Source organism: Microcystis sp. M44BS1, from assembly GCF_020244875.1.
Classification (GTDB): domain Bacteria; phylum Cyanobacteriota; class Cyanobacteriia; order Cyanobacteriales; family Microcystaceae; genus Microcystis; species Microcystis panniformis.
This window is the reverse complement of record NZ_JADBVM010000079.1, coordinates 1-57,671: the sequence shown is the minus strand read 5'-3', so window position 1 is coordinate 57,671 and position 57,671 is coordinate 1. Positions and strand designations below refer to the sequence as shown.

Below are 57,671 nucleotides of genomic sequence, written 5' to 3'. Positions count from 1 at the left end.
CAGCTACCGCAGGAACGATACTGACTTCATCGCCATCTTTTAAGGGGGTTTTTGTCCCATCGAGGAAGCGAATATCTTCACTGTTGACGTAGAAATTTAAAAAGCGCCGGGGTGCGCCCTCTTCATCGCATAAGCGGGCCTTAATACCGGGGAAACTTGCTTCTAAGGATTCGATTAAACCACCGACACTACTAGCACTACACTCGATGGTAGCCTTATTTTTTGTAAATTTTTGCAGGGGAGTGGGAATGAGAACTTTTACAGCCATAGATATCAAGGAAAAAGTGGAAAGGACAGTAAGCTGTCCGCGAATTTAAATTGCTTGTGGAGATGAGGCAAGAGGATAATCACCCCATCATCCCTTAGTATCAATTCTAGACGAGAACCTGTTGCCATTCGAGGCGTTCGAGGGTGCGGGAACGTTCCAGGGCCCGTTCAAAGCTTTCTAATTTCGGTTCGATTAACAGGGGTTCACCGATATAACCCTGTACCGCTTCTTGGGTTTTTAGACCATTACCAGTGATATAAACGACTGTGGTTTCTTCGGGGTCGATTTTACCCGCTTCTACTAATTTTTTCAAGACAGCGATAGTCGTACCGCCCGCAGTTTCCGTGAAAATGCCTTCCGTTTCTGCCAAAAGTTTAATACCTTCGATAATTTCGGCATCGGTAACGGATTCAATATTACCGCCAGTTTTACGGGCAATATCAAGGGCATAAACACCATCGGCGGGATTACCAATAGCGATCGATTTGGCGATAGTATTGGGTTTAACTGGGGCGACAAAATCTCGTCCTTCCTTGAAAGCTTGGGCAATGGGGGAACAACCTTCCGCTTGAGCGCCACTAAAACGCACTGCTTTATCTGCCACCAAACCGACTTTAACGAATTCTTGGAAGCCTTTATAAATCTTGGTAAACAGGGAACCACTGGCTAAAGGTGCGACAATATGGTCGGGGAGTTTCCAGCCTAATTGTTCAGCCACTTCAAAGCCTAAAGTTTTGGAACCTTCGGAATAGTAGGGACGCAGATTGATGTTGACAAAACCCCAACCGTAGGTATTGCCCACTTCGGAACAGAGACGGTTAACCTGATCGTAATTGCCTTTAACCGCCATTACCGTGGGATTATAGATTAGGGTTCCGAGAATTTTACCCGCTTCTAAATCGGAGGGAATGAAAACACAACAGTCTAAACCAGCGTGAGCGGCAATAGCGGCGGTGGAATTGGCCAGATTTCCCGTACTAGCACAGGAAACGGTAGTAAAACCTAATTCTTTGGCCCGGGTAAGGGCGACGGATACCACTCTATCTTTGAAGCTGAGAGTGGGCATATTGACGGCATCATTTTTAATGTAGAGATTTTTTAGACCCAAGCGCCGGGCTAAACGGTGGGATTTCACTAGGGGAGTCATACCCGTACCCACATCGATAGGATTTTCACTTTCCACTGGCAAAAAGGAACGATAGCGCCAGATGGAATTGGGACCTGCTTGAATGCTTTCTCTGGTAACGGTGCGACGGATGAGGTCGTAATCGTAGTCCACTTCTAGGGGGGCAAAGGTTTCTTCGCAGATATTCAGCGCTTTCAGGGGGTAAGAAGTCCCTCCTTCCTTAGAAACCAAGCGGGTAAAGGTGGGGATGAATTTTGAGGTTTTGATGTTTGTCGCTAGGGTCATGATTTTCCTGTCTTGCCGTCAACTGAATCTACAAGCATCCTATCACCCGCAAAATCTTGGTGTCAAATATACCCGACTATTTTTGTCGGGTATAAATTTATACAAAAAATAGGTGATAATCTGGGGAGCAGCAAGGGTTAAGGGGAGATGGTTAAGCTGCCGTGTCAGAAAACTTCGGGGTAGTTTTAGGTCAAAAAAAGGACGAGGAGAAGGGATTTAAGTGTTTTAGGAGGCTATAGCCTATTTACTGCGAATTTTATCGAAATAAGCTCTGATTTTTGTTTAAATAGCTTAAACAGGGGGCGATTAACTGCGGTTGCCAGAAAGTTTCTCGCTTTACTCAGGATGATTGTCAAGAAAAATGACAAATTATGTGATTTTGTTGAGAAATAATAATTTTTTCTGGACTGCCCAATAAAATTGACCATTTTCGGCAGTCGTCAGGAGATTATTTTTATTTATTCTCCCTTCTCCCTAGGAAGGTAGGGTTGATTCATGAATCAACCCTACGGGGACAGGGGGGATCAAACCTTAAGAGTCAGTGGTCAGGAGATAACTGCTTTTTGATAAAAAGTTAAGGTAGTATTACCGTAGCGTTTTTGACGACAAATGGTTAAACCTTCTAGATTAATTGCTTGCCAAGATTTGGGATTATGTTCCACGGCAATTTCCCCCAGAGAATCTAATAAATTAGATTGAGAGATGGCAGTTAATACCGTTAAATATAAACCGCTTTCGTAGGGAGGATCAAAATAAATTAAATCAAAACTTTTCCCCGCTAAAGTGGCTAACTTTGTCAGTACATCTCCCCGAATTACTTGGAATTGCTGGTGAGAAGTGGCTAAATTGCGCCAATTTTCCTTGATAATTTCGCCAGCGCGTCCTGATTGTTCAATTCCGATTACTAGACTCGCACCTCGACATAAAGCTTCCGCACCCATGGAACCATTACCCGCACAAAGATCCAACCAACGACAGCCAGATAATTTCTGTTGCCAGATATTAAATAAAGCTTCTCGCACCCTTGCTGTAGTCGGACGGGTTAATTGTCCTGCTAGGGTTTTTATGGGACGATTGCCGTAAATTCTCATCGGTTAAAAGGCAAATTCAGTTAATCTTTTTTGTAATAAATCAGGAAAAAGGGCATAGTATCTTTGATTAAGAGGAGAGGGATGGGGGAGAGGCAATAAAGTCACTTTCTTTTGCTGTTTTAATCCCTGTTCATCGGTAGCGGTAAGGGTAACTAGGAGTTTTTTGGTAAAGCGTTCTTTATCAAGATAGAATTTATCCACTTCTTTGGGTTTACCGTAGGGTTCAAACCATTTAAAAGCTTCCGTGCCAAGGGGAATGATATGATCACCTTGCCAATAAAAAACGAGCAGTTTTTCTATAAATGGACGAAAACGATCTTTCACTTCCCCAGAATAAGCTTTATTACCCGGGGGTTTGTAGGGAACTGTATTAGTTAGGAAAATTCGATCGCATACCGATAATAGCTCTTGACGATCATGGGATTTTCTCCCCTGCCAAGCTTGAAAAAATCCCTCTCTTACCATTCTACCGGCAGCCCCGATCAAAGGTTGTCCTGCATACACTTCATCTCGTCCTAAATCCCGGCCAAAAAAGCATAACTGACTAGCAAGATTACCAGCATACAAAACTGGTTCAAAGGGGTCTTTTTTTGCCTCTTGGTAAATCAGGGTATCGATGGGAAAATCCTCTTTTTTTGCCTCTTGGTGTACCTGTTTAATTAGGGTTTTAATATCGGTCATTTCAGTTATCAGTTATCAGTTATCAGTTATCAGTTATCAGTTATCAGTTATCAGATGTGAGTTTTCAGATGTAAGTTTTCAGTCATCAGTTATCAGATGTGAGTTTTCAGTTCACTGAAAAAAGCTTCTCCCCACACCCTACACCCCACACCCCCCTGCCCCCCCGATGTCGGGGGGGTTGGGGGGGTCACACCCCACACCCCAATTCACTCCTCGGTGCGATAGCCAAATTCTGCTAAAAGTGAGCGAGATTGTCGCCATTTCGGTTCTACCTTCACAAATAATTTTAAATATACCTCCCCGGCGATTAACTTTTGAATAGCCGATCGAGCGGAAGAGCCGATCGCTTTTAACATACTGCCATTTTGACCGATGACGATCCCTTTTTGGGAAGCTCGTTCCACGTTAATGGCGGCAAAAACCTTGGTTAAAGCGGGAGTTTCCTCGACGCGTTCAATCACCACCGCCACAGAATGGGGAATTTCCTGACGGGTTTGCAGTAAAATCTGTTCGCGGATTAATTCGCCCATAATAAACCTTTCCGGCTGATCGGTGACTAAATCGGGGGGATAGTAATAGGGACCGACTTCGAGGGAATCAGTTAACAGATTTTGCAGTTCTGGGATTCCCGTCCCCTCCAGTGCCGAAAACTTGAGCAGAGGCCAGTTATTTTCCGTCGCTAAGGTGCGATAACTATCGTCGATAGGCTCCGGGTCTTCCGGTTGCTGATCGGCTTTATTTAGCCCTAAAATCGTGGGAGTTTGGTTTTTAGTCAGTAAATCGGCAATATAGCGATCGCCACCGCCCAAAAAATTACTACTATCGACAACAAATAAAACTAAATCTACAGAATTTATGGCGTTTTCGGCATTTTTAACTAAAACTTTGCCTAATTCGTGATGGGGTTTGTGAATGCCGGGGGTATCGACAAAAATCATCTGGGAGCGCTCGCTGGTGACAATGCCGCGTAAACGGTTGCGGGTAGTTTGAGCGATGGGGGAAGTAATGGCGATTTTTTGTCCCACTAATTGATTCATCAGGGTAGATTTACCCACATTGGGACGACCAATAATACCAATAAAACCCGATTTAAAACCAGTGGGTGCGATGGGAATTACTGCCGAATCGAGATTAAAGGCTTGGGAGTTGATCAAATCGTTCATAATTAAAGAATATTACTTAAAAAATATTTTTACCCATGCAAAGGATAATTTTGTTCTTGTTAGTATTGATTTTAGGCTGTAGTAACCATTTAGAATTGTCTATAGCGGGAAATTTAAGCGATCGCTTAACTAATTATCCTCGCTGGATGACTAAACCAGTGGTTAGTTTTGCCAGTGGAGATTTAGTTTATCCCGATTGGATGGTAGGCAGTTGGACTGTCACCAGTACCCTAATCGATTTAACCGCTCCTCTTGCTCCCCAGATTATCACACCTGGTTTTGAAAGTAATCGTCGTTACCTAGAAAAATCGATCGAGTTTCCGGTAAGATTCATCGAGAAAGCTATTTCCAGACCGATAAATGCTGCCTTTTTATCCACCCTTATCAGTAAACCATCAATTGTGGCCGATCGATCCTTTAATGGTTTAGCAATTAGTCGCGCCTATTTGGGTAGTCAATCGGTATTATCGGTAAAAACTGACCCTAATAATCCCAATCGTCAGATTACCTTTTTACGGGGCGCTCATCAACTAATTTCCACAGTAATTGCCAGAAATAGCGAAACTCCTAGCGGCAATCAATTTATTGCCACAGAAATCAGTCAACAAATTTTCCGGGGAGAAACCAATACTTATCTTAATGAGGTGGAAACCACCACCGCCTATCAGTTATTATCTCCTAATAAAATTCTAGGCGATCAGGTGACAGCCATTTATCTTTCCCCCCAATCCCCTGATTATTTCCAAGCGCCGAATCGTCCTGTAGCTTTGTATCGTTATCGCCTAGAATTGCTGAAAGATTAATAGAACTCCTGTAAAAATCAACAATCTTCCCTTAGATGAGGAGACAGGAGGAGAAAAAAGACAAGAGACAATCCTAGCCATAAAACCTAAGATTAGGTATAAAAGGAATTAAGAGAACTTTCCCGGACCTAGTTTTCGGACTTTATTGAAGGACTTGGGGACGATTTGCTTGAATACTCTTAATCCCTCCTACAGCAGATGTTATGGCCTTTTGTCAACGGGGAAGTTCATTTATACTGCCTTTTACTCAGCCAAGAAAGCGAGGCTCCCACCGCCATTAACTGCTCAATGTCAGCTAAGTTTCTTTTTCTTGAATTGGTCTTTGATGGGTTTGTAGGTGGGGTTAATCGTCTAGTTGTTCAACCTTTTTTAACGCATTATTTCTGTGAGGTAAATGTTATGACTAATATCATCGGTATAGGTTCTCGTGCAGCAGGATTAAGTGCTTATCTTGCGTCTTTAGCTTATCATCAAAAACATCAGGTAAAATCTAAAAAGGTCTTATCTTGTGAAGTAACACCGATTGGAAATGATGCTAATAATGTATTGATAAGAATGGGACGAGATGTACTTAGTCAAGGATTAGAACTTTCCGCAGAACCAATACCGTCAGAACCAGATGAATTCATCTTTTACAATTTTATCATTAACATTGAAAGAAGGGGATTATTTTGGCAAAAATTTCATGCACAAATAAACTTTTATATTCAAAACACACCAGATGATGTTTTTAGAAGTATTAAAAACTTTTTACCAGATAAAATTTATAATCATTTATTAACAGATTGTCAAGGTTACTTATTGGTCATAGATGGAACATCTCATCGAGAAGATGAAAAATATGCTGACCTTTTAGAAAAATTTACTACAGATTTAACACAGCGTAACCCGCAAGGTTGTCCTATCGCTTTTACTGTCACGAAATGTGATTTATCAGAACTTTGGGTTAATCGAGATGATCCTCGTGGTCTGGTACAAAGACGCTTTCCTAAAATGTATGAAATTCTAGAAAATTGGACTCAAGAAAACAAGGAAAAAGTTGAATATTTTACCACTTCATCCTTCGGAGTATTTGGTAAATATTGTGAACCAAATTCAATTATTATATCAAAAAGTAAAGGGGGAACAAGGTCCGTGATTAGAAATCCTAAAGAATGGCAACCTTTTGGACTGATTGAACCCTTATATTGGTTATGTACGGGCAAAATGCTATAATTATTGTAGGAAAAACTCATCTTGCTTAAAAAAATCGCCAATTCAAAAATGAAACGCTATCAACTTCTTCAAGAAAAACGAGATAATATTATAAAAATTGCTCGAAAGCATGGAGCATTTAATATTCTAATATTTGGATCAGTTGCTAGAGGAGAAGACGGTAATGACAGTGATATTGACTTTTTAGTAGAAATGGAACAAGGACGCAATTTATTAGATAGAATTGGTTTAATTCAAGACTTAGAAGATTATTTAGGCTGTAAGGTTGATGTGGCTACTATTAACAGTTTACGAGATTGTTTTCGGGAAAGAATCATGAAAGAGGTGATTCCTTTATGAATGATGACTTAATTTATTTAGGTGATATTTTAGATAGAATTGAACGAATCGAATCTTATACACAGGAGGGAAAAGACAGATTCTATCAATCTTTATTAATTCAAGATGCTGTGATTCGCTGTTTTGAAGTCATTGGAGAAGCTGTTAAACAACTCTCTCCTGAGATTAGAAAAAAATATCCTGAAATTACTTGGCGTAAAATTGCAGGGTTTCGAGAAAAATAGCAGCGGTTGCCCCCTAGTTCTATAATCAGATCACGGCTAATTTGATTGGCTATCGACCCTATTTATGTCTATCTCCCCACCCCGTTCGGGTTACACTTTGCCGGTTTTTGCCTGTGCCAGTGCGATCGCATCTCTCCAGCATCTCCACGGCGAAAATGAGCTAAATTCCGTTACTTTTAATCTTTTAGAACCGCCAGAAACCGTTACAATTGCCATCGAACAAGTTGCCCGACTGAACCCCGATGCTGCCCTAGCTATCACCCGCAGCGATCCGGGGGACAATTTAGATTTAACTAGAAATACCCCTATATGGGCGTTAGTAGAAAGAAAAACGGGTAATCAAGAGATAGAGATTCAAGGTGGCGAAGGAATCGGCCTACAGGTTGATAATGGCGGAAAATCAGCTATTTATAGTTATGCCCAGCGTCTGCTGCAAGAAAACCTCAGACCCCTGTTACTGCCCCAAGAAAGCATCAAAGTAACGATTATCCTTCCAGAAGGCAAAAAATTGGCCACAAGGACTTCTAACGCCGCTTTTGGGGTGGTAGAGGGATTATCTTTGTTAGGTACTACTGGCATTTCCCAACCCCTGAGCGCTCCCGGACAGTTGGAAATCTTTCGCGAGCAATTAAAAAATTTATCCCGTCGTTTCGATCGCTTGGTGTTTTGTATCGGGGAAAATGGCTTAGATTTAGCCCCTCAAATGGGTATTAATCCTGATATTTTGGTAAAAACAGCCAATTGGATCGGGCCGATGTTATTAGAGGCACAATTACAGGGAATCTCTGAAATTCTTTTGTTTGGTTATCACGGTAAATTAATTAAACTTGCCGGGGGAATCTTTCAGACTCACCATCATCTCGCCGATGGTCGTCGGGAAATTCTCACCGCCTACGCCGCTAAAATGGGTTTAGCTACCCCCCATCTCCAGCAAATTTTTGACAGTAGCACCAGTGAAAACGGTCTGGAATATCTGCGTCAATTAGACCGGCAAACGGGAGATAATTGGGTGGAACGCATCTATGGAGAAATGGCTAATACGATTGATCGCCGTTGCCAAGAATACGTTTATAACCACAGTAACGGTCATCTTGGGGTCGGTTGTATTTTATTCGATCGCTCTCGTTCTTTGATCAGCAAAAGCGAAAATGGCCTTAAATTTTTGCAAAATCTACCAGTCACTCCCCAGTGACCGTGCTATGATCGTGGGAATATTTAGTCTTAAAAAATGAAACTAATAAGGCGATACTATTGTAGCTTATTTTCAGAACAATAGCCGATTTAGTTTACAAATCTTTAACCTTTTCCTGCCAGTTTCTTTTCTTGATCGTAGTGACAACTCAAACCCCCCTTCCCACCCCCCAAGAGACTTTGCCCTCAGAGTCCTTCACTAATAGCCTTAATCGTCAAATAATCATCATTCTTGACTTTGGCTCCCAGTATTCTGAATTAATCGCCCGCAGAATCCGGGAAACGAACGTTTACTCCGAAGTTCTCTCCTATCGTACCAGCGCCGAACAATTAGCCCAAATCAACCCGAAAGGAATAATTCTTTCGGGCGGTCCCAATTCCGTCTATGATCCTGGAGCGCCTCACTGTGATCCCGAAATTTGGAATTTAGGTGTACCCATCCTCGGAGTTTGCTACGGGATGCAATTGATGGTACAGCAGTTAGGAGGTAGGGTAGAACGGGCAAAACGGGCCGAATACGGCAAAGCATCCCTATTTATCAACGATCCTACCGATTTATTAACCAATGTCGAGGACGGTTCCACCGCTTGGATGAGTCACGGGGATTCCTGCGTGGAATTGCCTGCGGGTTTTGAAATTCTCGCTCATACCGATAATACCGATTGTGCGGCCATTGCCGATCACCAGAAAAAACTCTTTGGAGTGCAGTTTCACCCGGAAGTTGTCCATTCTGTGGGAGGAATCGCCTTAATTCGCAATTTCGTCTATCATATCTGCAAATGCGAACCCACTTGGACTACGGAAGCTTTTGTCGAGGAATCGATCCGAGAAATTAGGGCAAAAGTGGGCGATAAGCGAGTTTTATTGGCTTTATCCGGCGGTGTGGACTCCTCTACCTTAGCATTCCTGTTACATCGAGCGATCGGTGATCAACTAACCTGTATGTTTATCGATCAGGGATTCATGCGTAAGGGTGAACCAGAACGATTAATGCAGATATTTAACGAGCAATTCCATATCGGAGTCCAGTATGTCAACGCTAGAAAGCGATTTTTAGCGCAAGTGGCCGGTGTCACCGATCCCGAAGAAAAGCGCCGTCGTATCGGCCATGAATTTATTCAGGTGTTTGAAGAAGAATCGAATCGTTTGGGACCCTTTGATTATCTGGCCCAAGGAACTTTATATCCCGATGTGATTGAATCGGCCGATAGTAATGTGGATCCCAAAACTGGGGAAAGAGTCGCGGTTAAAATTAAAAGTCATCATAACGTTGGTGGACTGCCGAAAAATCTCCGGTTTAAATTAGTCGAACCCCTGCGAAAATTATTTAAGGATGAGGTGAGAAAATTAGGTCGATCGATCGGTCTTCCGGAAGAAATTGTTCGTCGTCAACCTTTCCCCGGCCCTGGTTTAGCGATTCGCATTTTAGGGGAAGTCACCGCAGATAAATTAAATATTTTGCGCGATGCAGATTGGGTAGTGCGCGACGAGATTAATAAGCAGGGAATGTATCACGATTTCTGGCAAGCTTTCGCGGTTTTATTACCTGTCCGCAGTGTGGGAGTGATGGGAGATCAACGCACCTACGCTTATCCCATTGTCCTACGTTTAGTCGGCAGTGAAGACGGAATGACTGCCGATTGGTCCCGGGTTCCCTATGATTTATTGGAGACAATTTCTAATCGCATTGTCAATGAAGTTAAGGGAGTTAACCGCGTGGTTTATGATATTACTTCTAAGCCCCCCGGAACTATAGAATGGGAGTAGTATTGAATTATTGATTGATCGTTATTCCCGTCCAAATATTGGGGCGGGATTTTTGCAGAATAGACAATTGAGGAGATTAATTACTACCATGGCACAGTTAGAGATGTTGGAAGAAATAGAAGAAGTGGATTTTGCGGAAGAAGAAGATGATGTTGAAGGAGAATCAGCAAACCAAAAAAAGCTACAACTCAAAGAAATCTCCGAGACTGTTGTTGCTGGAAGTGATTGGACTACCGCAACGATCCGCGATCAATTAATTCGAGAAAATATTCAACTCAATCCGCGCTTTCAAAGACGAGATGCTTGGAATATTACTCGTAAAAGTCGATTTATTGAATCCCTAATTCTAGGGTTTCCAGTCCCACTGATTGTCTTAGCTACTAATAATAAGGAAAAAGGGAAATTTATCGTTCTTGATGGCAAACAACGCCTACTAACAATTTTACAGTTTTATGGTGACAGTGCCACACCTAATAATAGTTTTACTTTAAAAGATTTAGAATTTCTAGATAATCTCAATGGCTGCCAATATCAGGATCTAAAAAATGACTTCAATTTAAATGATATCTCAGACCAACTGGATAATCAAACTATCCGCACGATTGTTATCCGTAATTGGAAAACGGAGAATTTCCTCCATAAAATTTTTCTGCGTCTCAATGTGGAAAATACCCCTTTGTCTTCTCAAGAATTAAGACAAGCATTACACCCAGGGGGTTTTATTAATTTTTTAGATGATCGAGCGATCGAAAGTCAAGCATTAAAGAAAATATTTAAATCTTCCTATCCCGATTTCCGGATGCGCGACACTGATATATTATTGCGTTATGTAGCTTTTCATTATTATTTATCTGATTATCGCGGTGATCTTAAAGGATTTCTTGATAATGCTTGTGTCTCGCTTAATGCTCGATGGGATCAAAACTCAGAAGAAATCAAAAATATTATTGATCAATTTGAAAAAGCTGTTCAGACAACGATTAATATTTTTGGAGAGAAAAACTTTTCCCGTCTCTGGCTGCCTGAATCGGCAACTTATCGAAGTCAGTTCAATCGAGCAATTTTAGATGTGATGGTTTTTTACTTTTGCGATGATCTAATTAGAGCAGCTGCCGAGAAAAACAAAGAACAGGTAGAAGAAGCATTTAAAAGTTTATTTCGTACTGCCATTGATCGATTTAAAAATGCTGTATTAATTAGTACAAATACTAAACAATCAACCTATGATCGTTTTCATTTATGGGGTCAAGCTTTATCAAAAGTATTAGATATTAACTTCAATATTCCTCAGATGGAAGACAATCGTATTATTTTTAAGGGGGTAAGATAGTTGTTTTTTTACTATGCCGAAATCTCCAATAACGTAGGTTGGGTTGAAGCATGAAACCCAACACCCGCATAGTTTACGCTACCGCTAACCCATCCTACCAATAATTGTGCCTCCCTACTTACAGTATAATAAAAGGCAGACAATAGAGAGCTAATCATCAAAGTGAAACATAGACCAATTGCGATCGATTTATTTGCTGGCTGCGGTGGGATGTCCCTTGGTCTAGAAGCGGCGGGATTTGATATTGCTGTAGCGGTGGAGTTTGATGCAGTCCATTCCTTGGTTCATCATTTTAACTTTCCCTATTGTCAAACTATTTGCCGGGATATAGCCAAAGTAACAAGTAGAGAAATATGGGAATTATTAAAACTAAAAGGCTATGCCACCGATGTTAGTTTAATTGCTGGTGGTCCCCCCTGCCAAGGTTTTTCATTAATTGGTAAACGACAAATAGATGATCCTAGAAATTCTCTTGTATTTGAATATCTGCGGATTGTAGGGGAAATTAAACCCAAGTATTTTATCTTTGAAAATGTTCCCGGCATGGCTACCGGTAAACATAAACAATTTTTAGAGGAGTTAATCTCTGAATTTGAAGCTATTGGCTATACAATTAATCAGCCAATTAAAATCCTCGATGCCAGTGAATACGGCGCACCACAAAAGCGCAGAAGATTAATCTTAATTGGTAGTCGAAAAGACGTGACGATGGCTAAATATCCCTTAGCCAAGACCGTCGATTTGAACTCAGCCAAAAAATCAGCTTTTACCAGCGTCTATGATGCGATTTCAGATTTAGAATTAATACCGGCCTTTATCGATACTGATTTAGGCATACCCGCATCAAAACTAGATTATAGTGGCAAGAGGAAAAAATATTCAGTGCAGCCAAGGGATATTTTTAAACTTTGCCATCAAAGAACAGTAGATACAAAAATCTATGGACATATAGGCTCAGTTCATACTCAAAGATCAATTGATAGATTTATCTTAACCGAACCGGGTACAGTGGAACCAAAAAGTCGCTTTTTCAAGCTTTCTCACACTGGTTTATGTAACACTCTCCGGGCCGGAACTAATAGCGACAAAGGGGCCTATACTGCTCCTAGACCCATTCACTATTCTATTCCTCGTTGTATTACTGTACGAGAAGCCGCCAGATTACATACATTCCCCGATTGGTTTCAGTTTCACCGCACAATATGGCATGGTTTTCGTGAGATTGGTAATGCAGTTATTCCGCTATTATCGAAAGAACTTGGCTCTTCTGTGATGGGAGCAATGAATATTAATACCGCTAATCTCAACCGAGTTATTTTAGAAAAAATGCCCGAAGACTTATTGCTATATAATATGTCTCAGGCATCAAACTATTGGGGAATCCCTGACGATGTTATCCCGAAAAGAAAACGAGGTGTCTCTCAGAGACTGGTCAGTATTTAAATTATACCAAATCCGTTTTTGATAGTAGGATTAACTGCCTATCGAACTTTAAAAACCTGCTCCCATCTTCCCACTCCCCCTAGACTTTTTGAACAGAATTTACTATCATTTTTATTATTCGGGAACCGTCCACCAAGCGAGAGCAAAAGCTTGTTCTTTCTCATTAACTTGTTGACGATATTGAACCCGAATTTTATAGTTTCCAGAGATAGGTACAGGACAAAAAATATGCTCTAAACTATCACTATCACTTAGGGAAGAACAAGTGTATTTATCATTATTATCCTCTTGGACAGGTAAAAGATAAACATCTAAATTATTCAGGCCGCGATCCCGGAAACTTTCATCGATATCATAGAGATTATTGCGATTAGTATCGATTAGTTCTACCAAACGATCCCAAGCCAAAGTTATCGAAACAAAACTATTAGCTTTTAAGGGCTTCTCCAGGGCATAATCTTGATAACTATTAGCGGTAACTGTACCGTAATCCCAGCCAATAGAAGGAATAGATTCTGCGGCAGACCATTGACCATTACTAAACTGTTGGTAGGCGCGAAAAGTGTTAAGATGTCCCGTCCCCATCTGCATATCTAAAGGAATTTTTGGGTCTTTATAAGCATCGGAGTCTAACCAAGTTTTTTGGTCTTTAGTTAAGACTGTCCGTCTCATACCTAAACGTAACCCGTCGCCCGTATCTTTAATTTTATCGGCAGAATTAAGCATTACTGCCTTCATCACTTGATGATGACGAGAATCGACACTCCAATGGGGATTTTTTTGATTAATTTGTTGATCGCCGTATTCTTGTAAAAGTGCCACCGATGCCGTAATATGAGGGGCGGCGAAACTGGTGCCACTAACAGTATTTAATTTACCTTTGAGGTCATAAAGCTCTATTTTATTGCCGGGGGCAACTAAATTAATTGAGCGCCGGGAACCATCATTAATTTCCCGTTTAATTAAACTGCGACCAATACCCACCGGCAAAGCACTAATATTAGCAAAATCAACTTTAGTAAATTTTCCTTCTCTTTTGGCTGTATAAGCGGTAGTAATGCCGTTAAAATGATCGGTGGGAATGGGAATTCCTCCCTTACCTTGATTACCAGCAATTACATAAAGAACATCATCAACTCGCGATGACCAATCAACACATTGAGTTAATAAAGCTTGACCATCTAATTTTGGTTCCTGTCGCTGATCTCTTTGCAAAGATTCCCCAAAACTAAAGTTAATCGCGCGGACATCACCGCTATTTTGTCGGGCAATATTTTGACTAGCAAGACATTCTTCCGGTTGTCCGCCCCGTCGCAAAGAACCCACCGCCCCCGAATATAATCTCGCTTTTGGGGCAACTCCGGGGATTTTTTTATCATCACTTACCATCATCGTTGCCACCATAGCGGCGTGATTATCTAGATAGGTGTTGGGTTTAGCAATTTGATCGCGAAAAAAAACACCGGCTAATTTATAGGGAGGCTGCCAAGCTGCCACTTTATCATAACCGAACTGCGCTGGTCGTCCGATTTCCACTTGACCGATGGCAATTTTTCGCCCTAATAAATTATAGGGTTCCGCCCGCAAGCGCTCGGCATAAATTCCCTGTTCACCGATGGAATTAGAAAGAACTAGGGAAGGAAGCAGAATTATCGTTACTACTAACCCGACGACAAACCAAAACCCTCTTTTCATCATCAGCAATCCTGCGGCGGTAAGGTGACACCAATCCATTCTAAGACAGAAATCTCAGAAAATACCGGAATCTCTTTTTTTGCTAGGCGGGATGGTAATAAAAAGCCACTGCCAAGATTAAATAGGTGGCTAGTAATAGGGTTCCATCTAACCAATTGGAACGACCGGTAAAGCTGATTAAATTAGTGACAACCACCGCTACAATTAAAGCCACCACGTTAAAAGGATTAAAATTTAAATCCATCGGTTGCTGCCAAAATTGACCGATAAAAACTAATAAAGGTGCTACGAATAAAGCCACCAATAAACTATCACCCATCGCCACGGAAACCGTTAAATCCATCTGATTTTTTAGGGCTAATTGAGTGACGGTAACTATTCCAGAAACATCGCTAATTAAAGGAATAAAAATTACCCCGATAAAGAGAGGAGTAAGATTAAATCCTTCCATCACCGATTCCACTACATTAACAAATAAATCTGACTCATAGGCTACAGCTACGGTGGAAGTAAGCAGCACAAGTAACCAAATCCAGACTTGAGCTTTTTCTTCCTCACTAACCTGATTGTCGGGGGTATTTTCGTTACTTAATCCCACTTCGTAGAGATAGCTATGGGTTTTCAGGGAAAATAATAAAGTTAACCCGTAAACTATTAATAAAACCGTGGCGGTGACTAGGGAAAGACTGAGAATATCGGCAACTTCCACCACGTTAGAAGTATATATTACCAAAGTTGGTAAAGCGATCGCTATTACTGCTAAAGTCATAGAAGAACCATTTACCCGGGCTAAAATCGGTTTAAATTCTTGCTCTTTGTAGCGAATTCCTCCCGTGAGCATTCCCATGCCCATAAATAATAATAAATCACTGAGAATACTACCGGTAATACTGGCTTGTACGATGTCCACCAAGCCTTTTTTTAGGGCAATTAAGGCAATAACTAAAGTGGTAGTATTGCCAAAGATAGCATTAACTAATCCTCCCAAAGTTGGCCCAGTGACTACGGCAACTCTTTCCACAGACGTACTTAACCAAATTGACAGGGGAATAATCGATAAAGCGGCAGTGATAAAAATAGCTTGATCTCCCCAATTAAGACGACTAGCGACCACCGATAGGGGAATAAATAATAGGAAAGCAAAGGAGACAATTTTTCTTAAATTCATGGGTTATTAATGGTGATTTCTCCCACCATTCCCGCTTCAGCATGACCTGGAATAGTACAGATTAATTTATACTTACCAGTTTTGAGAGGAACTATTACCCATTCTGCCTGTGCATTAGGTTTTAATTCTAGTTCGTGAATTGCCCCTTTAATCTCCACTTTTCCCGCTTCAACTTTCTGCGTCCAACTAGCATCGGCGAAGTCTTTAGCGGTAAAATAATGTTTAGTGGGACTGGGATTATCGAGGATTAATTTGTATTTTTGTCCGGCAATAAAGTTTAATTGACTAGGAAAGAATTTTAATTCTCCTTGCCCAGAGCCTAGACTAATTTTAACTTCTAGAGGGGCAGACCCGGCGAAGGCGGGAAAAGTCACTAACCAACAACTAATTAAAACTATTACTAATGCCACAAATTTTTGATAGATATCCTGGCCAGCGAAGTAGGGATTAGAATTCATTTTGCTCCTGCAGCTAATAATAGAGAAAATCTGGCGGCTTTGACGATAATTTTACAACAAGTGGTGATTCCTAAGTGAGTGGGTGGAATTAAATATAAAATGAACGTAGGTTGGGTTGAAGCATGAAACCCAACGCCCGCTCATGTTACGCTACTGCTAACCCATCCTACAAATAATTGTGCCTCTCTACTTACCGACTCTTTTCCCTTCCATCCCTTAAAAGTCCCTTGGTCATGGTTAAAACCGCGGGACTTCTAGCCACTGTAATTTAAATCGACAAAATTAATCTAAGCTATCGGGAGAATGGGGATAAAGTTGTTCTGCTTCCGGACAATCTTCCGAGACATTAATATCAGGATTCGTCCGCGACACCGATGCCAGTTTTCTGCTCACCGCACCGATACTTTCTAAACGCACCATTTCTTCCCAAGAACTAATTTCGTCTTCTTCTTCTGTTTCGTAGCGAATGGTGACGAGATCGCTTTCTAGATCGACAATACGAGCATTATCGATCCATCTTTGCTGATCGCGCAAGAAAATGCAGACTTCCTGACCATCCATACAGAATTGATAAATCTTGCGGTGTAACATAAATTGCTCCTAAACAGCTTCTTTTGTTGGATTCAACTAACGGGAAGTGACAAAATGCCAATCTCAGCAATAGCTCAAGAATTCCCGTGGGTAACACAAAAGGGAGAAAAATTCCGCTAGTAGTGGCAAGAATGGGTAAGAAAAGTCAGGTTTCCAGTTTGGGGCTACGTTCTTCAAAGACATCGATTCGATTAATAGACGGCTTCGGCGATTCAGTAAAAAATCGCCCTTATAGAGTCATTGTCACATAAATTTTCACTTCCTAACAGTATTCCTGGATGGAATCGGGAATGAGGTTTAGGGATGAGGTTATGCCATTTTTCTTTATTCATGGCAGGTATCCTACTCCCCTCTTGCGCCCCTCCACCCCCCACATCGGTAGGGCAGGGGGAGTTTGGGGGTGAGGGCAATTAACCATATCTGCCATTACTTTTGAAAAATGCTATCAGTACCGTCCCCTTTCCAACCCCGAAAAATAGCTATAGACGCTCTGCCATCTTGGCAAGTCATGGGGCATCGCTCGCCACTTGATTCCGTTGGCCGATAAATAAAAAATGGCTGTGAGCTTATAGCTACTTCAGGGTAAGCGCATCTTAAGGATCCTTGACAAAATGAACTTTATGTGAGTTGCTTACCCACGATTCAGGCATATTTGAGGAGAATTTGCCATCTCAATTGTTAATAGCGTTTGAGATGCGCTCACCCTGTACATCGAAGGAGCTATTTATTATTTACTCAGACTGAGACTCAGGGAGTAACTTAGGTTGAAATAATTGGGAAGGAACAAAACGAAAACCGCTTTGATCTTCTTGACGAATTAATAATCCTTGTTCTTCCATCGATTTAAGTTGGGGCAAGAGAGCAACAAAGGTTATAGCATCAAGTTTAGCCAAAGTTTGATCAGAAATATTCTCACTAATGCCACCGGCTTGATGAGCAACGTATAATAAATGACGAAACTGAGGACTTAAATAATCAGTAAAGTCTTTTTGAAGGATTTGCCAAATTGAATAAAAAGCAGTTTCATCAATAATTTCATATCCTTCTGAAGCAGCTTGCCTTAATACTTTTTCACAGATAGTATTCAGTTGTCGAGGAATTCCTTGAGCGTAACCCGTAATTAAATTGATGACTTCCTCTGTGAAAGGATAGGGATCATTTCGCTGTTCGTTTCTGGCACTATTAAGATAATTAATAGCAATGTGACGTAAATCATCTTGACTCATGGGTTCAAGGGGAATATCTTCAGAAAAGATACCAAGGGCTTTTAAGGTTGCTTCTTGAAACTCGGTAAAGCCTCTTCCTGTCATGATAAATCCTCGATGTTTTCCCATCCGAAATAAATCTAAACTACTTTCTAAAATTGTCTGGACAACAATGGGATCTTTTTTGTCAAAATCATCAATAGCAATAACAATACGAGAATAAATTTCTTCGGCTCTATTTAATAACCGAATGAGTAGAGGATACGGGTCAGCATTGGCGGTGGGAGTCAGTTGATTAGCAGGGGATTCTTCCTTTTTGCCAAAGGATAAAAAGCCTAATTTAACTTGTCCTTCAGTAGTGGTTTTATTGCGTTGGATAGAATACCCTAAAAGCGTATTAGCAATGTCTCTTGATTCTTGATCACTATCCGCTAAACTATCGGCTACAGCTAATAATAAAGCACGATAAAATTCCGTGGAACTTTCCCCAGGAATACTGCTAATATAAAGCAATAACATTTTTTCATTTAATTGGTTAACTTCCTGTTGTAACTGGTTAATTAAATTAAAAATCAAAGCAGTTTTACCAATACCCCAAGCTCCCCTAACTAGGATATTACGTCCTTCATAGAGGGTCGGAATAACGACATCTAAAACTTGATCTCGTCCATAAAAAATCTTTGCTAATTTTTTGCGATCATCGGGGGGAGTTGCTCGAAAAGGATTTTCTATAAGTCCCCATCTTTTGAGAGTTGATTGATAACGGCTGAGTCTTGACATTTTTTACGCAGATTGTAGAATTTTTAGTAGATAATTAATTTCCTCTAGTCGTTCTGAATTATTTTTTTCTTGATAATATGTTTGTGCCTCTTTTAAATGACTACAAGCTTGGGAAATCTTGCCAATTTGTATTTCTAGATTGCCCAGTGCAGTTGTCACAGAAGCCACATTATCTTGATCACCTAAACGACGGAATAGACGTAAAGAATCTTTAAAATAAAGTCTTGCCTGTTCGAGCCTACCAGTGCGATGATAGAGACGGGCAAGTTCCAATAAAATTGGAGCCAAACTACTAATATCCTTTTGTTTTTGATAAAGTTGCTGACAATTTTCTAAGTGTTCAATAGCTTCTGTATAATATCCGCCCTCAAATAAAGCTTTTCCTAATTGATAGGAATAGTTAAAATATAAGGTTTTGTCTTCGGTTTTTTCAATAATTTCTCCAGCTTGTTTATAAGAGTTAATTGCTTGTTGAATGTCTGTCACTTTACCAAGAAGTTTAAATCGTTCTCTGAGAGTATTGGCTAAATTATATTGTGTCTCTGCCCAATCTCCTGGAAAGGCTTGACGGGTATAAATTTGTAAGGCTTCTTGATAACAGACAATTGCATTTTCGATATTCTCGGCTTTATTGCCTCTAATTCGTTCACTGTAAGCATTGCCTAAATTATTTTTAGTAGTTGCCCAGTCAAGAGGAAAGGCATCAAAAGTACGAATTTTTAACGCTTCTTGATAACAGAAAATTGCAGTTTCTATATTCTCTACTATGTCTCCTTGGATTCTGTTTTTGTAAGCACCACCCAGATTATTTTGTGTTACTGCCCAATCTTGAGGAAAAGCATCACGGGTACAGACTTCTAAAGACTGGTTTAATGCTGCTATAGCTAACTCTAAATTTTCTGCCCTTTCCTCTCTGATGCGTTGACTATAAGCAGCACCCAGATTATTTTGTGTCCTTGCCCATTCATAAGGAAAAGCATCACGGGTATAGACTTCTAAAGACAGGTTATAAGCAACAATAGCTAACTCTAAATTTTCTGCCCTTTCCCCTCTGATGCGCTTACTATAAGCAGTACCCAGATTATTTTGTGTGTTTGCCCATTCATAAGGAAAAGCATCACGGGTATAGACTTCTAAAGACAGGTTATAAGCAACAATAGCTAACTCTAGATTATCTGCCCTTTCCCCTCTGATGCGATTACTATAAGCAGTACCCAGATTATTTTGTACGCTTGCCCATTCATAAGGAAAAGCATCAGCATCACGGGTATAGACTTCTAAAGACAGGTTATAAGCAACAATAGCTAACTCTAGATTATCTGCCCTTTCCCCTCTGATACGATCACTATAAGCATTACCCAGATTATTTTGTACGCTTGCCCATTCATAAGGAAAAGCATCACGGGTTCTTACTTCTAAAGACTGGTTATAAGCAACAATAGCTAACTCTAAATTTTCTGCCCTTTCCCCTCTGATGCGCTTACTATAAGCATTCCCCAGATTATTTTGTATCCTTGCCCATTTTTCAGGAAAAGCTTGACGGGTATATACTTCTAAGAGGGTCTGATAGCCTGTAATAGCGATTTCTAGATTATTAGCCCGACTTCCCAAAGGAAAATCTGCAATCTTAATACATAAATTCTGAATCACCCCGACAATAGCCGCCACTTCTTCTGGTTTCCTTTGAGAAAACACATTTCTAGCCCATTGTTGCAACAGTTGGGCAAAGGTATCATCTAACAGATGTTGACGGCGTTGTAGGATAGGATAAACCACCGTAGGATCGCCATTACTCTCCCATTCTGCTTGTAAGACTTCTGATAAAAACTCCTGATATTCCTCTATACTTCCCGCTTGAAGGTTGAGAAACTGCCCCAATTGTTGCACCATATCGCGTAACCAAGATGATGTGATGGACTATGATTTTTTCGACAGACCGACCCTATGAATATACTAATTAAAAAAAGGTGGGTTAAGTCCCACCTTGATAACTGATTAGGATTTTTGGCTGAAATAGGCCTCTAGTGCCTCATTGATGATTTGATTCATCGGCCGTTTTTCCGTTTCCGAAGCTTCCTTGAGACGGACAAACATATCATCGGGGACGCTGACACGGTTTTGATTTTTACGCACGCGTTTGGGTTTTGATTCAGTGGTAGTAGTTTCGGTCATTTTAGGTGTGTAGGTGGCTGAAAATGCTTGTAAAGCAGGGAAATTGACTCGGTGACAGAATTCTCCGAAGGTCTCGTTATTTTGTTGATTCTGTTGGAAGTAAACGAAAATCGGTTCTAAGACCTTTTCTAGATCATCGATCGCCATTTTATCCAAATAGGGGCGCGCTAGTCGAGTTTGATCGGCTGTTCCCCCCAACCAGAGTTGGTAGGAATTGGGAGCGCTACCCACAAATCCTAATTCTGCCATATAGGGACGCGCGCAGCCATTGGGACATCCTGTCATGCGGATGACAAATTGCTCTTTGGATAATCCTAAGCGATTAAGCAGGGTGCGAATGCGTTCAATCACGCTGGGTAAGATTCTTTCCGACTCAGTAATCGCTAATCCACAGGTAGGCCAAGCAGGACAGGCCATGGAATAACGGGTTAAAGGGTCAATTTCGGCGGGATTGGTGATAATTCCGTGTTCTTTCAGGATCGCCTCGATCGCTTGCTGATCTTTGGGTTCAATTTCGTAGAGAATGATATTATGGTTAGCCGTCAAGCGCATGGGTAGCTCAAAACGCTCGATAATCACTTTTAAGGCGGTTTTTAGCTGAAAACTGCCTTCATTTTTGACCCTGCCATTTTCTACATGAAGACCAAAAAATAATTTTCCGTCTCCCTGTTCATTCCATCCCAAAAAGTCTTGATATTCCCAATCGGGGAGGGGTTGGTAGGGGGCAATTTTTTGGCCGAAATAACCCTCAACAGTGCTGCGGAATTTTTCTACTCCCCATTCTTCGAGGATATATTTCATTCTCGCATGACGACGATCGCCGCGATCACCGTAATCTCTTTGGGTTGCCACGATCGCTTTTACTAGATCATATACCTCCTCTTTACTCACATAACCGATCGCATCGGCCATTCTGGGGAAAGTTTCTTCCTTATTGTGGGTTCTTCCCAGTCCACCCCCCGCAAGGACGTTAAAACCCTGTAATTGACCATTCGCGTCGGTAATCACCACTAAACCGATGTCATTGGTGTAGATATCGATGGAGTTGTCCCCCGGCACGGTGACACCCATCTTGAACTTACGGGGCATATAATGTTGACCGTAGATCGGTTCGATCGGATCGTTTTTGTTGATGCCATTTGTATCTTTTTGTCTCGATGCCTTGACGGACGGCGCTTCTTCTGCACTGATCACTTTTTCGCCATCGAGCCAAATTTCGTAGTAAGCTCCAGTTTGGGGAGTGAGCAAATCGGCGATATTATTGGCATATTCCCAAGCATAGCCGTATTCGGGGCGATTTTTGTAGGGGGCTGGCGGTGCAGTGACATTGCGGTTAACATCACCACAGGCCGCTAAAGTGGATCCCATACTGCGGATAATTTCCCCGAGGGTTGCTTTGAGATTTTTCTTTAAAATGCCGTGTAATTGGAAGCCTTGGCGGGTTGTCACCCGTAAAGTGCCGTTACCGTAGCGATCGGACAAACTATCGAGGGTAAGATATAGTTGCGCGGGAATAAAACCCCCCGGACTGCGGGTACGCAACATCATTTGATAGTCTTTTTCTTGACCTTTGGCTCTATTGTCGCGATTATCCTGTTGATAGGAACCGTGAAACTTGAGAATCTGAACCGCCGCATCGGTAAAATGGGTTGTATCTTCGAGGAGTTCACTGGCCAAAGGTTCTCGTAGATAATTACTGCGTTCTTTGATACCTTCGACTTTAGAAACCTTGGCGGTAGGAGAAATAGGAGTTGTAACCATCGTCTAACAGCACGATAACCTGTGGATAGGTCTTAGGAATTTAGACAAGCTCGATCGATCCTAAGAAGTTTTACTAATATGATCTCTAGAGTTCGTTCCAGACTCTGAGGTTTACAGTAGCGATCGAGACATTAATTCTATCTTAACTTCTTACCGTCCCCCGCGAACGCCATCTACCGATCGACTTTTTATGACCAATTCTCCTAACATTAAAACGGTTATTAGTCAAGAACCCTACATTATTCTTAACAATCAGGGAGAAATTCTCCCTTCTATTAATCTGAGTCGTCCTAATTATAAATTGGGGCGGGATGGTCAACAGGTGGATTTAGTTGTTCCCCAACACTGGACGGTGGTGAGTCGAGTCCAAGCTTGTTTTCGTCGTCAGGGAGATGATTACTATATCTACGATGGAGACGGGACTAATCCTAGTTCCAATCAACTTTTTATCAATAATCGCGTGATTACTCCCAAAGATGGCTATCTTTTACAAAATGGGGATGAGATTAATATCGGTCAAGATGTCAAAAATTCGGTCAAGATTACCTATTATCATCCTAACCAACAGGTAAAAAGCCCACCTTTAGCTTTTAAATCGGTTTCCCTAAGCAATCGCAGTGTAGTTTTAGGACGAGATAAGGCTGCCACTGTGGTTTTAGACGCTCCGACAATTTCCCGACAACACGCGATTATCGACAGCGATAACCAAAATCGTTATATTCTCCACGACAAAAGCACCAATGGAGTCTTTATCGACGGACAAAAAGTATCGGGTAGTGCCATTTTAACTAATGGTTGTACAGTGAGAATCGGCCCCTATAGTTTTCGGTTGCAGGGAGATGACTTAGTTTTATTAGATACAGGGGATAATATCCGTCTGGATGCCGAAAATATCGTCAGGATGGTGCGGGATAAAAAGAAACGACCTTTAATAATTCTCAATCATATCTCCCTACCGATCGAACCGAGTCAATTAGTGGCAATTGTCGGGGGAAGTGGTGCGGGAAAATCGACTTTCTTAAAGACTTTATTAGGAATTGAACCCACCACCTCGGGAACTGTTTATCTGAATGGGGAAGAGCTGCGCCAGAATTTTAATATCTATCGCACCCACATCGGTTATGTTCCCCAATACGATATCGTTCACAGGGATTTAACCGTGGGAGAAGTGTTATATTATGCTTCTAAATTAAGGCTACCTCCCGATCTTAATTGCCAAGAAGTGATCGAGAAAACCCTGCAGCAGGTGGAATTGTTAGAAAGAAGAAATACTTTAGTCAGAGACTTAAGCGGTGGTCAATTAAAAAGGGTGAGTATTGCGGTAGAATTATTAGCTAATCCCAAATTATTCTTTTTAGATGAACCCACCTCGGGATTAGACCCCGGTTTAGATAAAAAGATGATGGAATTGCTGGCAAAATTGGCCAAAGAAGGCAGAACAATTCTCCTAGTCACCCATGCTACTAATAATATCAATCTCTGCGATCGATTAGTTTTTCTCGGTCAAGGGGGCAATTTATGTTATTTTGGTTCTCCGGGGGAGGCCTTAAATTTTTTCTCTTTACCTCAGGGGGATTTTGCCGATATTTATATTCATCTGGAAACTAGCGAAAAAGTTGAGCAAGAATGCCAACGTTTCCAACAATCCGACTACTACAAAAATAATATTGAAGCAAGAATCGGTAAAATATTTCAGCAAAATCATAGTAAACCGCAACAGGTTCAACAATCTTTTTGGCCACAACTACAGGTTTTATGTCAACGCTATAGCCAGTTAATTATCCGTGATCAATTTAGTTTAATTTTATACCTATTAACCGCCCCGATTGGAATTTTCTTAATGGCCATGGTTTTAGGGGACAAAAATCCTTTATTTTTGGGAGATAATCCCAGGTTTGAAGATGCTATCCAATCGGCACCTTTAGCCTTAAAAACTCTCTTTGTTTTTACCTGCGCGGAATTGTGGGTAGGTTTTGCCTGTTCCCTACAGGAAATTGTCAAAGAATCAGCAATTTATCAGCGAGAAAGATTAGTTAATCTGGGATTATTACCCTATTTATTCTCAAAAATTCTGGTTTTAGCAGCCTTAGCTTTTCTGCAAACAATTGTAATTACCTGCGTGATATTTTGGCGATTTACTGACCAACAACCGGAATTAATGACTTGGTTAATTGGCTTTTTTATTACCACATTTTTAACTATATTTGCGGCAATTAATCTCGGTTTATTAATTTCTGCTGGCGTTAGTAATATCACTCAAGCAAATAGCGCATTACCTTTAATTTTAATTCCTCAGATTATCTTTGCTGGGGTATTATTTAACTTAGAAGGTCTGGGAAAATATCTATCATGGTTGATGATTAGTCGCTGGTCGATTGGTGCCTACGGGGTATTAGTAGAGGTGGAAGCTATGATTGCAGAAGCGAAAGAACAAAATGACTTTAATATCCCTTTACCCTTTGAGGATACCAATCAAGTTTATCAATTATCTATCAATAATTTGTTATTGAATTGGGGAGTATTAATTCTTCATTCTCTTATTTATTTTCTCCTTACCTCTTGGTTGCAAAAAAGAAAAGATATTTTGTGATCTGAATGATAACTGATAACTGATAAGTAGGGTTTGCGGCAAAAAGCTTTTCGGTGGTGGCAGGGTGTGGGGTGTGGGGTGTGGGGTGTGGGGTTTTACCAGTTTTGAGGTGGTCAACTACCTAATTTTCAGGGAAAAAGTACCTGAATTTTCCCCCGATCCCCGCAATGGCCGGCACTTTTTGAGGGGAAAAAAGTCCAAAAGTCTTATCCAACAAGGTTTTTAGATTTATTCAGCAGACCCTAAGTAGGGAGGCACAATTATTTGTAGGATGGGTTAGCGGTAGCGTAAACTATACGGGCGTTGGGTTTCATGCTTCAACCGTTCGGCAAAAGCTCACGGCCGAAGCCCAACCTACGTTCATCTTATATTTAATTCCACCCACCTACTTAACTGATAACTGATAACTGATAACTGAAGGCTAACCCTACTTAATTTAACTTCAGAGCAAGAGCGATCGGACATTCCACTTTCGTTCCCCCTAAACCACAGTAACCGCCGGGATTTTTCGCTAAATATTGCTGATGATAACCTTCAGCATAATAAAATTCAGGTGCGTCGATAATTTCCGTGGTAATTTGACCATGGCCCGCTTTATTGAGAGCTTCTTGATAGATCGATCGGGATTTTTCCGCTAATTGCTTTTGCTGGGGACTATAGGTATAGATACCCGATCGATACTGAGTTCCCGTATCATTACCCTGACGCATTCCTTGGGTGGGATTATGACTTTCCCAGAAAACCTTTAACAGTTGTTCGTAGGAAATCACACTGGGATCATAAACCACTAAGACCACTTCATTATGCCCAGTCATGCCGGTACACACTTCCTGATAGGTGGGATTAGGGGTGATACCAGCCGCATAACCTACGGCCGTGGTGTAAACTCCTTCTAATTGCCAAAATTTCCGCTCTGCTCCCCAAAAACAGCCTAAACCAAATATTGCGGTTTCCATACCGGTGGGAAAGGGGGGCTGCAAAGGATGACCGTTAACGTAGTGGCCGCTAGGTACGGGCATTTTTTCCGATCGCCCGGGTAGTGCTTCCCTTGCTGTGGGCAAAGTTAATTTTTTTCCGAATCCGAATAGCACCATAATAAGAATTTGTCCAGAAAGTTTTACCTTACTTTACATTGTCGCTTAATTTTGGCGATTTCAGTGATCGGTGATCAGAACTGAGGCTGCAGCTCAATTTTTGTCAATCTACTGAGTTGGGATTTTGAAAGGGAAACTCTCGGCTAAAACTGGGCGTTATTTCCGATTTTATCACTCAATCCCAACCCCGGAGCGCATTAGTTTTTCGGTGGGATGCTTACAGGCAGTTGTTCATACACTTGTACCAGTTGAGGCGTTGCTGAATCAAGGTATGAATGCAAACTTTGCATCAGATGCAAAAGTTAGTTTGGCTCTAGGTTTTAAAAATACCAGAAAAGAAGATTCATATCTCAAATCAGCAACGCCCAAATTGTTTTGGATGTCAGGCTATCATCAGATGAAATTAGTGATGGGTGTAGATGCTAAAACTGGTTCTAAGTAGGGAGGCACAATTATTTGTAGGATGGGTTAGCGGTAGCGTAACATGAGCGGGCGTTGGGTTTCATGCTTCAACCCAACCTACGTTCATTTTATATTTAATTCCACCCACTCACTTATATTAATTGTATATTTGATTTTACAGCTTAGGCAAATTCCTCAAATATATGGGGATACTTTACTTAATAAACTGCGCTATGTTAACTTAATTTGATCCCAAGAGGGAAATTTAATCTCTCTAAGCGAACGCCTGTTATCGTTGGCTTGTATGTAAAGTTTTATGTACAAATTCAACATTTCTGCTACAGCTAATTCAGTATTTTTGCTTATTGATTTGGCGCAAGCGAATGATTAAGATATGGTGTATGAAGCGTTCAAGACTTTTACCACTATGCCTCTTACACCATCCGATTTACTATGGTCTCAAAACCTTTTCATCTCTGAAGACCTGAAAGATAACTTCCTATATGAAAATGTAAAAACTGCATTTTCATCAGTGTCAACGCCTAGCTTCAGAGCTCGCTTTAAAAATATAATCTTGCCAAGTGGTCCAAATACACCTTACACACCAATAGCGGGTAATACATCTGGCGGAATTAACAGCGTAGCCCCATATAATTTAGTAAACAACGATACAGTCATTAAAACTCTTGATTCTACAGAAAAAGGCTTACTTATCCACACAGCTTTGGATGTAGGAGGAACTCCAAATCTATGGGATAGTACAGATGTTGCTAATTATACTGCTGCAACGGTTTTTGCGGATGCGCTAGGAAATGCTAGTAGTGGCAACCTATCCCTAAGTCAATTCCTGGTAGAGGATACCTTTAAAGGTATACAGGCAAACATGGGCAGGTTCTCTCGTACCCCAAGTAATGGTGTCAATGGCAATGTTAAAATTACCTTGGTTTGGACAGGAACTCCTAGCATCACCGATACAGATGCTGACTTGGATCTGATTTTAAAAGTTGGTAGTACTTTTTACAATTTAACTGCAATATCAGCTGCTAATAAGCGTCAAATAAGTACCCCGGACCCCCTTGCTGTCCTTGCTGGTCCTCCGGGTGTGGATTTGATTACTGGTGCTGTTGAGTACATAGAACAAATTTTTCTTCCGGGTAATCATCCAATTTTGAAACCGGGGGGTATTCATGCTAATAGTTTTGAGGTTTATGTTAATGGTACAATGGGTTCAGTACCATTTGCTACAGGTCAAGATTTCTCGGTGTTTGTCACTTCTAAACCTGTAGTTGGTCAAGGTCACGGTTGGGGAGATGTGCATCTGTCAACTTTTGATGGCAAGCCCTATGATTTGCAAGCAGTTGGAACGTTCATTTATGTCGAGTCTCTGGTTGATGATTTTCAAGTGCAAACCGTTCAAAAACCTTGGTATACAGGTGCTCAAGTTTCTGTCAATACAGCGTTTGCGATCGGAATAGACGGACAAACTTTTGTTTATGATTCAGAGCTTGCCATTGGTCAAGAATTAAAAGTTAATGGAGTAACATATAATCTAAACAGTGGCGGCAGTGCATTGTTTGGTAACACGAGAATCCAGCGTTCAGGTAATCAGTACACCTTCACCTATGCTGGACTAGACGGGAATTTCTCCACAGCCGATGATAACGATGTCGTCATCGCCTCGGACTATGGAAGCTACATTAATGTTTTTGTCAATCCATCTGATGATCGCGCTGGCTCGCTACAAGGGCTTTTAGGTAATGGCGATGGTGATAGCAGTAATGATTTCGCTCTGCGTGATGGCACGAACTTAGGTCCTAATCCCTCTGTCGCAACGATACATACAACGTTTGCCGACAGTTGGCGAGTTGGCAAGGGCGAATCCCTGTTTGGTGATTACACAATATTGGCTCAATCTAAATCATTATCTACCAGCATCGTTCCTGTTCCCGATCCCGAGCCTATCCCTTTTCCCAAGGAGTTTATTTCCTTAGAAACTCTAGCGAAACAAAATGCCAACGCAGTCGCAGACGCTTTCAAAACAGCACGAGAATTTGGTATTGCGGAAGGTGCGTTTTTAAATGGTGCGGTTTTCGATTTTCTGGTAACGAAGGATAAAACCTTCTTGTTAGGAGCAAAGGACACAGCGGACTTAGCACTTAAAAATGGAGAAATTCAAATTCCACTTGGAAGCATCGAAGGCAGTAAATGGAACGATGTTAATGCTAATGGTATCTGGGAGGCAGATGAAAAAGCCCTAGCCGGTTGGACAATTTACATTGATAGTGTTGCCAATGGAACACTAGATCCTTGGGAACTTTCCACAGTTACTGATGCTAACGGCAAATACAGCTTTACTAACTTAGGACCGGGAGAATATGCCATCCGAGAAGTGAATCAAACAGGCTGGCTCCAAACCTCCCCTAGCACTCCCTACGCTTTGATCTTGAAAGTAGGCGAAAAATTGACTGATGTTAATTTTGGCAACTACTTTCAGTTACCCAAGATTAATCTTAGTCCCAGCAATCAGACTGTTGTTGAAGGTTTGACCACTCCTCAAAACGCCTCCTACACCGCCACTCTTTCCCAAGCAAGCAGCCAAACCATCAGCGTTAACTATGCTACTGCTAACGGTACAGCAACCGCGGGAGCGGATTACACCGCCACCACTGGAACTCTAACCTTTGCCCCTGGTGTTACTACTCAAGTCATCAACATTCCCATTCTCAATGATTCCCTTAATGAGGCAGATGAGACCTTTACTTTAGCTTTGTCTTCTCCTACTAATGCTGTTCTTGGTGCGGTGACGATAGCTACCACGACTATAACCGATACTATCACGGCCGCTGTCACCACGACTTTAGCGGCAAACGTGGAAAATTTGACACTGACGGGAGCAGCCGCCATTAACGGTACTGGTAACGCAGGTAATAACGTGATCACGGGCAACACGGCCAATAACCTTCTCAACGGTGGTGGGGGCAATGATACCCTTAATGGTGGTGCCGGACTCGATACCTTGACGGGGGGAGCAGGAAACGATGTCTTCCTCTTCCAATTTTCCCAATCTACTGTCGCTAACCCTGACCGGATCACTGATTTTGCGATCAACTCCGACAAAATTGATTTGCTCAGTGCCGCGGGAGGTGTGCTGCCTGCCCCCGCTGCCTTTAGTCGTGCTGCCAATTCTGCGGCTACCACTTTAACCAATGTCGTGAATGCTGTTTTTACCGATGCCAATGGTGCCTTAGCCGGAAACCAAGCACTTGGTATTAATGGCGCGGCCCTGGTCCAAGTAACCACTGCTGGGATAGCCGGAAACTATATTATTGTCAATGATAATGTTGCTGGTTTCCAAAGTGCCAATGACTTACTGGTTAACGTTACAGGCATTACCGGCACATTACCCACTGGCAATATCCCTGTTTCCAACTTCTTTGTTTAGTGGATTCCTGATCGGGTGACAAGAATATTCTCAAGCCGGCGTGTTAGGGGTCGGGAATGGAGTCGCCTCCATCCCCCCCCTTCAGAATCGTGCATGAGACTTTCACCTCACACGGCTCCTAGTTTGATTGTTAGGGATACAGCTTGTCTTAGGCACTTGGTTGACATACTCCCACCGTCAAGCTACGCTGTGACGGGGAATTCTTGACCTATCACTATCGGAAATTCCTTGTTCAACGAGACAGCTTAGATTCTCAATGTCTCCACTGAAAACCCAGAGGCCGGACTCTCCCCCCCCCTTGCCCCCCCGACCCCCCCGATGTCGGGGGGGGCAGGGGGGGTGGGAGATGCGAGTAGGATGCCTGCCACGAATAAAGAAAAATGCTATCAGCCAATTACTTTGAGAGTTAAGCAGTAAGCGTTGGGGTTGTTGGGTTTCGCTTTTTCAATCGAATTATAGCACTTTTCACGTTAGTGAGGTGTCGACAAGTTTTGCAAACAAAGGGTTTAAGCTCCTTGCCCATACCTCATTCTGATGAAAACTGCTATAGATGTAATTGGGCTAACCTACTTCCCAATTGTGTTAGCATCAGAGATAAGTATAAAACAGCCGAACGATTAAAGCGGGACTATTGGCTCTATATGGTGTTTAACTGTGGGACAATGTCGGAAGTTTATGTCATTCGAGATGCGGTTACGCTAGGACGGCAACCTGTTACAAGCATTGAACATTATCAGCTTGGACTAGAGGCAATTCTCCAGCAGGATGAACGGGAATGAAGATCAGCAAAATTCAGATTAAAAATTTTAAGTCTTTTCAAGATGTTACCGTAGATTTAGAGCCTGATTTTAATGTCTTTACTGGGGTTAATAATTCAGGAAAAACCAATTTGCTAGAGGCGATCGCCCTTTGGCATGAGTGTTTTAACTTCTTGTTATACCAAGCAATTCGTGCTAAACCTGAACGTTATCGAGCGGGGCATTATGTTTTTAAAGATACTCAGTATTTACTTTACACAGATATAAAAACGGTTCGTAGTTCTAATATTGATGACTTATTTTATCAGTGCGATAAAAGTCAAAAAATTGAATTAATTTTTATCTTTCAAGATATATCTTCTGAGCAAAGAGCAAACCCATTATTAAAGATTGGTTTTTCAATTACAAATTCCCATGGCAACAGCTACAAGCTAGAATTTTTAAATCGTCAAGATTTTGATTTTTTTCAGTTTAACCAACTATTTCATAATTTTCCTAAAGTAATTGGCTGTTCTTTTGCTTCTCCTGTTGCTACGATTAGAGCGGATGAGAGGTTTTTAACTACTCCGCAGGTACTAGAAGCAATTCAAAAGCGAGAATCGGTTGAAGTCATTCGTAATCGTCTATACACTCTTCATAGTGATCAAGCAGCTCCTCAATTGTATGAGAGATTTAAGCGCGATTTGTCGTATATTCTCTTTGATAGCCCTAGTGCAGAGGTTAGCTTTTTTACTTCTAGTGATTTTCGGGATGATGTCAAAGTTATTATTAATTACAAAATTGATAATCGTGATATAGAAAAAGATATTTCTTTACTGGGAAGTGGGACAATACAGATTATTGTAATTTTATTAAATTTATATTCTTTTGGGCAAAGAAATGATCTCAATTTAATTCTTTTTGATGAGCCTGATAGTCATATTCATCGTGACATACAGAGTCGGCTAATCAATACACTGCTTAGATTCTCTGAGACAACACAAATTTTTTTAACAACTCATAATGAAAGTTTAATTCGACAGGTTTCTTTACATCAATTATTTCATCTGGAAAATAGACCTCAATATAATTATAATGCTTTATCTCGACAAGAACTTTTCGTAGAGCCACGCTTTAAAGGAATTTATCCCTCTGCGCTAAATCCTATTATTAGTTCTTTAGGGAATAGCAATGGTTTAGATTTTATTAATGCCGTTGAAGCGGATAAAATCATTTTTGTCGAAGGTCAGGATGATGCAAAAGCAATTTATACGTTATTACAAAAGAATACTATTGGTATAAATACAAAAAAATATTCTTTCTGGGTGATGGGTGGAGTCTCTCAAATTTTTAAGGATTTACCTAGTTACAAAAAGATATTTCAGTTAATTAGAAATCAGCAAAATTTATGGCAAAAATCCGTGTTAATTTTTGATAGAGATTTCTTAAATGACGAACATAAAAATCTAATTATAAATAATTTAAATAATCGGTTTGATTTGCCAACTTATATCCCAAGTTCATATACGTTTGAATCTATTTTATTTACAGATTTTTATAAATTGGGTAGGTTACTTTTTCTGTGGTTAAGTCGCCAGCAAAATTCGATTTCAGTGGATGCCGTAAGTCTTGCTCAAGGTCTTAAACAAGCCTATCTGAACTATATGAATCCCAAATTACAGCAATTACTCAATGATGATAAGGCATTTGAACAAATCATCTATCAATGCCGCTCTATTCGGGATAAGCTTAAGAGTGATGATATGTTGGGTACAAATGATAGGTCAATTCCAGAAAATGATGTTCAGTTATCAACTGCTTATCGCAACTATTTCAATCAAATTTTGAATACACGGGATTTTTACAAGTATGCCAAAAAAGATGACGTTCAAGCAATTATCAATCAGGTGATCAGCCCTCATAATATAGCGTTTAATATTGAGCAGGATTTTATTGCTTTATTAGAATGCGTTGATCGCTCAACTTGGTTTGAGGAGTGGGATTTTTTAACGAGATTGTAGAATTTTAACCATGATGACCTACCCTAAACGACTGATCGAAGTTGACCTACCCATTAAGCGAATTTCTGCCCATGCGCGGCGGTAAAAATCGATTCGTCATGGGCATATTTCTACGCTTCATAGCGCAGCTTGACGGTGGGAGTATGTCAATGAATTTGCCAAGCAAACTGATTACTGATTACTGTTCACTGAAAAAGAGCCGCCGCTGCCTTCGTTAAAATTAACCAAAGTGAGGCATAAGAGTCAAAACTCCCAAGTCTAAATCTTTACTATTGATCGATTTTGCCTCATAGAGAGCTAACATATCGTTTAATTGGGGATTACCGCAGGAGGAACCCGTTACGCCCATGGCAATAATCAAACCACAATAACCCTCGGTATTTTTGATGCGTTTTTGCCAATTGCGGCGTGCATTACGGTGGTCGGGATCATCCTGCTCGAATTCCCCAAATAGATAGAGATCACCGTTAGCCATTTTCAGAATCCCGAGATCATAACGGGTATCTTCAAGGGGATCTTCGCCGGGGTTAAAACCAATGGCCGCCAAACCGCCAGCTTGTTCGATTTTTTCGATAATTTCCTTGGCTTTCGGTCGGGAGGTCTGGATCATGACCACGGGGAAACCCTCCCCTTTTGTGGGTACGGATTGGGGTTGATAATGGATTTTCGGACGACTGCGAATTTTATCTAATAATTGCCAGGGAACCATTCCCAGACTCAGATGTGCATTATCGGGGACTAGATTTTCCTTGAGTACGGATTCTTCCTCATCATCCTCATCATCGTCGTCCTCCTCCTCTAAGAGTTGCATAAATTCCGCACATAGATCGGGCATCGTGGCTACCGTCACGGCCACGGTTTCCCCTTTTGCTTGTTCGGGATCGAGGGGAATGCGAAAACGACGCTGTAATTCTCCGATCGGTTCTTCGGATAAAGCGGATTGATTGCCTTTAAAAAAGCGCAACAGAGCTATTAAAGCTAAATACACCGTGATTGCTTCTTCTTCATCCAAATAGGGGCGAATACCTTCATAGGGATGCACGCTGCCGAAAACTGGATGAATCTGGGAAGGGGGAGCCGAGGCCAGATCGTAGTCATCCTCATCATCGTCCTCATCATCATCGGCCAATTCGTAGCTTAAAAACCAGCAATCTTGGGAAAGAAAGGCTTTTTCTAATCTTTCCATCGATTTTTCTTCCAAAGCGGCCTGCCGGAATTGTTTGAGAGATGCTAGGGAACGATAGAGAATGACTCCGTATTCCCGACCGAGCATTCCCATGACACAGGCGTAAAGATGCGGGAAATCGGGGCGATCGAGCTTAATTTCCAAAATATCGTAATCAGCTAAACAGGACCAGGGTTCAGCTTTCCAAATTTCGTGAGCGGTTTTTACTAAAGCGGACTGCCAAGCGGCGGGAATTGCCGGGGGGCGGTTATTTTGGAATTCGTCGAATCCACGAAAGAGATCATCGATCAGGGGCAAACTGGGGACATAATCGATGGTGATATCGAGATCTTGTAGTACCCCGCGCAGAAAAAACTGTGTTTCTCGATCGCGGACGATAATTTTTTTCGGTCTAGCTGGCCGGGCGGGACTTTGCGGCGTTTCGATGGCGCGGATTAAGGTTCTCACCATGGCCTCGGGCCCGGTTTCGGGGGAAACTACTTCCATAGCGCGTACACAGCCCTCGCTACCATCCACCCAGATCACGCACTCGCCGCCGCTTTCTTGATTTGGTTCTAGGGTGGCCCGGGGCATTCTCTCGGATAAGGATAAAGCACGACGATCTCCTTCCCAAACACTGGGAATTTGTGGAATTTTTTTGAGGCGGCTTTGGGTTGTCCGGGGCAGAAGATTCATCGGGAAATTTAGGGGTAGCTGTGTTAGGATTTTAACCTTTTCTTTTCAAGGATTCCATAGAATCATTCTATCGATTTAGTCCATAACTTGATAAATAAACCGGAAACCTGACCAAGTTCCCAGATCAAAGGCGTATTCATCAATTACACTGCCAGAATTATCCATTTTTAGACCTAAATCTAATTTTAGATCGCTCCAGAAAGCTCTGGCTATTTCTAGGGGGTTAGTCAGGGTGAGCAGTTGGGTTGCTTCTCCCTTGAGGCTTTGAGTGGCATTGAGAAGGGTCAAGGTGTTCGGGAAAGGATGGCGACTGAGGATCAGTATATTCTCTCTGATGCCCTTGGGTTGACTAATTTTCCAATGCCCTTGGCGGTCATTGGGGATGGTGGCCTTGGTTTTGGCCGCCACGACAAAGGGGGCCAATGGGCTGGAATTGCTGAAATTATCGGGGGTTTCTGAACAGGAACAGTATAAAAGCGGTTGGCGATCGCTGTTGAGGACAAGGATCATTGCGTAGAGGGGTTGTTCTTCTTGATTCTCGATTTGATAGCGAATTTCCGTCCCGACGGGCAGAATTAAGTCATTTTTGGTGGTATTAGTCCCCCTGCTACCCGCAATTTTTTGGGTTTGGAGCGTCGAGATATAGGTTTGATCGAGGCTTTCTAGGGTGACAATGACGGCTAAACCAGAGGATTCTTGATTGATCAACAAGTGCCACAATTTGCAGGCCAGCAGGGTTTCTAGTTGCGGTTGCAGTCGTTTGATCCCCGATTTAATGGCTTCGTTGGCCGCCCCTAAACTACCGATAATTAGGGAGCCATTGGCAGATAATAACTGATAATTGCCAGTTTCTTCGCCACCAACTCGACTTAAGAGACAATCTACCGTTTGTTCACCAATGTTAACCACGGCGGCCACATCGGGCAAACTGGCAAAGGTACTGGTGGCATCTACCCGTTCAATTCGGGTTAAGTTACTATCCAAACCGACGATTAAGCCGATTTGACTCGGAAAAACCCGCAATTTTTCCTGTAGAATCTGTCCTATTTCTAGGGAAGCAGCCGGGGATAATAATTGCGCTTTGGCTTTTAAACCCTGACGGGAGAGAATTTGTAGGCTGATTTCCTCCCCGGTCGCCTCAATAAAGCTCAAACAGGAGTTAATTCCGTAATTTTCTAGGATTTCTAAGGGCAGGCCGACCAGATTGACTTCTAGGGTGCGCTCATCAATAAGATTTGTAACAATTGCTGCGCCCCCCCTTGACGTTTCTGACGTTGTATGATAGGTTGCCGCAGAATTATTTTTTTGATTACTGGTTAGGATTGCCGGCTGCTGTTGTTCACTGCTGTGACTAGCGACAAGATTACGGAGATGGGGAAAAGCGATCGCAATTGTCGGACTGGGGCAAGCTTGCCAGAGATACTGGGTGAGATCATAGGTGAATAAGCCAGCATTGGGGCTATTACCGCTCAATTCCAGGGCGATTTGCTCTGGTTTAGCGGCAGCGAGAATAACGCCGTTACTAGGCTTATTTTTGAGGTTAAAACGGGTTTTAATATCGGCAGCGAAAGTTAATTCGGCGGGGTTAAGCTCCGCAAGGGTTCTAGAATAGGAACGAACGCGGAGATTACCGAGATAGGGCTGAGGTTGGGGGAGATGACTACTATCAAAAACCAAGCTAAACTTATCTGTAGCTAGACAGCGAGCCATCAGCAGGATATTTTCCTTAAGTAAAGCATTTTCTGCCCCATCAGCAGCAATAAAAACCTCTTTTCGGGCCCCAACACTGCCATAACCGCTAAAGTGAAAAATTACCACATCCCCCAACCTGGCTTGGGCGATCAGGTGTTCTAAAAAAGCCGATTCGATCGCTTCTCGACTGGCTTGTTGTCCCGTTAAAGTCACTATATCAGCATCCTGAAAGCCAAAACGATAACGGAGAAGGTCTTTTTGTAACTCCACATCGGTAAGACAACCAGGCAGCGGCGGAATATTCGCCCCATACTGGTCAATACCGACTAAAAGAGCCAATTTTCGGGGATTAGGGGCGGCGAGAGCGGCCAAATGACGGTTAAGGGTCCCTTGACTAATCGCCAAAGTCAGCAACCCCCAACCTGTCTGCTGGATCAATTCTCGCCTAGTTATGTTCATGACCCTCGCATAGCCCGGATTAATTCGGCAGCCACTTCCGGACGGGAAAATTCTGGAGGTGGTAATTCTCCTTTACGCAGCAGTTCCCGGACTTTCGTTCCCGAAAGGTGGATTCTTTCTTCCGGTAAACTGGGGCTAGTTTTGGTGGTTGCCATACCCGAAGTGCGGGTGCAGTAGAAAGCGTGTTCAAACTTCATCGGCACGATTCCCAATTCCCCCGGCTCGAACTCATCAAAGATATACTGGGCATCGTAGGTTCCGTAGTAGTCGCCGACTCCGGCATGGTCACGACCGACGATAAAATGGGTACAACCGTAGTTTTTACGGATAATAGCGTGGAAAATTGCTTCCCGGGGGCCAGCATAACGCATAGCTGAGGGGTTGATAGCCAGAATAACGCGATCTTGGGGGAAGTATTTATCCATCATGATTTCATAGCAACGCATCCGCACATCGGCCGGCACATCATCGCTTTTGGTAGCACCGACAAGGGGATGCAAGAATAAACCATCTACCACTTCTAGGGCGCATTTTTGAATGTATTCGTGGGCCCGGTGGATGGGGTTACGGGTTTGGAAACCGACAATGGTTTTCCAAGCTTTTTCGTGGAACATCTGGCGCGATTGCAGAGGATCGATCTGATATTTGGGAAACTGAGGATGAGGATCGCGCTGAAGTAACCAAATTGGACCTGCGAGGTTAATTTCTCCCTGTTCGTAGAGGACTTTTACCCCAGGGTGTTTCTGGTCGTCGGTACGATAGACGTTAACTGCTTCGTGGGCCTTATTATAACGGTATTTTTGGGTTAGTTCCAGGACTCCGACAAAGTTGCCCTCGCTGTCATCTAAACGAATCCAGTTGCCTTCTTTAAGGGGATCCGCCACTGCTTCGCTAACGGAAAGAGTCACGGGAATTGCCCAGGGTAAACCATTGATTAGACGCATATCATCGACGACTTTTTCGTAGTCGTCCTGTTCCATAAAGCCTTTGAGGGGACTGAAACCACCAATAGCAATCATAACTAAATCCGAGAGCGATCGTTCATCTAGGGAAACTCGCGGTAGTTTTTCAGCTAGGGCCAGAAATTCGGCTTTTTCGGCAGCGGTAGCAATACGATTAATTAATTGCCCACCGTGGGGCGCGATTCCTTCGGTCAGTACAGTCATAAAAATTTCTTTACATTGTCACGGTTGATCCTATCAGAAGTTGGTTAACCCTTAATCAAGGGGTTGGGTCTGGCGATGATTTTCCAGTTGGAACAGTTTACAATAAGATTTGTAAAAATTTATAAATAATTATGAGCGAAAAAGTTGTCCTGATTGTCGGTGCTACGGGGGGTATCGGTGCCACTTTAGCGCATAAACTAGCTGTTAATGGTCATAAACTCGTATTAGTGGCCAGAAATGCCGATAATTTATCTAATTTAGCTGGTGAGTTGTCTTGTCCCTCGTTAATTGTGCCGACGGATATCACCAATCCCACTCAGGTGGAAACTTTGATGGCAAAAATTGTCTCCCATTACGGCCGGTTGGATGTGTTGGTTAATGCGGCTGGAGCCGGTGTGATGAAACAATATAATAAAATCACGCCGGAAGATTTAGATAAAATGCTCGACCTCAATCTGAAGGGGAGTTTTTATACCTGTCAGGCTGCGGCTAATGTGATGAAGGAAAATAAGGCCGGTCATATCTGTAATGTGGTGGGAATTTTGGGTAAGCATTCTATGGCTATGGCTGCCGCTTATTGTGCTTCTAAGTACGGGGTGGTGGGTTTTAGTAAATGTTTGGCCGATGAGTTAAAACGCTATGGTATTAAAATGACTTTATTCTATTTTGGTGGTGTCGATACTCCTTTTTGGGATCAGGTGAGCTTAAAAGTTGATCGCACTAAAATGTTAACCGCTCAAACCGCCGCCGATGCTATCTATTTTGCCATGAATGCTGAACCCCAAGCCGTCCCCATGGAAATTAATATTCAACCCGATAGTCATCTCTTTTTTTAATCGTCAGGAGTCAGGAGTCAGGAGTTGAGAGTTGGGGTTTTAGGGTTTTAGGGTGTTGGGGTTTTACTTGAAATTCCCCTATCTCCCCACTCCCCCACTCCCCCATTCCCCACTTCATAATTCATAATTCCCACTCCCCATTTCCCCATTTCCCCATTTCCCCATTTCCCCATTTCCCCATTTCCCCATTTCCCCATTCCCCATTTCCCCATTTCCCCATTTCCCCACTCCCCACTTACTAACACTCAACCACTTTTTTGACTTTATCTATGTTTGTTGATCATATTCATTTTTATGTAGAATCGGCCAAAAAATGGCGAGACTGGTTGGTGCGGGTGATGGATTTTCAGGCGATCGCAAGTTTAGTTAATCTCCACACGCACACGGAAATAGTTGGCAATGGCATCCAAAAAGATAAAACTAAACAGATTATTTTTATCTTATCTTCTCCTTTAAATTCTCTCAGTCCCGTGGCGGAATTTTTAGGTAAATATCCTGAAGGGGTGGCGGATGTAGCTTTTCAAGTGGAGGATTTGGACGCTTTAGCTAGGAGAATTAAACAGGATATTTTTATTCAGGAAACTGCTTTTTCTAGGGGGAAGATAAAAAGCTGTCAAATCTCTAGCATTGCTAATCTCAAACATACGTTAATTGAAAGACAGGGAATCACGCCAATTTTAGCCGATCCTGATCTGATTGAGTATGATAGCAAGGAACAATATAATCAGGATATTTTGGCAATTGATCATTTAGTTTTAAATGTTTTTCAGGGGAATTTAGAGTTAACAGCCAATTGGTATGAGGAAAATTTAGGCTTTAAAAAAAGGCAAACTTTTACTATTAAAACGGAGCGTTCTGGTCTTTATTCGCAGGTACTTGTTCACCCCGAAACCGAATTAAAGTTACCAATTAATGAGCCAGATAGTAACAGTTCTCAAATTCAAGAATTTTTGGATATTAATCAAAAATCTGGCATTCAACACATTGCTTTAAAAACAGAAAATATTGTAAACTTAACTCAAAAATTACGAGATAGGCAGGTAGAATTTTTATCAGTTCCCGACAGTTATTATCAACAAATTAGCTATCAAAAAAAAGATTTTAATATTGCTGATTGGGAATGGTTAGAAATTAAAAAACAGGAAATTCTCATTGATTTTGAACAAAATAGTCATTCCCTCCCAGAAAAGCCGACTTTACTGCAAATTTTCACTAAACCAATTTTTTCCCAGCCGACTTTCTTTTTTGAATTAATCGAGCGACGTCATGCCGCTAGAGGTTTTGGAGAAGGCAACTTCCAGACCCTATTTGAAGCGATCGAACGGGAACAAATACAGCGAGGAACTTTAGATTAAAGTCAGAAAAGCGAGCATTTATCCCGTCAGACTAAGTAGGTAGGTGTTAAAAGTTTTCAGATCCCCCCGCCTATCGGCACCCCCCTTATCAAGGGTAGATACCCCCGCCTATCGGCACCCCCCTTATCAAGGGGGGCAGGGGGGATCGAACCTAAAATCCATTTTAAATTTAATTATAACCAGCTACTTATCAACGATGACGTAATTCAATCACATCTTTTTTGATCGTGACATCATAGGAACCAAAAAAGGTTTGTCCCAAGAGTCCTAATCCTTCCATTTGGGGAGAAATACCAACAATCTGATTAGATAAAGCCACCTCGCCAACTTTAACAGAATTAATGCGACCAAGATAAACAGTAACGACACCGCCGGCGGTATGAGCGACTACTTCCTTTTCCCGTTTGACTTTCATCGCTTTCGCCATGGCATCGGTGAGGACGATGCCACTAGCACCTGTATCAAAAAGCATTTCATAATAGTGACGGTTATTAAAAACCACCATCACCGTGGGAATGCCGTTAACCCGGCGTTGAATCGGTAACTGATAAACTTGCGGGGAATTTTTCCTATTTCTAGATGAACCGCCACAGAGACGGCTAAGATCTATCTGTTGTCCATCTGCTCTTTGGAGAAAGCATTCCGATTGAGCGAGAGTCGTAGGGGTGAAGGGAAATAACAGCAGGGTGCTGGACAATGCGATCGCAGAAAGAGACTTATTCATGGGTTCAACATCGAGAAGACCGACTCGGAAAAGAACGATTCTAGTTCTATAATTCCCCAAAAATGCGGGAAAATAACAGGAGTTTAACCCGGAGGCCAAGCCATTATGCGATCGCCTAAGAGATGGACATGAAGATGATCGACGGTTTGACCCCCATGTTCCCCATTATTGATCACTACTCGATAACCTTGACTTAATTTAGCCTCGGCGGCCACCTTTTTAACAGTTAGTAACAAATGTCCCAATAAATCTCGATCGCTTTCGCTGGCTTCCTCTAGTTTCGGAATCGGTTTTTTGGGGATAATGAGGATATGGGTGGGTGCTTGGGGATTAACATCTCGAAAAGCGAGAACCAGATCATCTTCATAGACGATCGAGGCTGGAATTTCTTTCCGGATAATTTTGCTAAAAATAGTCTCACTCATAGACAGATTACTTTTTTTTTCAACTATACCATTAAGCTCTCAGCTTTTCTGGCTAGGTTATACCGAGAAATAGGCTGATTTTCAGGTTAAATTCCCAAATAAAAGCATTTTTATGCGGAAAACTAGCCGAACATCCTGTTTCATTTTCCTAAGAACTCACTTTATTTTTACTTGAGCCAAAATGTTAGCAAGGGTTTGGAGTGCGGCAATTATCGGCATCGATGCCATTAAAATCGGGGTAGAGGTGGATGTATCGGGGGGATTACCCGGAATTGCCGTGGTGGGTTTACCCGATACCGCCGTGCAGGAGTCGAAAGAAAGGGTAAAAGCTTCCCTAAAAAATGCCGGATTTGCCTTTCCCATCCGCAAAATTGTCATCAATTTAAGTCCCGCCGATATCCGCAAAGAGGGGCCAATTTATGATTTACCGATTAGTATCGGCATTTTAGGGGCTTCCGAACAGGTAGAAGCCGATTTATTGGGGGATTTTCTCTTTTTAGGCGAATTATCCCTCGATGGTAGTTTGCGTCCCGTGGCGGGGGTTTTACCCATTGCTGCCGCCGCCGAAAAAATGGGGATTAAGGGTTTAGTGGTTCCCGCCGATAATGCCAAAGAAGCGGCCGTGGTCAAAGGCGTACAAGTGTATGGGTTTCGTCATCTATCGGAAGTGGTAAATTTCTTAAATGAACCCGATCGCTATTCACCGATGACTTTTAACGCTGCCGAGGAATTTGGGCGATCGCGGGTAAATCTCCCCGATCTCAAGGATGTCAAAGGTCAAGCAATTGGCCGTCGGGCCCTGGAAATTGCCGCAGCTGGAGGTCATAACCTAATTTTTGTCGGGCCACCGGGCAGCGGTAAAACCATGTTAGCGCGACGTTTACCCGGTATTCTGCCCCAGCTGACCTTTGCCGAATCCCTAGAAGTCTCCCAGATTCATTCCGTCGCCGGATTACTGAAGGATCGAGGTTCTCTGGTGCGCGAGCGTCCTTTTCGCAGTCCCCATCACTCCGCTTCTGGGGCAGCGCTGGTGGGAGGTGGCACTTATCCCCGACCAGGGGAAATCTCCCTTTCTCACCGTGGTATTTTATTTTTGGACGAATTAACGGAATTTAAGCGCAGTGTCTTGGAATATCTCCGACAACCCCTAGAGGATGGTTATGTGAGCATTTCTCGCACTCGTCTTTCTGTCGCTTTTCCGGCCCGTTTTACCCTGGTGGCGAGTACCAATCCCTGTCCCTGTGGTTATTACGGCGATTCGGTGCAACCCTGCAGCTGTTCACCGCGACAACGGGAACAATATTGGGCGAAATTATCGGGGCCGCTTTTAGACCGTATTGACCTACAAGTGACGGTAAATCGCCTGAAACCGGAAGAAATGACCCAAGAGAGTCGGGGAGAAGCTTCTGATCAGGTGCGGCAACGGGTAGAAGGGGCCCGACAAAAGGCCAGCGATCGCTTTCAGAATAGCGGGATTCGCTCTAATGCGGAGATGAATTCCGAGCATTTGCGGCGTTTTTGCGCTCTTGATCAGAGCAGTCGCCATATTTTAGAAGGGGCAATCCGAAAATTGGGTTTATCGGCCCGAGCAATGGATCGCATTCTCAAAGTTGCCCGCACCATTGCCGATTTAGGAGATAGTGAAATGCTGAAAAGTTCCCACGTTGCCGAAGCAATTCAGTATCGCACCCTCGATCGTTTAAGTTAGGGTTTGCGGCAAAAAGTTTGTTGCTGGGGTTAGGAGTCGGTCGTCAGGATTCAGGAGGCAGGAGTTGAGAGTTGGGGTTTTAGGGAGTTGGGGTTTTAGGGTTTTGGGGTATTAGTTGAAATTCTCCTATCTCCCCACTCCCCCACTCCCCCATTTCCCAATTCATAATTCCCCCATTTCCCCATTTCCCCATTTCCCCATCACCCTACACCCCACACCCTCTTTCAAGTCAGGAGTCAGGAATCGGGCGATTCTAAGCGTTTTTGCCATTCTCGATCGATTTTATCGGAGCGATCGATCTCTTGTTCGAGATAGTCTTGATCGGTAGAATAACTAATATCAGCATCTGTAATCACTTTTTGGTCAGCAAATTTACGAGAGTAGGCCAGTTTTTGCTCTAATTCAGGATTATTTTGGGCTAATAGATCTGCTCTTTTTTCTCGCTGTTGATTGCGTTGATTAACCCGCTCATTTCTCCACTGTAAAAAGAAATAACGACCGAGGGGAATCCCCAAAAAAGCACCAGCATAACTGAGGAGAAACCCGTAGATTCCTGTGACTATCGACCCCAGAGAACCGCTCAAATCAACACTATCACTGTTGAGCAAAGATCCTAAAACTAAAGCGAGGATAAAGTTAACCACCCCTAAACCTAAAGCTAGGATAATTTGACCGCTATCTGCTTCGCTAAACTTCCAGCGTTTTTCCTTTAGATAGGGGGAAACTGTTTGTAATTTTCTCTTTTTGGTTGTCACCTGTAGATCGGGAAAATAATAGATAATATCGCCTCGATCGGACACTTGCGGCAATCCATTAAAGCGGGTTAAAACTGGGAGTATATAATCTTCTGTCTCCTCGTGACTGGGGGTAATACTATCGAGATAGGGGGCAATTTGTGGAGCAATAATCGAACCACGATTATTTTGAATTACTTTCCCGATAGTTTGCCAGCGTCTCTCCTCTAAATTAAAATTAGGATCGCCATCGCCAAAAAGAAAAGAAAAAACTGCCTCGAGAAAATTCATCTTACTAGGGGGTTTTTCTGCCTTAACTTCCCTATCCCTTCTTTCGTAGTAGTTATTACCAAAATCGGGATAAAAAATCCAGAAAAAGTCCGTGGGAAAGAAGTTAATATTAATGTTGTTATTTCCAGAATTGTTATCCGAGTCACTATCTTTGAACATTAAGCCGATCAGGATCGCCAGAATAGCCAGCAACAGGATTAAAATCGAAATAATTAAAACAATGCCAAAGGAAATGCGAATAACATAAAAAACTACTTTCCAGATTTTACTCCCGAAAGCTTTTAACTGCAATTGCCAATATTTATTCAGGAGAATCGAGCGAAAATTTTCAGGGAAAAGATAGATAATCTCCCCCGTATCTGCTACCTGTAAATGTCCCCCCGCTTCCGCAGCTAAAGCTAATAATCCCTGTTGTGCAGCGTTAATCTCTAAACCCGATTTTGCCGCCACATCACCCACCGTAACCCGATAGCCTAATTTTTCGATCGATTGTAATAGAGACTCTTGGGGATTCATAGAAAATACTGTTCCTCTCGATTATCCTATTTTCTAGTGTAGTTTTGATTTTGTCTTTTTGGCAGCGGCTATCTGGATTGATGGGTGCGGCATTTTCGACTCGATCGAGAAAATATCGTTATAATTGTTCCAATAGTCGCAAAAAGCAGGGCTAAACTGTATAAATAGTTACTTTATAAGCAATTATCAGAGGTGAGCATGAATGCGTCGGAACAGGCAAAAGGATTAGAATTAACGGCGAAGATCGCCACACTCGTCAACCTGTTTAAACAACAATTCCCCGATGCAAAGGCAGATCTGAAACCTTGGCGCAATGATCCCCACACAAGGGAGTTAACGGATCCTGACTCGATCGATATCGCTTTCCATTTTCCCGGTTGGAGTCCCAGAATTCAAGGGCGCAGTATTCTGGTACAAATTCGTTTTCATCTCGATAGCGAAGATCAGCATCAGCGTTTGATTGGCTTAGAAATGCAGGCTTTTAACCATCAAGGAACCGCTTGGCGACTATCTACGGTGGAAAATTGGCAATTAGTCGGTAATTATCAACCTTCTCCTAAGGTGGCTGATAAGTTAAAATATTTCAGCCGGCAGGTGTTTGAAGTTTTTAAAAATGAGCATCTATAGCTGATTTATCAATAATTTTATCTACAATTTTTCTAAGGCTTTTCTCTCTTTTTCAGTCACTTCTCGCCATTGACCGGGTTGTAATCCTGTTAAGCATAATTTATTGTTTTTGTCAATAGTAATGGCTGTTCTAATTAATCTTAAAGTGGGATAACCAACGGCTGCCGTCATCCGTCTTACCTGACGATTTCTTCCCTCAGTTAAGGTAATTTCTAACCAAGCGGTGGGAACAGATTTTCGATAACGAATCGGTGGCTCTCTGGGGGGTAAATCCGGTTCAAAATCTAGTAAATTAACTATTGCCGGTCGAGTGCGATAATCCTGAATAGGAAGACCTTGACGCAATTTTTCTAAAGCGTTTAGGTCTGGAATTCTTTCGACTTGTACCCAATAGGTGCGCGGATGAGCAAATTGACGATGACCTAAACGATGCTGTAATTGACCGTTATCTGTGAGTAATAATAATCCCTCACTGTCCCTATCTAAACGACCGACAGAATAGATATTCGGGATGGGAATATAATCTTTTAAAGTCGAGCGACCATTTTCATCAGTAAACTGACATAATACATCGTATGGTTTATAAAAAAGGATATATTTATTCAAGGGAAAAAGGAGTTAGGAGATAAGTAGTCGTGCAAAATTAATTTCTTGGTTAGAATAGGCAAAAGGCAAGAGGCAAAAGGCAAGAGGTAGTTAGATATGTTTAATTAACTTTGCTTAGGTACTTAACTGATAACTGATTACTGACCACTGATAACTGATAACTGATAACTGATAACTGATTTAATCCCGTTGATGGGAGAATTGATAAGCGCCGACAATCGAGAGAAGAAGAGCGACGATTAATAAAATAGGGATAGCGAACCAAGGAAATTGATTGATATCGTAGGCTGCGGCTCTTAATCCTAGACTAGCATAGGTGAGGGGCAAGGCATAAACAATAATTTTTAATGCCCAGGGTAAGGTTTTGGGATCGAAAAAAGTTGCTCCTAAAAAAGACATCGGCACGATTAAAAAGTTATTATAGAGACTGGCACTTTCGAGGGATTGAACTCGCAATCCGACAATTGCCCCTAAACCGGCAAAGACGGCACAATTTAAGATTAAAATTAATAAAAAGAGGGGATTGAGAAAACTGACAAATTTTCCTGTAAATAAGATAGCGATGAGAATCACTGATGCAGAAGTCATTACACCACGCAAAATTCCCGCGAAAACTTTGCCTAAAAATAATGAGAGGGGATGGACGGGAAGTAATAATAATTCCTCGAAGGTTTTACTAAATAAGCGATCGCCACAGATGGAAAAGGTGGTTCCCCCGAAACTGATCGCCATTGAGGACAGAGCCACCATTCCGGGTAAAATAAATTCTAGATAGGAATCGCCGAGCGAGGGTTTCATCGAGCGATCGAGGGCGCTTCCCAACCCCAACCCGAAACCGATAATATAGATTAGGGGAGAAACTAGACCTGTGGCGGCGATCTGAAGGACTCTCGCCCGTAAATCTAGCCATTCTCCCCAAAATACGGTTAAAGTGTCTGTTAATATCGTCTGAGCTTGAGCTAGTTTCACTGGTATTTTGGTTAATTAGTAAATATACTTTTAATAATAATTAACAATTGTCCCCTTTTTCAAGAGTGGCTCATCCCAGTTTAGTAAAATGTAGGGTGCGTTAGACGGCGACAATCTCTGCTTAAACTTGAATCTAACAATCCGTCGTAACGCACCACACCTATCATTAATTTAATTTGGTGCGTTACGCTATCGCTAACGCACCCTACTACTACTACTGACTTATGATAAAATGCTGTCAAGGTCAGAGAGGGAAAACTTGCAATTATTCACTCAATAAAATAACTGATAGCCGAGATGAAACCCTGTTACTGCATTAATCCCGATTGTTCTCAACCGGAGCATCCGAGTAATAATAACTCGAATACTCGTTACTGTCAAAGTTGCGGCTCTGAGTTGTTGTTAAATGGTCAATATAGGGTGAGTCGGTTATTGAGTGATACGACTGGTTTTGGGGTTGTTTATGAGGCTTTTGAGGGTTTTACAGCCAAAATCCTCAAGGTATTACAAGAAAAATGGAATAATGAACCGAAGGCAGTGGAATTATTTAAACGGGAATATGACGTTTTATTAGAGTTAAGTCGTCAAAATGTCACCGGTGTTCCTCGAGCAGATGCTTATTTTCAATATTCCACAAGGGAGGGGAAAATATTACACTGTTTAGTTATGGAAAAAGTGGAGGGTATTGATTTAGAGCAGTGGCTAAAGCAGTATGATAATTTAAGTCAAAAACGAGCCTTAAAATGGCTGAGAGAAATTACTTTAATTCTCGATAAAATTCATCAACAGAATTGGCTGCATCGAGATATTAAACCCCCTAATATCATGCTGCGGAATAGTGGCGAGTTGGTGTTAATTGATTTTGGGACAGCAAGGGAAGAAACCCAAACCTATCATCAAAAGGTCAAAGGTCAACAGGTAACAGGTATTCTCTCACGCGGATATACACCCAATGAACAACAACATGGCCAAGCAGTGATTCAATCAGATTTTCATGCTTTAGGACGAACTTTTGTGCATTTATTAACCGGAAAACATCCCTTAGAAATTTATGATCCGATTGATGATGTTTTACCTTGGCGAGAAGAAACGGAAAATATTCACCCGTTATTGTTGGATTTTATTGACGAGTTAATGGGAAGATTACCCAGAAATAGACCGGCTAATACTAGGGTTATTTTACAGCGTTTGGATGAGATTGAACGGCAATTAAAGTTACCTCCTATAACTCCTAATAGACCATCTCCACCACCACCAAATCCGCAGCCTGTTGTAAATCAAAAACAACCACAGGTTATTCCTAAGATTAATCCTTCTCCGCCAGTTTCACCTGTAGCTGTACCCAAAAAAACACCAGCACAACCGGTTAAAAATAATAATCTGAGAAATGGATTGATAGCTATTGGTGGAGTTTTGTTATTAGGAGTAGGAATAACGCAAGCTTACGGTTATTTTAAATATAACCAGTTTCCTGCAAATGATCCTCTATTTTTTATCTCTTATTTATCTAGTGGTAGTTTTCTCTATCTCGATAAAACCCTTACTGGTCATTCTGGCAAGGTTGAGTCAGTAGCATATAGTCCCGATGGTCGCTATTTAGCTAGTGGTAGTAGTGACACAACTATCAAAATTTGGCAGGTAGCAACGGGTAGAGAATTACGTACCCTTACTGGTCATTATAGCTTTGTGCGCTCAGTAGTATATAGTCCCGATGGCCGCTATTTAGCTAGTGGTAGTAGTGACGAAACTATCAAAATTTGGGAGGTAGCAACGGGAACAAAATTGCGTACCCTTACTGGTCATTCTAACATAGTTTGGTCAGTGGTATATAGTCCCGATGGCCGCTATTTAGCTAGTGGGAGTTATGACAAGACTATCAAAATTTGGGAGGTAGCAACGGGTAGAGAATTACGTACTCTTGCTGTTCATACTGACTTGGTTTCCTCAGTAGCATATAGTCCCGATGGCCGCTATTTAGCTAGTGGGAGTCTTGACAAAACTATCAAAATTTGGGAAGTGGCAACGGGAAAAGAATTGCGTACTCTTACTCGTCATTCCGGTTGGGTTTACTCAGTAGTATATAGTCTCGATGGTCACTATTTAGCTAGTGGTAGTCAGGACAATACTATCAAAATTTGGGAGGTAGCAACGGGAAAACAATTGCGTACCCTTACTGGTCATTTTGAGGCAGTTTTCTCAGTAGTATATAGTCCCGATGGCCGCTATTTAGCTAGTGGGAGTGGTGACAATACTATCAAAATTTGGCGGGTGGGACAGTAAACTTGTGTTTGGGGTGACAGCAATAACTTTTGTCTATCAAAAATGAGCGACACTTGCGGGAAACCCAACTGCACCGATGTCTTTAAAAATGTTGGGTTTTGGCTCAAATTATTGAATCGAGCAGTTTTCTCCTAAGTATTAAAGCGCTCAACCCAACCGACAAGCTAGAGGGGATATTATCTACATCAACAAACTATAATCTACATTAAAGAAATGTCCTAATAATTTCGCCTGTTCTTGGCTAATTGACCCTTTTCCTTCAATTAAACTAGAGGCAATTTTGTCAGAGCCAAGGATTCTGGCTATGTCTTTCTTATTAACGCTTTGCTGTTCCATCAAAAACAATAACATAGAATGAGGTGTGGTTGATTCCTGTAGATAAAAGCTTTTTTCAAAATTCCCAATTAAAAAAATTAGAAGCTCATAAAGTTCATCTTCTTCGGGAGTTCGCTGCTGACGGTGCATTAATTCTTCCACAATAGCCAAAGCTTTTTCATTTTCTGCCTCTGTTTTAATAACTTTAGGTAAATGGCGAGCTAGTAATTCTTTGTATTTTTCTGGATTAAAAGTAAGGGTCATTTTTCCATTGCTCCTTATCGTATTCAGCGTGAGTTAAAACATACTTGATATAAATTAGCCGCTTCTGATAAAAACAAACATAAATTATCTCTGGGGGTGATTCGCTGCCAAAGTTGTTTTTCCATCGGTAATTCAGTTGCTTGTCATCGTCAGTTATTGACACTCCGGCCTGCTACTTTGTCCTTAGCTGCTATATTAACTGGTTAGACCGTGTTTTAGGGCAAAACGCACCAATTCCGTGCGACTATTAGTACCAGTCTTGCTAAATAAGCGACTGACGTATTTTTCTACGTTTCTGACACTGGTTTCTAGACGACTGGCAATTTCTTTATTCATCAATCCCTCTGCTACTAAATCTAAAACACTTTGTTCCCGGGGGGTAAGATCAACTTTAATCGGGGGGGGAGTGGTAGTAAAAGTGTTCTGTTGTCCCACCTGCTGTTTTAATTCCCGGATATCTCGGGCAATTTCTTCTAATCTAGCGTTTTCGCTGGTGGCTTGCAGGGATTGACGACGGCGCTCGATTAAAGACTTGATTAATGCTTCTAATTCTTCGGGATCGAAAGGTTTCGATAAATAAGCATCACAACCAGCATTATAACCCTGAATGCGATCGCTTGTCATCCCCCTTGCAGTGAGAAAAACCACGGGAATTGTCTGAAAACGACCATCTTCGCGCAATTTCTTCAGAAACTGATAGCCATCCACCTGCGGCATCATAATATCGGAGATAACTAATTCCGGAATTTCTTGATTGAGTAAATCCCAGGCTTCGTTAGCATTACTAGCAGTTCTTACCTCGAAGTCATCCCCGTACTGTAGATATGCTTGCACAGATTCACGAACCCCCGGTTCGTCATCCACTAACAAAACTTTCGCAGGTGTGTCCATCAATTTCTCGCAGCGATCGAATATTGTCCGAATCCTATCTTATCAGCTAAGGAGATAGGAGTCAGTAATCAGGAGGCAAAAGGCAGGAGGTTATTTTCATTTATTCTTCCCACTTCCCTATCTCCCCACACCCCCCCTGTCCCCCCGATGTCGGGGGGGTTGGGGGGGTCACACCCCACACCCCACTTCCCAGATCATCCTCAAGATAGTGGCGCTGAGTTAAACTAGCAGATAGAACTAAAAAGTTACAAAAATCACACAATGATTTTACAATCATTTCACCATTCTTAACAAATCCCGTGACCATTCTCTGCTGGCTCGATCGCATTAGTGCTTCTGCTCGCCCCCTGGTGGGGGAAAAAGCTTTTATTGCCAGTGAATTACACCAGCGAGGATACCCAATTATCAGGGGATTTGCCATTTTTAACCGCATTTTTGCGGAATTTTTGGAAACTATTAACAATGCTGACTCGTTCCTGACTGATTTTCCCCAGTCTTCCCTCTATTTAGACGTAGATAACCCAAAAGCTCTGCAATTAGTCGCCAAAGAAAGTCGGCGGGCCATTTTACAAGCGCAAATTCCTCCTCTCTGGTTAGAAGAACTAACGGCAGCCGTGGCACAATTATCCATGGATAGCCTAGTATGGCGCTTTTCCTTACCTGCTCATCTGGCTCGGCGAACTCTCGGTTTATTTTCCGCCCCCATCAGTGGAATTAAAGCAGATAATCTAGAAAATGCCCTAAAACAAGCTTGGGCGGAGTTATTCACCGCCAGAAGTCTATTTTATTGGCGAAAAGTGGGAATTGGTTTAGAAAAAATTCAATTATCTTTACTGGTACAACCGTTATTACCAGCCAATTGTGCGGGAAATGTGCTGATTAATGAGGATAACTGGCAAATTCAGGCAGTTTGGGGATTAGGACACAGTTTAGCTAATGGAGAAGTGGCACCGGATACCTATATTATCGATCGCTCTGGTCAATTACGCAGTCGGCAATTAGGCAATAAATCCCGCGCTTATTATCTCAACAGTGACAGTAATCTGCTTGCACCACAATTATTAGCACCCAGTTTACAGGAAAGCTACTGTTTAGATAATTTCGCCATCGATCGCCTTTGTCAACTGGTTCAATCTCTACTGGCGGAAAAACCCAGCTTAACCAGCATAGAATGGCTGATGATGCTAGATGGTCAAATTTATATTCTCAACTGTCACAGCCAGGAAATCACACCTACTACCTCCAATTATCCCTTAAGAGGATTAGGGGCATCCCCAGGGTTGGCATCGGGAGTGGCAAAAGTGATCAGCAATTTCGACTCCCCAGAGGCAAATTTTCAGGATTGCATTCTGGTTACTACTAATTTACCTCCGAAAAAACTGCCCCATTTACGCCAAATTCGAGCAATGATCACGGAACAGGGGGGATTAACTAGCCATGGAGCCATCTTAGCCCGGGAATTAGCCATTCCTGCCATTGTCGGGGTGAAAAATGCCACAGAAATTATCCGCTCAGGCGAGATAATTTTAGTAGATGGTACGAGGGGAATTATTTCTCTAGCATCTCAGGAACAGATTTCCTTACCCCCAGCACCCCCCAGAGAAACCGACGGGACGGCAATTGCTACCCGTTTGATGGTTAATCTCAGTCAAACTGAAAGTATTGCCAGAATCCGAGAACTACCTATTGATGGGATCGGTTTATTGCGCTCAGAATGGATGATTTTAGAGTTACTTTCTCAGCGTAATCTAGAAGAATGGTTAACTCCAGAGCATCAAGAAGCATTGATCGAGAGATTAAGTGATTTAATCGCACAATTTGCCCTTAGTATCCAGCCTAAGCCTTTATTTTACCGTTCTTTTGATGCTCAACATTCGGCTAAAGACAGTCGGGGAACCCATGGTTATATTTTAGATGCGACTCTATTTGATCTAGAATTGCAAGCTTTACGACGGGTACAAACCACCAGCGCCACCAATATTAATTTACTGCTTCCCTTTGTCCGCGGGGTTGAGGAATTTATTTTCTGCCGGCAACGGGTACAATCGGCTTTACTCACTCAAGTCCCTTCTTTCCAATTGGGGATAATGGTGGAAGTACCGGGGGTAATCTTTCAATTGAGGGATTATGTGCAAGCAGGGGTACAGTTAATCGCTATTGGTACTAATGATTTAACTCAATTACTTTTAGGTAGCGATCGAGAACATTTCTCAGAATATTTTAATGCCCGTCATCCCGCAGTCAGGGCAGCTTTAAAACAAATTATCACCCAAGCAAAAGTTTTACAGATTCCCTGTTCCGTTTGCGGCATGGCTATCGTCCAGTATCCTGAACTTATCGATGATTTGATTGCTTGGGGTGTGACTTCTCTTTCGGTGGATACAGAAGCAGTTTTAGCCACTAGAGAGGCAATTGTTCGCGCCGAAAGAAGGTTTTTATTGGAAAATGGCAGATAACCTCGGCAAAAGGAGCGTTAGGGGTTGGCTGTTGGGGAAGATGTTAAGTAGGGTTTGCGGCAAAAAGTTTGTTGGTGGGGTTAGGAGTCAGTAGCCAGTCGTCGGGAGATAGGGATTTAGGGGTTTAGGGAAATTTCAGCCAAATGCTCCACTACCCCACTACCCCACTTCCCCACCACCTCACTACCTCACTTCCCCACTACCCCACTTCCCCACTTCCCCACTTCCTAATTCATACTTTGTGCTTTTTGTCAAAAAAACTTTTTTTTTGCAATAAAACTACACAAAAAAAAGATCATCGTTGTGGGTGAAATTGACTCATTTACCTGTCTTAATTGGGATTACCTTCTAGGTGTGGCAAGGGTTTCAAGCGTTGCTGCCCAAAAAAGCATAAAATACCCCATTATGAAATTCTATCAAATCGCTGTAACCAGCATAACATCGTTGTTAAATAACAATCTTTCTCAATTAATTCTTAAGAATTTGTAAATATTGCGAAATGTTAATTTAAATATTCTCAAGTTTTTGGAGTTAATAGATAATTTTTACTTATCTTTGACCAACATTGGGTTAGGAGACAGGAGATAGGAGACAGGAGATTATTTTTATTTATTCTCCCCACTTCCCCACTTCCCCACTTCCCCACTTCCCGCTCCGGTACTCTTCTTAAACAGAATTTAGCATTAGATACCGAACACCCTGTCCCCTAATGCCTAGAGAATTTCAATAATTCCTTGACTGCCATCGAGACGAATTAATTGACCATCTTTTAACAATTTCATGGCATTATGCACATCCATAACTGCCGGAATTCCGTATTCTCTGGCAATGATAGCACCATGGGATAATTGTCCCCCCACCTCGGCAATAATGCCCACAGCCTGGGATAATAAAGGGGACCATCCTGAGTCAGTATAGGGAATAACGAGAATAGTATTGGGGGCAATTTCTAGATTTTGTAGGGTTGGCATAATTTTGACTCGTCCCTCCACTGTCCCCCGACTAGCGGCAATTCCCTGTAAGCGTTTTTTGGCAGTTAAATTTGAAACTAAAAATTCTCTTTTCGGGGGTTGTCCATAAACGATATAGGGAATATCGGTTAATTGAGAGTTTTCTTGGAATTGTTGGCGACGCTGACGGATAATCTGCTTAAGATTGGCGATTTTATTATTCTGACCTAACTGAGTAACTTCTGAGTAATTTAGATAAAATATATCTCCCGTCTCCGATAATATTTGCTGCTGTAACCAGAGGGTTTCCAAAGCGAGAAAATGCCAGCGTAGGTGAGCTAAAAGACGGGAGTAAATTTCAGTCACTTGGTTTTTGATATTTAATCTTTTTTGGACATTGTGGGAAGATTTGACTTTTTTATGGCTATTATTGCCCGGAATATCTAAGGGTAGTTGTAGCAGATATGGGGGATTTTCTCGCCATCTCGGTATCGAAATATCGGTCCCCACTTCGCTTAAATAACCGTAGGTTTCTAACCAGAGGGAAAAAGCTGAGTCAAAATCTCGATCGAGCCTATTTTTTCTCAGTTCAGATAGCGATCGCATTGAGGCTATTTCTGGTGCTTGGGAGTTATCCAATTTCTCAAAAGGTACTTGCGAAATACTGCGACGCAAAGCGAAGCTAAGGGGGGCAAGAATACTATAATAGGTAGCTTTTTTTAAGACGGTTAAAATTTCTTCAATTTGCTCTAAAATCTCCCCAGAAGATAAAGCTTCTAGGGAAGTAGCGTTAATTTTTTCGAGCGTCGGGATAAAATAGTTTTTTTGATCTTGGCTAAAGTCTTTTTCTAACTGTAATTCCCGTCCTAAAAGTTTTAATAAACCAGGGGAATTAGCCAAGGTTGCCGCTAAAGGTGGTTTGGTAAACTTTGCCCCTTTGGTAAGAAATTCTAAGCTTTCTGGAGGTAATCCCATGCGACGGAAAATGGTTCCTAATAAAGAAGCATTAAAATAGGCTCTTTGATAGTGTAAAGTCGCTGTTTCATTGAAATCCAAATCGAGGGCTTTTTTGTCTAAAACTAACTGGAAAATATCTCCCCAAACTCCACAGGTTAAAGGACGATTAATCGACCAAGGCAAAGGACGAATCACTCCGGGGATAACTTCATCGGCGATTTTTCTTGTCCAAATTGGCTGTAAATTAGTGATAGGACGGCACTGTAATAACCATAATTTTCGTCCGTCATGAGTCCATTCTATATCTTGGGGAATGCCCTGATCAAGGGTTTCTAATTGCCGACAAAGATTAGCTACCTGTTGAATAATAGCTGGGGGAATATCTCCCTCTCCGATGATGATATTTTCTTCTAAATTAACTCGATAACTTTCGGGGGTGATTCTTCCCGATACAACTCTAGTGGCATCTCCGGGTAAAGCTTCAATAACCACATCTAAACTGAGAGGATTAATCGGATCACGACTGAAGGCAACTCCCGAAAAAACTCCTCGAATTTGTTCTTGAATTAACACAGCCATGGCCGTGTTTTCTTGACCTCGATCGAGTCGATAATTAACAGCATTAGGACTATTATAGGAGGTTTGGCAACTTAAAATCGCCGCCGCTAAATTTTCTCGATCGATGACGTTAAGAATTGTGGTATATTGTCCCGCAGATGAAGCGGTTTCACCATCTTCTCCAATAGCGGAAGATCGCACGACTAAGGGATGATTAATATCAGGATTAAGAGATTCTATTAACGGTTGTGGATCATCCCCCGGTGGTAAAACCAAACCCCTAGGAATGGGATAACCGGCACGCTTAAGATCGGCTAGAGTGGCGGCCTTTTGTCCCACTTTTGAAGCTGCCAGATTGTCATCAAGAGTTTGGATCGATCGATCTCCACGAAAAAAACGAAACATAGTTTTTGATTCATTGTTAACACTTGCTTCGGGTAAGTCTAAATCATCGGGGATTTTTTGAAAAATTGCCCCTAATAAACAGGCTAAAGCAATGGCAGTTATAATATAACCTGAATCGTGGGGACGGCGCAAGGTGAGAATTAAAGCTAATAAAAATAATCCTACCAATCTACCTGTAGATTTTTCCCGAAAAATAGTAAAGCTAATCCCACTAATGATTGAGGTGAGAAAAACAGCGACAAAATCGTGAACAATTAATCCCCAGAAAACATTAGTAGTTCCTGCACCTTTTCCTAACCAATAGCGCCCCACGACTAAGGCAATTAAAGCTAATAATTCCCAAGTGGAGCCGGTGGGAAAAAATAAACGGGTTAGGAAAATAACGATAATTCCCTTGGCTGCTTCCGAAATTACCGCCAAAATTCCCACTAATTTACCCCCATGGTAAAAGGCGGCAGTTACACCGATATTACCAGTACCTAATTGGGATAATTTACGTCCAGTTACGAGATAATTTATCCAATCGATCAGAGGCAATCCACCGATGATGGGACAGACTAAAAAAATAAATAGGGAACCCCAAATTTCTCTCATTTAAAATGCGTCTTAGTTTACGATCTTGTCTTAGTAACGACCTTGAGAACATGAACACGAAAGCGATAGAATAAATTGAGATTAATGGCTTAAAAACCAAGCAGATGGAGCAAATAAAGGCAATAATTGCGGATTTTAAGCGGCAAAATCAACCCCTCAAACTGAACAAAAAAACGAAAAGAGTAAGGTGGACGATGCACACCCTACAGACTTAAGAAAATCTGATTGACAGTGAGATTTAATTCCGTGAAAGTCTGGGAAATTAGGCGATCACTGTCTCGAAATTGCCGAATTTGATATTCTTCCTCAACTAAGCGACAAACAGAGATGGTCGGTTGTTTAGAAGTGCCAAGAAAATTACGCCCACCTAAGGCTGCATAATCGACAATCCAATATTCAGGAATACCCATTTCTTCATAATCAGCAAATTTTAAGTAGTAATCATCACGCCAGTTAGTCGATACCACTTCAATGATCAGAGGGATAGATGCACCCTCACTAAGGATTGATTCTTTTTTCCATAATTTTTCCTGAGCGAGCTTGGTTCGATTTAGCACTAATACATCAGGAAAATAACCAGAGTTTTTACCAGCAGGTCTGACAATCGCTTGGTTAGGAATTAAATAAGGAAGCCCCAGTCTATCAATTATTCCACTGAGTTTAACAGTTAAAAATCCTTTGATTTCCTCGTGTTCTCCTGCGGGTTGTGCCATTGCAATAATATTTCCATTGTGTAGCTCATAACGTACTCCAGAATTTTCAGGCAGCCAAGGGACGAATTCCTCAAAATTAACAGTTTTAGGTAGGGTTTGGCTCATAGCTGGCAAAATAGCTTTCTCTCTCTACTAACTATTAGGGGTCGAGAAGGTCGTCACCGACCTCCCCTCCCATTCAGAACCGTGCATGAGACTTTCACCTCACACGGCTCCTAGTTTGACTGTTCCCTTGTTAAGGATACCGCTTGACTTCTTTTGGTTGTCTTTGTATTAT

Annotated in this window: 47 protein-coding genes and 1 pseudogene (1 of these 48 running past the window's edge); 19 read left to right on the top strand and 29 right to left on the bottom strand. The window is 41.9% G+C overall.

Features of this window, described 5'->3' with window-relative positions; all coding sequences use genetic code 11:
* From IM515_RS05080 to era, 5 genes are all read right to left on the bottom strand, one after another.
* On the bottom strand, positions 1-268 hold the 5' portion of the coding sequence (locus tag IM515_RS05080) for a MoaD/ThiS family protein (protein ID WP_287628021.1). It extends 8 nt beyond the left edge of the window; only the first 268 of its 276 coding nucleotides appear in the window; its start codon is at positions 266-268; its stop codon lies beyond the left edge, outside the window.
* A 106-nt stretch (positions 269-374) separates the two neighbouring features.
* A complete protein-coding gene (thrC, locus tag IM515_RS05075; RefSeq protein WP_002750866.1) occupies positions 375-1,679 on the bottom strand; it encodes a threonine synthase in 1,305 nt (434 codons plus the stop codon).
* A 545-nt stretch (positions 1,680-2,224) separates the two neighbouring features.
* Positions 2,225-2,770, bottom strand: coding sequence for a 16S rRNA (guanine(966)-N(2))-methyltransferase RsmD (gene rsmD / locus IM515_RS05070; RefSeq protein ID WP_287628020.1), 546 nt, complete (start codon positions 2,768-2,770; stop codon positions 2,225-2,227).
* 3 nt (positions 2,771-2,773) lie between these two features.
* Positions 2,774-3,451 carry a uracil-DNA glycosylase family protein gene (locus IM515_RS05065; RefSeq protein ID WP_002765122.1) on the bottom strand — a complete coding sequence of 226 codons (678 nt, stop codon included), beginning with the start codon at positions 3,449-3,451 and terminating at the stop codon, positions 2,774-2,776.
* Positions 3,452-3,657: 206 nt separating this feature from the next.
* The gene (gene era / locus IM515_RS05060) at positions 3,658-4,614 is read right to left on the bottom strand and encodes a GTPase Era (protein ID WP_287628019.1); all 957 of its coding nucleotides are present in this window, start codon (positions 4,612-4,614) and stop codon (positions 3,658-3,660) included.
* A 35-nt stretch (positions 4,615-4,649) separates the two neighbouring features.
* Here era and IM515_RS05055 point away from each other — a divergent pair, with 35 nt between their 5' ends.
* The 8 genes from IM515_RS05055 to IM515_RS05020 all read left to right on the top strand — a co-directional run bounded on the left by IM515_RS05055 (position 4,650) and on the right by IM515_RS05020 (position 12,926).
* Entirely contained in the window at positions 4,650-5,417 is a 768-nt protein-coding gene (locus IM515_RS05055) for a DUF6816 family protein (RefSeq protein ID WP_287628018.1), read from the top strand.
* A 288-nt stretch (positions 5,418-5,705) separates the two neighbouring features.
* Positions 5,706-6,632: a hypothetical protein gene (locus tag IM515_RS05050; RefSeq protein ID WP_287697898.1), complete on the top strand. Its 927-nt coding sequence runs from the start codon at positions 5,706-5,708 to the stop codon at positions 6,630-6,632.
* Positions 6,633-6,680: 48 nt separating this feature from the next.
* On the top strand, positions 6,681-6,971 hold the full coding sequence (locus IM515_RS05045) for a nucleotidyltransferase family protein (protein WP_287628043.1): 291 nt from the start codon (positions 6,681-6,683) through the stop codon (positions 6,969-6,971).
* Positions 6,968-7,195 carry a HepT-like ribonuclease domain-containing protein gene (locus IM515_RS05040; protein WP_002765111.1) on the top strand — a complete coding sequence of 76 codons (228 nt, stop codon included), beginning with the start codon at positions 6,968-6,970 and terminating at the stop codon, positions 7,193-7,195. Before IM515_RS05045 ends, IM515_RS05040 begins: the two co-directional genes overlap by 4 nt.
* Positions 7,196-7,259: 64 nt before the next feature.
* Positions 7,260-8,387, top strand: a complete 1,128-nt coding sequence (gene cbiD / locus IM515_RS05035; RefSeq protein WP_287628016.1) for a cobalt-precorrin-5B (C(1))-methyltransferase CbiD — start codon at positions 7,260-7,262, stop codon at positions 8,385-8,387.
* Positions 8,388-8,527: 140 nt separating this feature from the next.
* Entirely contained in the window at positions 8,528-10,153 is a 1,626-nt protein-coding gene (gene guaA, locus IM515_RS05030) for a glutamine-hydrolyzing GMP synthase (RefSeq protein WP_287628015.1), read from the top strand.
* An 88-nt stretch (positions 10,154-10,241) separates the two neighbouring features.
* Positions 10,242-11,483, top strand: a complete 1,242-nt coding sequence (locus tag IM515_RS05025) for a DUF262 domain-containing protein (RefSeq protein ID WP_287628014.1) — start codon at positions 10,242-10,244, stop codon at positions 11,481-11,483.
* Positions 11,484-11,645: 162 nt separating this feature from the next.
* On the top strand, positions 11,646-12,926 hold the full coding sequence (locus IM515_RS05020; RefSeq protein WP_287628013.1) for a DNA cytosine methyltransferase: 1,281 nt from the start codon (positions 11,646-11,648) through the stop codon (positions 12,924-12,926).
* A gap of 114 nt (positions 12,927-13,040) precedes the next feature.
* Here IM515_RS05020 and IM515_RS05015 read toward each other — a convergent pair whose 3' ends face one another.
* The 8 genes from IM515_RS05015 to sir form a co-directional block, all read right to left on the bottom strand.
* Positions 13,041-14,660, bottom strand: a complete 1,620-nt coding sequence (locus tag IM515_RS05015; RefSeq protein ID WP_287628012.1) for a S8 family serine peptidase — start codon at positions 14,658-14,660, stop codon at positions 13,041-13,043.
* Between the two features lie 43 nt (positions 14,661-14,703).
* The gene (cax, locus tag IM515_RS05010) at positions 14,704-15,789 is read right to left on the bottom strand and encodes a calcium/proton exchanger (RefSeq protein ID WP_002765102.1); all 1,086 of its coding nucleotides are present in this window, start codon (positions 15,787-15,789) and stop codon (positions 14,704-14,706) included.
* Positions 15,786-16,247, bottom strand: a complete 462-nt coding sequence (locus IM515_RS05005; RefSeq protein ID WP_287628011.1) for a cupredoxin domain-containing protein — start codon at positions 16,245-16,247, stop codon at positions 15,786-15,788. The genes cax and IM515_RS05005 overlap by 4 nt, the downstream gene beginning before the upstream one ends.
* A gap of 282 nt (positions 16,248-16,529) precedes the next feature.
* Positions 16,530-16,838, bottom strand: coding sequence for a DUF6679 family protein (locus IM515_RS05000; RefSeq protein WP_002757875.1), 309 nt, complete (start codon positions 16,836-16,838; stop codon positions 16,530-16,532).
* Positions 16,839-17,283: 445 nt separating this feature from the next.
* On the bottom strand, positions 17,284-17,394 hold the full coding sequence (locus IM515_RS04995) for a transposase (RefSeq protein WP_370582930.1): 111 nt from the start codon (positions 17,392-17,394) through the stop codon (positions 17,284-17,286).
* A 175-nt stretch (positions 17,395-17,569) separates the two neighbouring features.
* Positions 17,570-18,823 (bottom strand): ATP-binding protein, encoded by a 1,254-nt coding sequence (locus IM515_RS04990; protein ID WP_287628010.1) that lies wholly within the window; start codon positions 18,821-18,823, stop codon positions 17,570-17,572.
* A gap of 3 nt (positions 18,824-18,826) precedes the next feature.
* Positions 18,827-20,713 carry a tetratricopeptide repeat protein gene (locus IM515_RS04985; RefSeq protein WP_287628009.1) on the bottom strand — a complete coding sequence of 629 codons (1,887 nt, stop codon included), beginning with the start codon at positions 20,711-20,713 and terminating at the stop codon, positions 18,827-18,829.
* Positions 20,714-20,818: 105 nt separating this feature from the next.
* Positions 20,819-22,756: a sulfite reductase, ferredoxin dependent gene (sir, locus tag IM515_RS04980; RefSeq protein WP_287628007.1), complete on the bottom strand. Its 1,938-nt coding sequence runs from the start codon at positions 22,754-22,756 to the stop codon at positions 20,819-20,821.
* 190 nt (positions 22,757-22,946) lie between these two features.
* Between sir and IM515_RS04975 the strand changes: the two genes are divergently transcribed.
* Positions 22,947-25,346: an FHA domain-containing protein gene (locus IM515_RS04975; protein ID WP_287628006.1), complete on the top strand. Its 2,400-nt coding sequence runs from the start codon at positions 22,947-22,949 to the stop codon at positions 25,344-25,346.
* 431 nt (positions 25,347-25,777) lie between these two features.
* On the opposite strand, the gene msrA is transcribed toward IM515_RS04975, so the two are convergent.
* A complete protein-coding gene (msrA, locus tag IM515_RS04970; RefSeq protein WP_287628005.1) occupies positions 25,778-26,440 on the bottom strand; it encodes a peptide-methionine (S)-S-oxide reductase MsrA in 663 nt (220 codons plus the stop codon).
* 124 nt (positions 26,441-26,564) lie between these two features.
* Between msrA and IM515_RS04965 the strand changes: the two genes are divergently transcribed.
* Complete coding sequence (locus tag IM515_RS04965; protein ID WP_287628004.1) at positions 26,565-26,882, top strand: hypothetical protein; 318 nt, start codon at positions 26,565-26,567, stop codon at positions 26,880-26,882.
* Positions 26,883-27,725: 843 nt separating this feature from the next.
* On the top strand, positions 27,726-30,284 hold the full coding sequence (locus IM515_RS04960; protein WP_502881969.1) for a Calx-beta domain-containing protein: 2,559 nt from the start codon (positions 27,726-27,728) through the stop codon (positions 30,282-30,284).
* Positions 30,285-30,461: 177 nt separating this feature from the next.
* On the opposite strand, the pseudogene IM515_RS04955 reads toward IM515_RS04960, so the two are convergent.
* Positions 30,462-30,575 (bottom strand): annotated as a pseudogene (locus IM515_RS04955) (zinc ribbon domain-containing protein); the annotation flags it as partial.
* A gap of 350 nt (positions 30,576-30,925) precedes the next feature.
* On the opposite strand from IM515_RS04955, the gene IM515_RS04950 reads away from it, so the two are divergent.
* Positions 30,926-31,063: a hypothetical protein gene (locus IM515_RS04950; protein WP_172970506.1), complete on the top strand. Its 138-nt coding sequence runs from the start codon at positions 30,926-30,928 to the stop codon at positions 31,061-31,063.
* The gene (locus IM515_RS04945) at positions 31,060-33,042 is read left to right on the top strand and encodes an ATP-dependent nuclease (RefSeq protein ID WP_287628001.1); all 1,983 of its coding nucleotides are present in this window, start codon (positions 31,060-31,062) and stop codon (positions 33,040-33,042) included. Before IM515_RS04950 ends, IM515_RS04945 begins: the two co-directional genes overlap by 4 nt.
* 220 nt (positions 33,043-33,262) lie before the next feature.
* Here the strand turns inward: IM515_RS04945 and IM515_RS04940 are convergent, their stop codons facing one another.
* From IM515_RS04940 to sat, 3 genes are all read right to left on the bottom strand, one after another.
* A complete protein-coding gene (locus tag IM515_RS04940; protein ID WP_287628000.1) occupies positions 33,263-34,903 on the bottom strand; it encodes a DUF6930 domain-containing protein in 1,641 nt (546 codons plus the stop codon).
* Between the two features lie 75 nt (positions 34,904-34,978).
* Positions 34,979-37,054, bottom strand: coding sequence for a caspase family protein (locus tag IM515_RS04935; protein WP_287627999.1), 2,076 nt, complete (start codon positions 37,052-37,054; stop codon positions 34,979-34,981).
* On the bottom strand, positions 37,051-38,220 hold the full coding sequence (gene sat / locus IM515_RS04930) for a sulfate adenylyltransferase (protein ID WP_287627998.1): 1,170 nt from the start codon (positions 38,218-38,220) through the stop codon (positions 37,051-37,053). The genes IM515_RS04935 and sat overlap by 4 nt, the downstream gene beginning before the upstream one ends.
* Positions 38,221-38,351: 131 nt before the next feature.
* Between sat and IM515_RS04925 the strand changes: the two genes are divergently transcribed.
* Positions 38,352-39,056, top strand: coding sequence for an SDR family oxidoreductase (locus IM515_RS04925; RefSeq protein WP_287627997.1), 705 nt, complete (start codon positions 38,352-38,354; stop codon positions 39,054-39,056).
* 47 nt (positions 39,057-39,103) lie between these two features.
* Here IM515_RS04925 and IM515_RS04920 read toward each other — a convergent pair whose 3' ends face one another.
* Positions 39,104-39,268, bottom strand: coding sequence for a hypothetical protein (locus IM515_RS04920; RefSeq protein WP_287697895.1), 165 nt, complete (start codon positions 39,266-39,268; stop codon positions 39,104-39,106).
* Positions 39,269-39,325: 57 nt separating this feature from the next.
* Here IM515_RS04920 and hppD point away from each other — a divergent pair, with 57 nt between their 5' ends.
* Complete coding sequence (gene hppD, locus IM515_RS04915; RefSeq protein WP_287627996.1) at positions 39,326-40,411, top strand: 4-hydroxyphenylpyruvate dioxygenase; 1,086 nt, start codon at positions 39,326-39,328, stop codon at positions 40,409-40,411.
* Between the two features lie 190 nt (positions 40,412-40,601).
* Here hppD and IM515_RS04910 read toward each other — a convergent pair whose 3' ends face one another.
* Both IM515_RS04910 and IM515_RS04905 read right to left on the bottom strand, forming a co-directional pair.
* Complete coding sequence (locus IM515_RS04910) at positions 40,602-41,135, bottom strand: retropepsin-like aspartic protease family protein (protein WP_287627995.1); 534 nt, start codon at positions 41,133-41,135, stop codon at positions 40,602-40,604.
* A gap of 83 nt (positions 41,136-41,218) precedes the next feature.
* Complete coding sequence (locus tag IM515_RS04905; RefSeq protein ID WP_287627994.1) at positions 41,219-41,560, bottom strand: histidine triad nucleotide-binding protein; 342 nt, start codon at positions 41,558-41,560, stop codon at positions 41,219-41,221.
* A gap of 181 nt (positions 41,561-41,741) precedes the next feature.
* Here IM515_RS04905 and IM515_RS04900 point away from each other — a divergent pair, with 181 nt between their 5' ends.
* A complete protein-coding gene (locus IM515_RS04900; RefSeq protein ID WP_287627993.1) occupies positions 41,742-43,268 on the top strand; it encodes a YifB family Mg chelatase-like AAA ATPase in 1,527 nt (508 codons plus the stop codon).
* A 236-nt stretch (positions 43,269-43,504) separates the two neighbouring features.
* Here IM515_RS04900 and IM515_RS04895 read toward each other — a convergent pair whose 3' ends face one another.
* On the bottom strand, positions 43,505-44,809 hold the full coding sequence (locus IM515_RS04895; protein ID WP_287627992.1) for a hypothetical protein: 1,305 nt from the start codon (positions 44,807-44,809) through the stop codon (positions 43,505-43,507).
* A 198-nt stretch (positions 44,810-45,007) separates the two neighbouring features.
* Between IM515_RS04895 and IM515_RS04890 the strand changes: the two genes are divergently transcribed.
* Complete coding sequence (locus IM515_RS04890; protein ID WP_002740194.1) at positions 45,008-45,436, top strand: Tery_1686 family protein; 429 nt, start codon at positions 45,008-45,010, stop codon at positions 45,434-45,436.
* Positions 45,437-45,457: 21 nt separating this feature from the next.
* Here the strand turns inward: IM515_RS04890 and IM515_RS04885 are convergent, their stop codons facing one another.
* Positions 45,458-46,042: a pseudouridine synthase gene (locus tag IM515_RS04885; RefSeq protein WP_002793040.1), complete on the bottom strand. Its 585-nt coding sequence runs from the start codon at positions 46,040-46,042 to the stop codon at positions 45,458-45,460.
* 180 nt (positions 46,043-46,222) lie between these two features.
* Positions 46,223-47,011: an ABC transporter permease gene (locus IM515_RS04880; RefSeq protein ID WP_287627991.1), complete on the bottom strand. Its 789-nt coding sequence runs from the start codon at positions 47,009-47,011 to the stop codon at positions 46,223-46,225.
* Positions 47,012-47,308: 297 nt separating this feature from the next.
* On the opposite strand from IM515_RS04880, the gene IM515_RS04875 reads away from it, so the two are divergent.
* Positions 47,309-49,291, top strand: a complete 1,983-nt coding sequence (locus tag IM515_RS04875) for a serine/threonine-protein kinase (protein ID WP_287627990.1) — start codon at positions 47,309-47,311, stop codon at positions 49,289-49,291.
* Between the two features lie 180 nt (positions 49,292-49,471).
* Here the strand turns inward: IM515_RS04875 and IM515_RS04870 are convergent, their stop codons facing one another.
* The 3 genes from IM515_RS04870 to IM515_RS04860 all read right to left on the bottom strand — a co-directional run bounded on the left by IM515_RS04870 (position 49,472) and on the right by IM515_RS04860 (position 50,761).
* Positions 49,472-49,870: a helix-turn-helix domain-containing protein gene (locus IM515_RS04870; RefSeq protein ID WP_287627989.1), complete on the bottom strand. Its 399-nt coding sequence runs from the start codon at positions 49,868-49,870 to the stop codon at positions 49,472-49,474.
* On the bottom strand, positions 49,854-49,958 hold the full coding sequence (locus IM515_RS04865) for a type II toxin-antitoxin system HigB family toxin (protein ID WP_287628042.1): 105 nt from the start codon (positions 49,956-49,958) through the stop codon (positions 49,854-49,856). The genes IM515_RS04870 and IM515_RS04865 overlap by 17 nt, the downstream gene beginning before the upstream one ends.
* A 107-nt stretch (positions 49,959-50,065) precedes the next feature.
* Positions 50,066-50,761, bottom strand: coding sequence for a response regulator transcription factor (locus IM515_RS04860; RefSeq protein ID WP_287627987.1), 696 nt, complete (start codon positions 50,759-50,761; stop codon positions 50,066-50,068).
* A 299-nt stretch (positions 50,762-51,060) separates the two neighbouring features.
* Between IM515_RS04860 and IM515_RS04855 the strand changes: the two genes are divergently transcribed.
* Entirely contained in the window at positions 51,061-53,217 is a 2,157-nt protein-coding gene (locus tag IM515_RS04855; protein ID WP_287627986.1) for a putative PEP-binding protein, read from the top strand.
* Positions 53,218-53,930: 713 nt separating this feature from the next.
* Here IM515_RS04855 and IM515_RS04850 read toward each other — a convergent pair.
* Together IM515_RS04850 and IM515_RS04845 are read right to left on the bottom strand one after the other, a co-directional pair.
* The gene (locus IM515_RS04850; RefSeq protein ID WP_287627985.1) at positions 53,931-56,681 is read right to left on the bottom strand and encodes a glycerol-3-phosphate acyltransferase; all 2,751 of its coding nucleotides are present in this window, start codon (positions 56,679-56,681) and stop codon (positions 53,931-53,933) included.
* Between the two features lie 203 nt (positions 56,682-56,884).
* A complete protein-coding gene (locus IM515_RS04845; RefSeq protein ID WP_287627984.1) occupies positions 56,885-57,499 on the bottom strand; it encodes a Uma2 family endonuclease in 615 nt (204 codons plus the stop codon).
* Positions 57,500-57,671 lie beyond the last annotated feature (172 nt).

Bases quoted from the DNA above. Each gene is read 5' to 3' on its own strand.
- sat (WP_287627998.1), bottom strand. From the start codon at position 38,220: ATGACTGTACTGACCGAAGGAATCGCGCCCCACGGTGGGCAATTAATT.
- hppD (WP_287627996.1), top strand. From the start codon at position 39,326: ATGTTTGTTGATCATATTCATTTTTATGTAGAATCGGCCAAAAAATGG.
- IM515_RS05025 (WP_287628014.1), top strand. From the start codon at position 10,242: ATGGCACAGTTAGAGATGTTGGAAGAAATAGAAGAAGTGGATTTTGCG.
- rsmD (WP_287628020.1), bottom strand. From the start codon at position 2,770: ATGAGAATTTACGGCAATCGTCCCATAAAAACCCTAGCAGGACAATTA.
- IM515_RS04925 (WP_287627997.1), top strand. From the start codon at position 38,352: ATGAGCGAAAAAGTTGTCCTGATTGTCGGTGCTACGGGGGGTATCGGT.
- IM515_RS04940 (WP_287628000.1), bottom strand. From the start codon at position 34,903: ATGAATCTTCTGCCCCGGACAACCCAAAGCCGCCTCAAAAAAATTCCA.
- IM515_RS04990 (WP_287628010.1), bottom strand. From the start codon at position 18,823: ATGTCAAGACTCAGCCGTTATCAATCAACTCTCAAAAGATGGGGACTT.
- IM515_RS04875 (WP_287627990.1), top strand. From the start codon at position 47,309: ATGAAACCCTGTTACTGCATTAATCCCGATTGTTCTCAACCGGAGCAT.
- IM515_RS04975 (WP_287628006.1), top strand. From the start codon at position 22,947: ATGACCAATTCTCCTAACATTAAAACGGTTATTAGTCAAGAACCCTAC.
- IM515_RS04950 (WP_172970506.1), top strand. From the start codon at position 30,926: ATGGTGTTTAACTGTGGGACAATGTCGGAAGTTTATGTCATTCGAGAT.
- IM515_RS04935 (WP_287627999.1), bottom strand. From the start codon at position 37,054: ATGAACATAACTAGGCGAGAATTGATCCAGCAGACAGGTTGGGGGTTG.
- thrC (WP_002750866.1), bottom strand. From the start codon at position 1,679: ATGACCCTAGCGACAAACATCAAAACCTCAAAATTCATCCCCACCTTT.
- msrA (WP_287628005.1), bottom strand. From the start codon at position 26,440: ATGGTGCTATTCGGATTCGGAAAAAAATTAACTTTGCCCACAGCAAGG.
- IM515_RS05050 (WP_287697898.1), top strand. From the start codon at position 5,706: ATGTCAGCTAAGTTTCTTTTTCTTGAATTGGTCTTTGATGGGTTTGTA.
- IM515_RS05055 (WP_287628018.1), top strand. From the start codon at position 4,650: ATGCAAAGGATAATTTTGTTCTTGTTAGTATTGATTTTAGGCTGTAGT.
- IM515_RS04845 (WP_287627984.1), bottom strand. From the start codon at position 57,499: ATGAGCCAAACCCTACCTAAAACTGTTAATTTTGAGGAATTCGTCCCT.
- sir (WP_287628007.1), bottom strand. From the start codon at position 22,756: ATGGTTACAACTCCTATTTCTCCTACCGCCAAGGTTTCTAAAGTCGAA.
- IM515_RS05005 (WP_287628011.1), bottom strand. From the start codon at position 16,247: ATGAATTCTAATCCCTACTTCGCTGGCCAGGATATCTATCAAAAATTT.
- IM515_RS05015 (WP_287628012.1), bottom strand. From the start codon at position 14,660: ATGGATTGGTGTCACCTTACCGCCGCAGGATTGCTGATGATGAAAAGA.
- IM515_RS04920 (WP_287697895.1), bottom strand. From the start codon at position 39,268: ATGGGGAAATGGGGAATGGGGAAATGGGGAAATGGGGAAATGGGGAAA.
- IM515_RS04860 (WP_287627987.1), bottom strand. From the start codon at position 50,761: ATGGACACACCTGCGAAAGTTTTGTTAGTGGATGACGAACCGGGGGTT.
- IM515_RS04850 (WP_287627985.1), bottom strand. From the start codon at position 56,681: ATGAGAGAAATTTGGGGTTCCCTATTTATTTTTTTAGTCTGTCCCATC.
- IM515_RS04900 (WP_287627993.1), top strand. From the start codon at position 41,742: ATGTTAGCAAGGGTTTGGAGTGCGGCAATTATCGGCATCGATGCCATT.
- IM515_RS04910 (WP_287627995.1), bottom strand. From the start codon at position 41,135: ATGAATAAGTCTCTTTCTGCGATCGCATTGTCCAGCACCCTGCTGTTA.
- IM515_RS05045 (WP_287628043.1), top strand. From the start codon at position 6,681: ATGAAACGCTATCAACTTCTTCAAGAAAAACGAGATAATATTATAAAA.
- cax (WP_002765102.1), bottom strand. From the start codon at position 15,789: ATGAATTTAAGAAAAATTGTCTCCTTTGCTTTCCTATTATTTATTCCC.
- IM515_RS04895 (WP_287627992.1), bottom strand. From the start codon at position 44,809: ATGAATCCCCAAGAGTCTCTATTACAATCGATCGAAAAATTAGGCTAT.
- IM515_RS05000 (WP_002757875.1), bottom strand. From the start codon at position 16,838: ATGTTACACCGCAAGATTTATCAATTCTGTATGGATGGTCAGGAAGTC.
- IM515_RS05040 (WP_002765111.1), top strand. From the start codon at position 6,968: ATGAATGATGACTTAATTTATTTAGGTGATATTTTAGATAGAATTGAA.
- IM515_RS04905 (WP_287627994.1), bottom strand. From the start codon at position 41,560: ATGAGTGAGACTATTTTTAGCAAAATTATCCGGAAAGAAATTCCAGCC.
- IM515_RS04890 (WP_002740194.1), top strand. From the start codon at position 45,008: ATGAATGCGTCGGAACAGGCAAAAGGATTAGAATTAACGGCGAAGATC.
- IM515_RS04960 (WP_502881969.1), top strand. From the start codon at position 27,726: ATGGGCAGGTTCTCTCGTACCCCAAGTAATGGTGTCAATGGCAATGTT.
- cbiD (WP_287628016.1), top strand. From the start codon at position 7,260: ATGTCTATCTCCCCACCCCGTTCGGGTTACACTTTGCCGGTTTTTGCC.
- IM515_RS04945 (WP_287628001.1), top strand. From the start codon at position 31,060: ATGAAGATCAGCAAAATTCAGATTAAAAATTTTAAGTCTTTTCAAGAT.
- era (WP_287628019.1), bottom strand. From the start codon at position 4,614: ATGAACGATTTGATCAACTCCCAAGCCTTTAATCTCGATTCGGCAGTA.
- IM515_RS05065 (WP_002765122.1), bottom strand. From the start codon at position 3,451: ATGACCGATATTAAAACCCTAATTAAACAGGTACACCAAGAGGCAAAA.
- IM515_RS04870 (WP_287627989.1), bottom strand. From the start codon at position 49,870: ATGACCCTTACTTTTAATCCAGAAAAATACAAAGAATTACTAGCTCGC.
- IM515_RS04985 (WP_287628009.1), bottom strand. From the start codon at position 20,713: ATGGTGCAACAATTGGGGCAGTTTCTCAACCTTCAAGCGGGAAGTATA.